At 54.0% G+C, this 56,033-nt stretch carries 60 protein-coding genes, 2 tRNA genes and 1 pseudogene (2 of these 63 cut by a window edge); 39 read left to right on the top strand and 24 right to left on the bottom strand.

The window, feature by feature from the left end; translation table 11 throughout:
- Positions 1-824: the 3' portion of a YdgA family protein gene (locus tag OGY62_RS14340; RefSeq protein WP_049011603.1), read on the top strand. 685 nt of this gene lie to the left of the window's left edge; only the last 824 of its 1,509 coding nucleotides appear in the window; its start codon lies off the left edge, out of view; its stop codon occupies positions 822-824.
- Between the two features lie 70 nt (positions 825-894).
- On the opposite strand, the gene OGY62_RS14335 is transcribed toward OGY62_RS14340, so the two are convergent.
- Positions 895-1,923 (bottom strand): Mal regulon transcriptional regulator MalI, encoded by a 1,029-nt coding sequence (locus OGY62_RS14335; RefSeq protein ID WP_112002418.1) that lies wholly within the window; start codon positions 1,921-1,923, stop codon positions 895-897.
- A gap of 176 nt (positions 1,924-2,099) precedes the next feature.
- Between OGY62_RS14335 and malX the strand changes: the two genes are divergently transcribed.
- From malX to add, 3 genes are all read left to right on the top strand, one after another.
- Positions 2,100-3,692 carry a maltose/glucose-specific PTS transporter subunit IIBC gene (malX, locus tag OGY62_RS14330; protein WP_286460133.1) on the top strand — a complete coding sequence of 531 codons (1,593 nt, stop codon included), beginning with the start codon at positions 2,100-2,102 and terminating at the stop codon, positions 3,690-3,692.
- 10 nt (positions 3,693-3,702) lie between these two features.
- On the top strand, positions 3,703-4,875 hold the full coding sequence (locus OGY62_RS14325) for a MalY/PatB family protein (protein ID WP_286460131.1): 1,173 nt from the start codon (positions 3,703-3,705) through the stop codon (positions 4,873-4,875).
- Positions 4,876-4,975: 100 nt separating this feature from the next.
- On the top strand, positions 4,976-5,977 hold the full coding sequence (gene add / locus OGY62_RS14320) for an adenosine deaminase (RefSeq protein ID WP_047457232.1): 1,002 nt from the start codon (positions 4,976-4,978) through the stop codon (positions 5,975-5,977).
- A gap of 376 nt (positions 5,978-6,353) precedes the next feature.
- Here the strand turns inward: add and OGY62_RS14315 are convergent, their stop codons facing one another.
- A complete protein-coding gene (locus OGY62_RS14315) occupies positions 6,354-7,394 on the bottom strand; it encodes an oxidoreductase (protein WP_286460129.1) in 1,041 nt (346 codons plus the stop codon).
- A 245-nt stretch (positions 7,395-7,639) separates the two neighbouring features.
- Between OGY62_RS14315 and blr the strand changes: the two genes are divergently transcribed.
- The 12 genes from blr (at position 7,640) to gstA (ending at position 17,911) form a co-directional block, all read left to right on the top strand.
- Entirely contained in the window at positions 7,640-7,765 is a 126-nt protein-coding gene (gene blr / locus OGY62_RS14310; RefSeq protein WP_047457235.1) for a division septum protein Blr, read from the top strand.
- 306 nt (positions 7,766-8,071) lie between these two features.
- Positions 8,072-8,287 (top strand): transcription modulator YdgT, encoded by a 216-nt coding sequence (gene ydgT, locus OGY62_RS14305; protein ID WP_024130361.1) that lies wholly within the window; start codon positions 8,072-8,074, stop codon positions 8,285-8,287.
- A gap of 89 nt (positions 8,288-8,376) precedes the next feature.
- Positions 8,377-8,817 carry a DUF2569 domain-containing protein gene (locus OGY62_RS14300; protein ID WP_012132511.1) on the top strand — a complete coding sequence of 147 codons (441 nt, stop codon included), beginning with the start codon at positions 8,377-8,379 and terminating at the stop codon, positions 8,815-8,817.
- Positions 8,818-8,893: 76 nt separating this feature from the next.
- On the top strand, positions 8,894-9,475 hold the full coding sequence (rsxA, locus tag OGY62_RS14295) for an electron transport complex subunit RsxA (RefSeq protein ID WP_005121199.1): 582 nt from the start codon (positions 8,894-8,896) through the stop codon (positions 9,473-9,475).
- Entirely contained in the window at positions 9,475-10,053 is a 579-nt protein-coding gene (gene rsxB, locus OGY62_RS14290; RefSeq protein WP_012132512.1) for an electron transport complex subunit RsxB, read from the top strand. The genes rsxA and rsxB overlap by 1 nt, the downstream gene beginning before the upstream one ends.
- Positions 10,046-12,070: an electron transport complex subunit RsxC gene (gene rsxC, locus OGY62_RS14285; protein WP_286449605.1), complete on the top strand. Its 2,025-nt coding sequence runs from the start codon at positions 10,046-10,048 to the stop codon at positions 12,068-12,070. Before rsxB ends, rsxC begins: the two co-directional genes overlap by 8 nt.
- Positions 12,071-13,123, top strand: a complete 1,053-nt coding sequence (gene rsxD / locus OGY62_RS14280; protein ID WP_012132514.1) for an electron transport complex subunit RsxD — start codon at positions 12,071-12,073, stop codon at positions 13,121-13,123.
- Between the two features lie 9 nt (positions 13,124-13,132).
- Positions 13,133-13,753 (top strand): electron transport complex subunit RsxG, encoded by a 621-nt coding sequence (gene rsxG / locus OGY62_RS14275; protein WP_286460128.1) that lies wholly within the window; start codon positions 13,133-13,135, stop codon positions 13,751-13,753.
- Positions 13,754-13,756: 3 nt separating this feature from the next.
- Positions 13,757-14,449 carry an electron transport complex subunit E gene (locus OGY62_RS14270; RefSeq protein ID WP_012132516.1) on the top strand — a complete coding sequence of 231 codons (693 nt, stop codon included), beginning with the start codon at positions 13,757-13,759 and terminating at the stop codon, positions 14,447-14,449.
- Entirely contained in the window at positions 14,449-15,084 is a 636-nt protein-coding gene (gene nth, locus OGY62_RS14265) for an endonuclease III (RefSeq protein WP_049008478.1), read from the top strand. The genes OGY62_RS14270 and nth overlap by 1 nt, the downstream gene beginning before the upstream one ends.
- 611 nt (positions 15,085-15,695) lie before the next feature.
- Positions 15,696-17,201, top strand: a complete 1,506-nt coding sequence (gene dtpA, locus OGY62_RS14260; protein ID WP_047457245.1) for a dipeptide/tripeptide permease DtpA — start codon at positions 15,696-15,698, stop codon at positions 17,199-17,201.
- 104 nt (positions 17,202-17,305) lie between these two features.
- Positions 17,306-17,911, top strand: a complete 606-nt coding sequence (gstA, locus tag OGY62_RS14255) for a glutathione transferase GstA (protein ID WP_286460127.1) — start codon at positions 17,306-17,308, stop codon at positions 17,909-17,911.
- A gap of 22 nt (positions 17,912-17,933) precedes the next feature.
- On the opposite strand, the gene OGY62_RS14250 is transcribed toward gstA, so the two are convergent.
- The 6 genes from OGY62_RS14250 to anmK form a co-directional block, all read right to left on the bottom strand.
- Positions 17,934-18,167: a hypothetical protein gene (locus OGY62_RS14250; protein ID WP_286460126.1), complete on the bottom strand. Its 234-nt coding sequence runs from the start codon at positions 18,165-18,167 to the stop codon at positions 17,934-17,936.
- The gene (pdxY, locus tag OGY62_RS14245) at positions 18,164-19,024 is read right to left on the bottom strand and encodes a pyridoxal kinase PdxY (RefSeq protein ID WP_058669168.1); all 861 of its coding nucleotides are present in this window, start codon (positions 19,022-19,024) and stop codon (positions 18,164-18,166) included. The genes OGY62_RS14250 and pdxY overlap by 4 nt, the downstream gene beginning before the upstream one ends.
- Positions 19,025-19,085: 61 nt before the next feature.
- Positions 19,086-20,360, bottom strand: a complete 1,275-nt coding sequence (tyrS, locus tag OGY62_RS14240) for a tyrosine--tRNA ligase (RefSeq protein WP_286460125.1) — start codon at positions 20,358-20,360, stop codon at positions 19,086-19,088.
- A gap of 126 nt (positions 20,361-20,486) precedes the next feature.
- The gene (pdxH, locus tag OGY62_RS14235; RefSeq protein ID WP_049011113.1) at positions 20,487-21,143 is read right to left on the bottom strand and encodes a pyridoxamine 5'-phosphate oxidase; all 657 of its coding nucleotides are present in this window, start codon (positions 21,141-21,143) and stop codon (positions 20,487-20,489) included.
- A 58-nt stretch (positions 21,144-21,201) separates the two neighbouring features.
- On the bottom strand, positions 21,202-21,531 hold the full coding sequence (gene mliC / locus OGY62_RS14230) for a C-type lysozyme inhibitor (RefSeq protein ID WP_012132523.1): 330 nt from the start codon (positions 21,529-21,531) through the stop codon (positions 21,202-21,204).
- 86 nt (positions 21,532-21,617) lie between these two features.
- Entirely contained in the window at positions 21,618-22,739 is a 1,122-nt protein-coding gene (gene anmK / locus OGY62_RS14225; protein WP_058669075.1) for an anhydro-N-acetylmuramic acid kinase, read from the bottom strand.
- Positions 22,740-23,022: 283 nt separating this feature from the next.
- Between anmK and slyB the strand changes: the two genes are divergently transcribed.
- The gene (gene slyB / locus OGY62_RS14220; RefSeq protein WP_012132525.1) at positions 23,023-23,490 is read left to right on the top strand and encodes an outer membrane lipoprotein SlyB; all 468 of its coding nucleotides are present in this window, start codon (positions 23,023-23,025) and stop codon (positions 23,488-23,490) included.
- A gap of 48 nt (positions 23,491-23,538) precedes the next feature.
- Here the strand turns inward: slyB and slyA are convergent, their stop codons facing one another.
- On the bottom strand, positions 23,539-23,979 hold the full coding sequence (slyA, locus tag OGY62_RS14215; RefSeq protein ID WP_012132526.1) for a transcriptional regulator SlyA: 441 nt from the start codon (positions 23,977-23,979) through the stop codon (positions 23,539-23,541).
- 194 nt (positions 23,980-24,173) lie between these two features.
- Between slyA and OGY62_RS14210 the strand changes: the two genes are divergently transcribed.
- The 3 genes and pseudogenes from OGY62_RS14210 to OGY62_RS14200 all read left to right on the top strand — a co-directional run bounded on the left by OGY62_RS14210 (position 24,174) and on the right by OGY62_RS14200 (position 27,313).
- Complete coding sequence (locus OGY62_RS14210; RefSeq protein ID WP_012132527.1) at positions 24,174-24,410, top strand: DUF1656 domain-containing protein; 237 nt, start codon at positions 24,174-24,176, stop codon at positions 24,408-24,410.
- Positions 24,411-24,412: 2 nt separating this feature from the next.
- Positions 24,413-25,273: an efflux RND transporter periplasmic adaptor subunit gene (locus OGY62_RS14205; protein WP_115609337.1), complete on the top strand. Its 861-nt coding sequence runs from the start codon at positions 24,413-24,415 to the stop codon at positions 25,271-25,273.
- Positions 25,273-27,313 (top strand): annotated as a pseudogene (locus tag OGY62_RS14200) (FUSC family protein). The gene OGY62_RS14205 and the pseudogene OGY62_RS14200 overlap by 1 nt, the downstream one beginning before the upstream one ends.
- Here OGY62_RS14200 and sodC read toward each other — a convergent pair.
- The 3 genes from sodC to OGY62_RS14185 form a co-directional block, all read right to left on the bottom strand.
- A complete protein-coding gene (gene sodC, locus OGY62_RS14195) occupies positions 27,289-27,810 on the bottom strand; it encodes a superoxide dismutase [Cu-Zn] SodC (protein WP_012132530.1) in 522 nt (173 codons plus the stop codon). The pseudogene OGY62_RS14200 and the gene sodC sit on opposite strands and share 25 nt — an antisense overlap.
- A 79-nt stretch (positions 27,811-27,889) precedes the next feature.
- The gene (locus OGY62_RS14190; RefSeq protein WP_200003685.1) at positions 27,890-28,786 is read right to left on the bottom strand and encodes an aldo/keto reductase; all 897 of its coding nucleotides are present in this window, start codon (positions 28,784-28,786) and stop codon (positions 27,890-27,892) included.
- A 49-nt stretch (positions 28,787-28,835) separates the two neighbouring features.
- The gene (locus OGY62_RS14185; RefSeq protein WP_012132532.1) at positions 28,836-29,075 is read right to left on the bottom strand and encodes a DUF1289 domain-containing protein; all 240 of its coding nucleotides are present in this window, start codon (positions 29,073-29,075) and stop codon (positions 28,836-28,838) included.
- 101 nt (positions 29,076-29,176) lie between these two features.
- Between OGY62_RS14185 and OGY62_RS14180 the strand changes: the two genes are divergently transcribed.
- The 4 genes from OGY62_RS14180 to rnt all read left to right on the top strand — a co-directional run bounded on the left by OGY62_RS14180 (position 29,177) and on the right by rnt (position 32,178).
- Positions 29,177-29,776: a TetR/AcrR family transcriptional regulator gene (locus tag OGY62_RS14180; RefSeq protein ID WP_110494291.1), complete on the top strand. Its 600-nt coding sequence runs from the start codon at positions 29,177-29,179 to the stop codon at positions 29,774-29,776.
- 58 nt (positions 29,777-29,834) lie between these two features.
- Positions 29,835-30,932, top strand: coding sequence for an alkene reductase (locus OGY62_RS14175; protein WP_115614826.1), 1,098 nt, complete (start codon positions 29,835-29,837; stop codon positions 30,930-30,932).
- A gap of 88 nt (positions 30,933-31,020) precedes the next feature.
- Entirely contained in the window at positions 31,021-31,428 is a 408-nt protein-coding gene (gene gloA / locus OGY62_RS14170; protein ID WP_024130371.1) for a lactoylglutathione lyase, read from the top strand.
- Between the two features lie 102 nt (positions 31,429-31,530).
- A complete protein-coding gene (gene rnt / locus OGY62_RS14165) occupies positions 31,531-32,178 on the top strand; it encodes a ribonuclease T (RefSeq protein WP_047457270.1) in 648 nt (215 codons plus the stop codon).
- Between the two features lie 110 nt (positions 32,179-32,288).
- On the opposite strand, the gene grxD is transcribed toward rnt, so the two are convergent.
- On the bottom strand, positions 32,289-32,636 hold the full coding sequence (gene grxD, locus OGY62_RS14160; protein ID WP_003832760.1) for a monothiol glutaredoxin 4: 348 nt from the start codon (positions 32,634-32,636) through the stop codon (positions 32,289-32,291).
- Between the two features lie 337 nt (positions 32,637-32,973).
- On the opposite strand from grxD, the gene OGY62_RS14155 reads away from it, so the two are divergent.
- Together OGY62_RS14155 and sodB are read left to right on the top strand one after the other, a co-directional pair.
- On the top strand, positions 32,974-33,786 hold the full coding sequence (locus OGY62_RS14155; RefSeq protein ID WP_024130372.1) for a C40 family peptidase: 813 nt from the start codon (positions 32,974-32,976) through the stop codon (positions 33,784-33,786).
- 125 nt (positions 33,787-33,911) lie between these two features.
- Positions 33,912-34,493, top strand: a complete 582-nt coding sequence (gene sodB, locus OGY62_RS14150; RefSeq protein WP_047457276.1) for a superoxide dismutase [Fe] — start codon at positions 33,912-33,914, stop codon at positions 34,491-34,493.
- Between the two features lie 46 nt (positions 34,494-34,539).
- On the opposite strand, the gene OGY62_RS14145 is transcribed toward sodB, so the two are convergent.
- Positions 34,540-35,706, bottom strand: a complete 1,167-nt coding sequence (locus tag OGY62_RS14145) for an MFS transporter (protein WP_012132541.1) — start codon at positions 35,704-35,706, stop codon at positions 34,540-34,542.
- Between the two features lie 174 nt (positions 35,707-35,880).
- Positions 35,881-35,970 (bottom strand): cytochrome bd-I accessory subunit CydH, encoded by a 90-nt coding sequence (gene cydH, locus OGY62_RS14140; RefSeq protein ID WP_096753851.1) that lies wholly within the window; start codon positions 35,968-35,970, stop codon positions 35,881-35,883.
- A gap of 297 nt (positions 35,971-36,267) precedes the next feature.
- On the opposite strand from cydH, the gene purR reads away from it, so the two are divergent.
- Positions 36,268-37,293: an HTH-type transcriptional repressor PurR gene (gene purR, locus OGY62_RS14135; protein WP_012132544.1), complete on the top strand. Its 1,026-nt coding sequence runs from the start codon at positions 36,268-36,270 to the stop codon at positions 37,291-37,293.
- On the opposite strand, the gene punR is transcribed toward purR, so the two are convergent.
- The gene (punR, locus tag OGY62_RS14130; RefSeq protein ID WP_012132545.1) at positions 37,290-38,222 is read right to left on the bottom strand and encodes a DNA-binding transcriptional activator PunR; all 933 of its coding nucleotides are present in this window, start codon (positions 38,220-38,222) and stop codon (positions 37,290-37,292) included. The two genes, purR and punR, sit on opposite strands and share 4 nt — an antisense overlap.
- 112 nt (positions 38,223-38,334) lie before the next feature.
- On the opposite strand from punR, the gene punC reads away from it, so the two are divergent.
- Positions 38,335-39,540 (top strand): purine nucleoside transporter PunC, encoded by a 1,206-nt coding sequence (punC, locus tag OGY62_RS14125; protein WP_286460124.1) that lies wholly within the window; start codon positions 38,335-38,337, stop codon positions 39,538-39,540.
- Positions 39,541-39,830: 290 nt separating this feature from the next.
- On the top strand, positions 39,831-40,979 hold the full coding sequence (cfa, locus tag OGY62_RS14120) for a cyclopropane fatty acyl phospholipid synthase (protein WP_115626654.1): 1,149 nt from the start codon (positions 39,831-39,833) through the stop codon (positions 40,977-40,979).
- Positions 40,980-41,018: 39 nt separating this feature from the next.
- Here cfa and OGY62_RS14115 read toward each other — a convergent pair whose 3' ends face one another.
- Positions 41,019-41,660: a riboflavin synthase gene (locus OGY62_RS14115; RefSeq protein ID WP_012132549.1), complete on the bottom strand. Its 642-nt coding sequence runs from the start codon at positions 41,658-41,660 to the stop codon at positions 41,019-41,021.
- Between the two features lie 216 nt (positions 41,661-41,876).
- Between OGY62_RS14115 and mdtK the strand changes: the two genes are divergently transcribed.
- From mdtK to OGY62_RS14095, 4 genes are all read left to right on the top strand, one after another.
- Positions 41,877-43,250: a multidrug efflux MATE transporter MdtK gene (gene mdtK, locus OGY62_RS14110; protein ID WP_012132551.1), complete on the top strand. Its 1,374-nt coding sequence runs from the start codon at positions 41,877-41,879 to the stop codon at positions 43,248-43,250.
- A gap of 151 nt (positions 43,251-43,401) precedes the next feature.
- A tRNA-Val gene (locus tag OGY62_RS14105) sits at positions 43,402-43,478 on the top strand.
- 4 nt (positions 43,479-43,482) lie between these two features.
- Positions 43,483-43,559 (top strand) — tRNA-Val (locus tag OGY62_RS14100).
- A gap of 299 nt (positions 43,560-43,858) precedes the next feature.
- Positions 43,859-46,159, top strand: a complete 2,301-nt coding sequence (locus OGY62_RS14095) for a TonB-dependent siderophore receptor (protein WP_012132552.1) — start codon at positions 43,859-43,861, stop codon at positions 46,157-46,159.
- Between the two features lie 72 nt (positions 46,160-46,231).
- Here OGY62_RS14095 and OGY62_RS14090 read toward each other — a convergent pair whose 3' ends face one another.
- Complete coding sequence (locus OGY62_RS14090; RefSeq protein WP_286460122.1) at positions 46,232-47,170, bottom strand: alpha/beta hydrolase; 939 nt, start codon at positions 47,168-47,170, stop codon at positions 46,232-46,234.
- Positions 47,171-47,413: 243 nt separating this feature from the next.
- Between OGY62_RS14090 and OGY62_RS14085 the strand changes: the two genes are divergently transcribed.
- Both OGY62_RS14085 and OGY62_RS14080 read left to right on the top strand, forming a co-directional pair.
- Positions 47,414-48,316: an endonuclease/exonuclease/phosphatase family protein gene (locus tag OGY62_RS14085; protein WP_286460120.1), complete on the top strand. Its 903-nt coding sequence runs from the start codon at positions 47,414-47,416 to the stop codon at positions 48,314-48,316.
- 135 nt (positions 48,317-48,451) lie between these two features.
- Complete coding sequence (locus tag OGY62_RS14080; RefSeq protein WP_012132556.1) at positions 48,452-48,592, top strand: hypothetical protein; 141 nt, start codon at positions 48,452-48,454, stop codon at positions 48,590-48,592.
- A gap of 96 nt (positions 48,593-48,688) precedes the next feature.
- Here the strand turns inward: OGY62_RS14080 and OGY62_RS14075 are convergent, their stop codons facing one another.
- Positions 48,689-48,868, bottom strand: a complete 180-nt coding sequence (locus OGY62_RS14075; RefSeq protein WP_024130375.1) for a hypothetical protein — start codon at positions 48,866-48,868, stop codon at positions 48,689-48,691.
- Between the two features lie 304 nt (positions 48,869-49,172).
- Between OGY62_RS14075 and OGY62_RS14070 the strand changes: the two genes are divergently transcribed.
- Genes OGY62_RS14070 through OGY62_RS14055 form a run of 4 tightly spaced genes read left to right on the top strand, consistent with a single transcriptional unit; the run spans position 49,173 to position 52,272 of the window.
- A complete protein-coding gene (locus OGY62_RS14070; protein ID WP_058669054.1) occupies positions 49,173-50,006 on the top strand; it encodes an ABC transporter substrate-binding protein in 834 nt (277 codons plus the stop codon).
- A gap of 1 nt (position 50,007) precedes the next feature.
- On the top strand, positions 50,008-50,826 hold the full coding sequence (locus OGY62_RS14065; RefSeq protein WP_112002403.1) for an amino acid ABC transporter ATP-binding protein: 819 nt from the start codon (positions 50,008-50,010) through the stop codon (positions 50,824-50,826).
- The gene (locus OGY62_RS14060; RefSeq protein WP_286460119.1) at positions 50,826-51,605 is read left to right on the top strand and encodes an amino acid ABC transporter permease; all 780 of its coding nucleotides are present in this window, start codon (positions 50,826-50,828) and stop codon (positions 51,603-51,605) included. Before OGY62_RS14065 ends, OGY62_RS14060 begins: the two co-directional genes overlap by 1 nt.
- A complete protein-coding gene (locus tag OGY62_RS14055; protein ID WP_286460117.1) occupies positions 51,595-52,272 on the top strand; it encodes an amino acid ABC transporter permease in 678 nt (225 codons plus the stop codon). Before OGY62_RS14060 ends, OGY62_RS14055 begins: the two co-directional genes overlap by 11 nt.
- A 5-nt stretch (positions 52,273-52,277) precedes the next feature.
- On the opposite strand, the gene ydhT is transcribed toward OGY62_RS14055, so the two are convergent.
- From ydhT to OGY62_RS14030, 5 genes are all read right to left on the bottom strand, one after another.
- Positions 52,278-53,042 carry a protein YdhT gene (gene ydhT / locus OGY62_RS14050; RefSeq protein ID WP_404841752.1) on the bottom strand — a complete coding sequence of 255 codons (765 nt, stop codon included), beginning with the start codon at positions 53,040-53,042 and terminating at the stop codon, positions 52,278-52,280.
- A 51-nt stretch (positions 53,043-53,093) separates the two neighbouring features.
- Positions 53,094-53,879 (bottom strand): thiosulfate reductase cytochrome B subunit, encoded by a 786-nt coding sequence (phsC, locus tag OGY62_RS14045; protein ID WP_058669053.1) that lies wholly within the window; start codon positions 53,877-53,879, stop codon positions 53,094-53,096.
- Positions 53,876-54,544: a 4Fe-4S dicluster domain-containing protein gene (locus OGY62_RS14040; protein ID WP_070518460.1), complete on the bottom strand. Its 669-nt coding sequence runs from the start codon at positions 54,542-54,544 to the stop codon at positions 53,876-53,878. The genes phsC and OGY62_RS14040 overlap by 4 nt, the downstream gene beginning before the upstream one ends.
- 63 nt (positions 54,545-54,607) lie before the next feature.
- Complete coding sequence (locus OGY62_RS14035) at positions 54,608-55,252, bottom strand: YdhW family putative oxidoreductase system protein (RefSeq protein WP_058669052.1); 645 nt, start codon at positions 55,250-55,252, stop codon at positions 54,608-54,610.
- Positions 55,253-55,262: 10 nt separating this feature from the next.
- Positions 55,263-56,033 carry the 3' portion of an aldehyde ferredoxin oxidoreductase gene (locus OGY62_RS14030; RefSeq protein WP_286460116.1) on the bottom strand. 1,332 nt of this gene lie beyond the right edge of the window, so 771 of the gene's 2,103 nt are visible here — the last part of the coding sequence; its start codon lies beyond the right edge, outside the window; the stop codon is at positions 55,263-55,265.

The raw sequence follows: 56,033 nt of genomic DNA, 5'->3' as shown, positions 1-56,033 counted from the left end.
GCGAGCGTATTGGCAACCAGACGCTGTCGCTGGAAAAAATGACGGTATCGGTAGAAGGTAAAGAGATGGCCGTGCTGGAAGGCATGGTGATCGACGGTAAGTCCGATCTCGTCAACGACGGCAAAACCATCAATAGCCAGCTGGATTACTCGCTGAACAGCCTTAAAGTGCAGAATCAGGATCTGGGTAGCGGCAAGCTGACGCTGAAAGTGGGACAGATCGATGGCGAAGCATGGCACCAGTTTAGCCGCCAGTATAACGCTCAGACTCAGGCGCTGATGACGCAACCCGAGGTGGTGCAAAATCCTGAACTTTATCAGGAGAAAGTGACCGAAGCGTTCTTTGGCGCCCTGCCGCTGCTGATGAAGGGCGAACCGGTGATTACCGTCGCGCCGTTAAGCTGGAAAAACGCTAAAGGCGAGACCGCGCTGAACCTCTCCTTGTTCCTGAAAGATCCGGCCGCGACCACTGAAGAACCGCAAACGCTGACTCAGGAAGTGGATCGTTCCGTTAAATCTCTCGATGCGAAGCTGACGATCCCGATGGATATGGCCGTTGAGTTTATGACTCAGGTCGCCAGACTGGAAGGTTATCAGCAGGAAGATGCCGATAAGCTGGCGAATCAACAAGTCAAAGGGTTAGCCGCGATGGGGCAAATGTTCCGCATCACCACGTTGCAGGATAATACCATCGCCACCAACCTACAGTATGCCAATGGTCAGGTAACGCTCAACGGGCAAAAAATGACGCTGGAAGAGTTTGTCGGCATGTTTGGTATGCCTGCGCTCTCCGTGCCGGACGCTCCGGCTATTCCTCAGCAGTAAGTTTTCTGTACGTCCCGCGCCCGGCGGGACTTTCCCGTCGGGCCGCTATTCAAACACCTGCCCCGCCACGCTATTTTTGCGTCACCAGACGAGCGGAAATGGTCTGGCTGCGCGAATGGCTCTCTTCATGACCAATCCGTTGCAGGATGCGCTCCGCAAGGGTATAGCCAATTTCGCGGGCTGGCGTGCTGGCCCAGATGATCGGCAGATCGTCCAGCGCGTTTTCCGCCACATCAGCAAACGCCGCCAGCGAGATCTGTTGTTCAAAATAGCGATCAACGCCAATTTCACCACTCTGACGCCCCGCTTTCATCAGGCCAAACCATGCTCCCATCGCAATGGTTTCGTTGTAGCACACCACTGCGCTGATGGTCGGGTTATGCCGCAGTAATGCGGTAATGGCTTCGGCGGCCTGCTTCTGGCTGGATGCGCACTCCAGCACCCAGTCGCTGTGAAAAGGCAACCCAAACTTCAGCAGCGTCGCGCAATAGCCGCCGACGCGCTCCGCGCGCGTTAATGAGGAGCTTTGCCCTCCCAGCCACGCGATCCGCTGATGCCCAAGGCGAATCAGATGTTCCGTCAGTAGCTGCGCCGCCTGCATGTTATCCGGCCGGACAGTATCCACCTCTTCCAGATAACTGGCGCGCGAGGCAAACACCACCGGAATCCCTTTTTCTTCTGCCCGTTCCCGGAGCGCATCGCTGCTACCCGCCGCTCCGGCGATCACCACGCCATCCACACCCTGATTAAGGAGCATAGCGAAGCGCTGACTCAGCTGTTCGCCATCCTGACCGCCGTGCAACAAAAAGACCATGCGCCCCTGCGCTTCCAGCGCCTCTGTCAACCCGGCCGTGAGTTCCGCATAAAAAGGCGCAGACAGATCGCGCACAATCAGCCCAATGACGCCGCTCTGCCCACCGCGAAGCGCCGATGCCTGGCGGTTACGCACAAAGCCCAGCTGTTCAATCGCCGCGTTAACCCGCTCGCCGGTGGCTGACGAAATCCGCCCTTTGCCACTGAGCACTAATGAGACGGTACTGACGGAAACGCCAGCCGCCAACGCGACATCATGGATGGTGGTTTTTTTGGCTATAGCCATGAAAAAAGAAAGCTCCTTGATAACGTGACAGATAAAACGTTTTATCAATCACTTATATTTATACGCTTTATTATCGTTCGATAATGTGATTTGCGCCGCACTAAAATTAGGTAAAACGTTTTATCTTCTCGCTCAAATAATTGACCACAGCCTTCTTTTTCACGAGGAGTCGTTAGATGACGACGAAGACAACACCAAAAATAACATTATGGGAATTTTTCCAGCAGTTGGGTAAAACGTTTATGCTGCCCGTGGCGCTGCTCTCTTTCTGCGGGATCATGCTGGGGATCGGCAGTTCGTTAAGCAGCCACGATGTCGTCACCCTGCTCCCGGCGCTGGGCAACCCGGTGCTACAGGCCATCTTTACCTGGATGAGTAAAGTCGGCTCGTTCGCTTTTAGCTTCCTCCCGGTGATGTTTTGTATCGCGATTCCGCTCGGTCTGGCGCGTGAAAACAAAGGTGTCGCCGCGTTTGCCGGTTTCGTCGGTTATGCCGTAATGAACCTTGCCGTGAACTTCTGGTTAACGGCGAAAGGCATTCTGCCGACGACTGACGCCGCCATTCTGAAAGCCAATAACGTACAGAATATCCTCGGGATTCAGTCTATCGACACGGGGATTCTGGGGGCGGTGATCGCCGGTATCGTTGTCTGGATGCTGCATGAGCGTTTCCACAATATTCGTCTGCCCGATGCGCTGGCTTTCTTTGGCGGTACGCGTTTCGTGCCGATCGTCTCTTCCGTGGTGATGGGACTGGTCGGGCTGGTCATTCCGCTGGTATGGCCTGTTTTTGCAATGGGCATCAGCGGTCTGGGCCACATTATCAATAGCGCGGGTGATTTCGGTCCGATGATCTTTGGTACGGGTGAGCGCCTGCTGCTGCCGTTCGGCCTGCACCACATTCTGGTCGCGCTGATTCGCTTTACCGAAGCGGGCGGTACGCAGGAAGTCTGCGGCCATAGCGTGAGCGGCGCGTTGACCATTTTCCAGGCGCAGCTGAGCTGCCCGACAACGCACGGCTTCTCTGAAAGTGCGACCCGCTTCCTGTCTCAGGGAAAAATGCCTGCCTTCCTCGGCGGCTTGCCGGGCGCTGCGTTGGCGATGTACCACTGCGCGCGTCCTGAAAATCGTCACAAAATTAAGGGGCTGCTGATTTCTGGCCTTATCGCCTGTGTCGTTGGCGGTACCACAGAGCCGCTGGAATTCCTGTTCCTGTTCGTCGCGCCTGTGCTGTATGTGATTCACGCCCTGCTGACAGGTCTGGGATTCACCATCATGGCGATCCTCGGCGTCACTATCGGCAACACCGACGGCAACATCATCGACTTTGTGGTATTTGGGGTCCTGCACGGTCTGTCGACCAAGTGGTATCTGGTTCCGGTGGTCGCCGCCGTCTGGTTCGCGGTGTACTACATCATCTTCCGTTTCGCCATTACGCGCTTTAATCTGAAAACGCCGGGCCGCGATACCGAAATCGCCAGCAATATTGAAAAAGTCATGGCGGGCGCGCCAGGGAAATCAGGCTATAACGTCCCGGCGATTCTGGCCGCGCTTGGCGGCAGTGAAAATATTGTCAGCCTGGATAACTGCATTACCCGTCTGCGCCTGTCGGTGAAGGATATGTCGCTTGTGAATGTACAGGCGCTGAAGGACAATCGCGCTATCGGCGTAGTACAGCTGAATCAACATAACTTACAGGTGGTTATTGGCCCTCAGGTACAGTCCGTTAAGGATGAAATGGCGGGTCTGATGAACACGGTTGAGGCATAAGGACAACGATATGTTCGATTTTTCAAAGGTGGTGGATCGTCACGGTACGTGGTGTACGCAGTGGGATTATGTTGCCGATCGCTTTGGCGCCCCTGACCTGCTCCCGTTTACGATCTCGGATATGGATTTCGCTACCGCGCCGTGCATCCTGGAGGCCATCAACCAGCGTCTGGCGCACGGCGTGCTGGGTTACAGCCGCTGGAAAAACGATGAGTTTTTAGGGGTGATCGCCCACTGGTTCGCAACCCGTCACCACACTACGATCGACCCACAGTCGATCGTGTACGGCCCCTCCGTGATCTACATGGTGTCGGAGCTGATCCGCCAGTGGTCATCCGTCGGTGAAGGGGTGGTGATTCACACCCCCGCTTACGATGCGTTCTATAACGCCATCGAAGGCAACCAGCGCACCGTCATGCCGGTTGCGCTACAGAAAAACGCGGACGGCTGGCACTGCGATATGGCCGAGCTGGACGCGGTGCTCGCCCGGCCAGAGAGTAAAATTCTCCTGCTGTGCAGCCCGCAGAACCCTACCGGAAAGGTATGGACGCGCGATGAACTGGAGACGATGGCTGAGCTATGCCATCGTCACGGCGTGCGGGTCATTTCCGATGAAATCCACATGGATATGGTATGGGGCGCGCAGCCGCATATCCCCTGGAGCAATGTGGCGCGTGGTCGTTGGGCGCTGCTGACCTCCGGGTCAAAAAGCTTCAACATTCCGGCGCTGACCGGCGCCTACGGGCTCATCGGCGATGAGGAAAGCCGCAATCGTTACCTCAGCGTATTGAAGGGGCGTGACGGGCTGTCGTCACCCGCCGTTCTGGCGCTTAGCGCGCATATTGCCGCTTATCAACAGGGCGCGCCGTGGCTGGATGCCCTGCGCGAGTATCTTGCTGATAACCTGAATTATATCGCGCATGCGTTAAACACCGCGTTCCCGACGCTAAACTGGCAGGTTCCGCAATCGACCTATCTGGCCTGGATTGATCTGCGCGCGCTGAATATTGACGACCACGCCTTACAGGATGCGCTAATTCATCAGCAGAAAGTGGCCATCATGCCTGGGTATACTTATGGCGAAGAAGGTCGCGGGTTTGTTCGTCTTAATGCCGGTTGTCCACGTTCGAAGCTCGAAAAAGGCGTTAACGGCCTGATCAACGCGATCCACGCTATACGCTGACAATGATTGCGCAATAAAATTATTTATTGCGCAACATAGATTTTACGCCCGTTTTATTTTTATAATGGCGAGCACTTTTATATTAAAAAAGAGTGCGACCATGATTGATACTTCCCTTCCGTTAACTGACGTTCATCGCCACCTTGATGGCAACATTCGTGCCCAAACTATTCTTGATCTTGGCCGCCAGTTCAATTTAGCCCTTCCGGCACAAACGCTTGACGCGCTCATTCCGCATGTGCAGATCACCTCAACGGAGCCTGACCTGGTCAGTTTTCTGGCAAAGCTCGACTGGGGCGTTAAAGTTCTGGCGTCGCTGGATGCCTGTCGTCGCGTGGCCTTTGAAAATATTGAAGATGCCGCCCGCAACGGCCTGCATTATGTCGAACTGCGTTTTTCTCCGGGTTATATGGCGATGACGCACCAGTTGCCTGTGGCAGGCGTGGTCGAAGCGGTCATCGCTGGCGTACGTGAAGGGTGCCAGACTTTTGGCGTTGAAGCTCGTCTGATCGGCATCATGAGCCGTACTTTCGGCGAGGCTGCCTGTCAGCAGGAACTGGAAGCGCTGCTGGCGCACCGCGATCACATTACTGCGCTTGACTTAGCGGGCGATGAACTTGGCTTCCCGGGCAGTCTGTTCCTCTCTCACTTTAACCGCGCGCGTGATGCGGGCTGGCATATTACCGTACATGCTGGCGAAGCGGCGGGCCCGGAGAGCATCTGGCAGGCCATTCGCGAACTGGGCGCCGAACGTATCGGTCATGGCGTGAAGGCCGTGGAAGATCGCGCGCTGATGGATTTTCTGGTCGAGCAGCGAATCGGTATCGAATCCTGTCTGACGTCTAATATCCAGACCAGCACCGTTGCCTCGCTGGCTGCGCATCCGCTGAAAACGTTCCTTGAGCATGGCGTGCTGGCAAGTTTGAATACGGATGATCCCGCGGTACAGGGTGTGGATATTATTCACGAATACACGGTAGCGGCGCCGGCGGCAGGATTAACCCGCGAGCAGATTCGTCAGGCGCAGATCAATGGCCTGGAAATGGCGTTTTTAAGCGAAGCGGAAAAACGAGCATTGCGTGAGAAAGTCGCAGCGGTTTAAGCACGCAACGCCTGATGGCGCTGCGCTTATCAGTCCTGTAACTGCACAACTGTAGGCCGGATAAGGCGTTTACGCCGCCATCCGGCAACACCCGGCGCCTGATGGCGCTGCGCTTATCAGTCCTGTAACGACACAACCGTAGGCCGGATAAGGCGTTTACGCCGTCATCCGGCAGCACCTACGCCTGATGGCGCTGCGCTTATCAGGCCTACAGCGACACAACCGTAGGCCGGATAAGACGTTTACGCCGCCATCCGGCAACACCCAACGCCTGATGGCGCTGCGCTTATCAGGCCTACAACTGCACAACTGTAGGCCGGATAAGGCGTTTACGCCGCCATCCGGCAACACCCGGCGCCAGAAGAGTACACCGTCATCACGCGAGGCACAGCGTAGAGCGATGCTTCGCTGATTCAATCCCCAGCTCAATCAACTCCATAATCTGGATCGCCTGGCTCGCCGGAACCGGGTTTTCACCGTTGCCATTCAGCGCGTCACGGATGCCCGCATAATAAGCCGGATAATTACCCGGCACCGTCAGCCAGGTCTCTTCCACACGGTCTTCGCCTTCCACGCGCGTCAACACGCCGTCACGCATGTCGTAACCCCAGTCTTCCTGCGGCAGTCGCTCACCGTTTTTCAGCCGCTCCTCTTGTGGATCGAGGCCATATTTCACGTAACTGCCGCGCGAGCCATGCACGATATAACGTGCTGATTCTGCCGCTGCCAGCATCGTACCGTGCAGAATCACCCGACGCTGCGGGTAGGATAATATCGCGTGGAAATAATCCGTCGACTGCGCGCCAGGACGAAGCTGCGCCAGATCCACCGTCATGCTGACCGGCAAACCGAACAGATTGATCGCCTGATCCAGCAGATGCGGCGCCAGATCGTACCAGATACCGCTGCCAGGGCCGCCCTGTTCGCGCCAGCGATCGCGGACCTGCGGGCGGAAACGGTCGAAATGGGATTCAAAGTAAGTCACTTCCCCCAGAACGCCATCGGCCAGCAATCCTTTCAGCGTCAGGAAATCACTGTCCCAACGGCGGTTATGGAACACAGAAAGCACGCGTCCCAGGCTGCGCGCCAGGGCGTCGAGCTCACGAGCTTGTGACAGTGTCACGGTAAAGGGTTTATCCACAACCACATGTTTTCCCGCTTCAAGCGCGGCTTTCGCCAACGGAAAATGGGTGTCGTTGGGCGTAGGAATGACGATAAGGTCGATATTCGGATCGTTAAAAAGATGCTTAGGCTCTGAGACAACCGCCACAGAAGGCCAGTCCGCCTTCACTTTTGTTTCATCACTACTGGAAACCGCCGCCAGTTCCAGACCCGGCGTCCCCACGATTAAGGGCGCATGGAAAGTCTTGCTGGCATAACCATAACCAATTAGCCCTACCCGGATGTTGTCACTCATGTCTTTGCCTCTCATGTCAGAACGGAGTCATTTCACACTATCCCTTAACCACTCACAATAGTTTAATAACCGCCAGGTTATAAAGGTTGTTGCTTAACTTAAGTCAAACATCAGTGACTTTGGGCTCTCCTGCTGCGAAAAAGTCGCTGAAATCGTTCCCGACACCCTTGCCGTCTTATTTATTGATGAGTAACATTTGCATCCTGTGTTTATGGATAAATCAAAGCAAAAAAATGTCGTCAGTAATGAATCGCCTTATTGAATTAACCGGTTGGATTGTTCTCGTTGTCTCAGTGATCCTCTTAGGCGTCGCCAGCCATATCGATAATTACCAGCCCCCTGAACCGACGGTCTCCGTTCAGAAAAAATAAGCGTGTTCTGGCCAGTTGCGGCATAGCAGCATATCGTCAGAAATGGTTTCGGTTTACAGCCAGAAAAATCAGGAAAAGATGAAAAGCGGCAAAAAAAGCGAAATATGCCGTCTGCTGGCCGCACGCTTATTGCCAGTTGTCATGAAGCGCGTTACCCTTCCGGCAGGTGCTCTGCTCGCCTGATTCATGACACGTAAGAATACGCTTATTTACCCTTGTGCGCCGATTATTCTTTTCGGTGTCGTTTTGTTTATTTTTATATTCACTACTCCGTTGGTGTTATTTGTTTAATATGGATCGCTATTTATGACAGTTCAGGATTATTTATTAAAATTCCGCAAAATCAGTTCGCTTGAGAGCCTGGAAAAACTGTTTGATCACCTTAACTACACCCTCTCTGACGATCGGGAGATCATCAATATGTATCGCGCCGCAGATCATCGTCGCGCGGAACTGGTCTCGGGCGGTCGTCTGTATGATGTCGGTCAGGTGCCAAAATCAGTCTGGCATTACGTACAATAAAGAAAGTAGCGATCGGCGTTAAAAGCTTTATAATACTGGCCCCAAAATGAAATAGTCTGCCTGTTCGCGCTGGCAAATCTGGAGAAGATATGACCACAACACCGGCACAACGCATCGGGGGCTGGTTGCTTGGCCCACTGGCCTGGCTGTTAGTCGCGTTACTAAGCGCCTCGCTCGCGTTATTGCTCTATGCTACTGCGCTGGCTACGCCGCAGACATTCCATATGCTCAGTGAGCAAAGTACCGGCAACCTGTTGTTGTGGGGCGTTTCGTTTATTACCGCCATCGCAATGTGGTATTACACCTTATGGTTGACCATCGCCTTCTTCAAGCGCCGCCACTGCGTGCCTAAACATTATATTATCTGGCTGCTGGTGTCAGTCTTGCTGGCAATTAAAGCCTTTGCCTTTTCGCCAGTCTCAGACGCGTTTGCGGTTCGCCAGCTGTTGTTCCCGTTACTGGCGGCCGCGCTGATCGTACCCTATTTCAAACGCTCGGCGCGCGTTAAAGCAACGTTTGTGAACCCGTAATACCCTTACAGTTAACCTGTTGTCGCCTGCTGTAGATTGACAGATAATAGGCGGCTTTTTTATTTCAGGCCGAAAAATGACTGATTACCTGCTGCTCTTTGTCGGAACTGTACTGGTCAATAACTTTGTACTGGTCAAGTTTCTGGGTCTCTGCCCGTTTATGGGGGTTTCCAAAAAGCTGGAAACCGCAATGGGTATGGGGCTCGCCACCACGTTTGTGATGACGCTGGCGTCTATCTGCGCCTGGCTGATTGACACCTGGATTTTGATTCCGCTCGATCTCATCTACCTGCGGACGCTGGCGTTTATTCTGGTCATCGCGGTGGTAGTGCAATTTACTGAGATGGTGGTGCGTAAAACCAGTCCGGCATTGTACCGTCTGCTGGGGATCTTCCTGCCGCTCATCACCACCAACTGCGCGGTGCTTGGCGTGGCGCTGTTGAACATTAACCTCGGTCATAATTTTTTGCAGTCGGCGTTGTACGGTTTCTCCGCCGCCGTCGGCTTCTCTCTGGTGATGGTGCTGTTCGCGGCGATTCGCGAGCGCCTCGCCGTGGCAGACGTTCCTGCCCCTTTTCGCGGTAACGCGATTGCGCTGATTACCGCAGGTTTAATGTCTCTGGCCTTTATGGGCTTTAGTGGTTTGGTGAAGTTGTAATGAATGCTATCTGGATTGCCGTAGTCGCCGTGAGCCTGCTGGGCCTGGCATTCGGCGCCATCCTGGGGTATGCCTCCCGCCGGTTTGCCGTGGAAGACGATCCCGTAGTCGAAAAAATCGACGAAATTTTACCGCAGAGCCAGTGTGGGCAGTGCGGCTATCCTGGCTGCCGCCCTTATGCTGAAGCCATCGGTAGTCAGGGTGAAAAAATTAACCGCTGTGCGCCGGGCGGCGAAGCGGTGATGTTGAAAATCGCAACGTTACTGAACGTCGATCCGCAACCTATCGATGGTGATGAACAAGAAGTTGCGCCAGTGCGTATGCTGGCGGTCATCGATGAAAACAATTGCATCGGCTGCACTAAATGTATTCAGGCATGCCCGGTGGATGCCATTGTGGGCGCCACGCGCGCGATGCATACGGTCATGAGCGATCTCTGCACCGGCTGTAACCTGTGCGTTGACCCGTGCCCGACGCAATGCATTGAATTACGCCCGGTAGCGGAAACACCTGACAGTTGGAAGTGGGATTTGAACACCATCCCCGTTCGTATCATTCCCGTGGAACAACATGCTTAAGTTATTCTCTGCATTCAGAAAAGATAAAATCTGGGATTTCGATGGGGGCATTCATCCGCCGGAAATGAAAACCCAGTCAAACGGTACGCCTCTGCGACAGGTTCCACTGGCGCCGCGCTTTATCATTCCTCTTAAGCAGCATATTGGCGCTGAGGGAGAGCTGTGCGTTAACGTTGGCGATCGCGTCCTGCGAGGCCAGCCGCTGACCCGAGGTCGCGGCCGCATGCTGCCCGTCCATGCGCCGACGTCCGGGAAGGTTATCGCAATTGCCCCCCACTCTACCGCGCACCCGTCGGCCCTGGCTGAGCTTAGCGTGATGATTGATGCCGATGGCGAAGATCGCTGGATCGAACGCGACGGCTGGGCGGATTATCAGCGTCGCAGCCGCGAAGAGCTAATTACCCGGATTCACCAGTTCGGCGTTGCCGGGCTCGGCGGCGCGGGGTTCCCGACCGGCGTCAAATTACAGGGCGGCGGCGATAAGATTGAAACGCTGATCATCAACGCGGCGGAGTGTGAACCCTATATCACCGCTGATGACCGCTTAATGCAGGATTGCGCCGCGCAGGTGGTGGAAGGCATTCGTATCCTTGCCCATATTCTGCAACCGCGTGAGGTCCTGATAGGTATCGAAGATAACAAGCCGCAGGCCATTTCAATGCTGCGTGCCGTTCTGGCCGATGCGCATGATATCGCGTTACGCGTTATCCCAACGAAATACCCTTCCGGCGGCGCAAAACAACTTACCCAGATCCTGACCGGGAAACAGGTTCCGCACGGCGGTCGCTCTTCTGATATCGGCGTGCTGATGCAAAACGTTGGTACGGCTTATGCCGTCAAACGCGCAGTGATTGACGGGGAACCGATCACCGAGCGCGTTGTGACCTTGACCGGAGAGTCCGTCAGCCGTCCCGGTAACGTCTGGGCCAGGCTGGGGACGCCTGTCAGCCACCTGCTTAATGATGCGGGCTTCTGTTCTTCAGCCGATCAAATGGTGATTATGGGCGGCCCGCTGATGGGCTTTACCCTGCCCTGGCTTGATGTTCCCGTCGTGAAGATCACTAACTGCCTTCTCGCGCCTTCCGCCACGGAAATGGGCGAAACGCCGGAAGAGCAAGGTTGTATCCGCTGTAGCGCCTGTGCCGATGCCTGTCCCGCCGATTTGTTGCCCCAGCAGTTGTACTGGTTCAGCAAAGGCCAACAGCACGATAAAGCCACCGCACATAACATTGCCGACTGCATTGAGTGCGGCGCTTGCGCCTGGGTATGCCCCAGCAGCATTCCGCTTGTGCAGTATTTCCGTCAGGAAAAAGCGGAGATTTACGCGATCGCGCAAGAAGAAAAACGCGCGGCTGAAGCGAAAGCGCGTTTTGAGGCCAGACAGGCGCGACTGGAGCGTGAGAAAGCCGCACGCCTTGAGCGCCATAAAAATGCGGCCGCACAACCTGCGGCAAAAGATCAGGATGCCATCGCCGCAGCGCTGGCGCGCGTAAAAGAGAAACAGGCACAGGCGACTCAGCCTGTTGTCATCAACGCGGGAGAGAAGCCGGATAACAGCGCGGTTATTGCTGCCCGTGAAGCGCGTAAAGCGCAGGCGCGCGCCAGACAGGCGGAGAACATACCGGCCGCTACAGAACCCGTCGAGCCGGTCGACCCGCGCAAAGCCGCCGTCGAAGCGGCAATTGCCCGCGCCAAAGCGCGCAAGCAGGAACAGCAGACCGCTGCGGAACCTACCGAACCGGTCGACCCGCGTAAAGCCGCCGTCGAAGCGGCAATCGCCCGCGCCAAAGCGCGTAAGCAGGAACAGCAGACCGCAGCGGAACCCACCGAACCGGTCGACCCGCGCAAAGCCGCTGTCGAAGCGGCAATTGCCCGCGCCAAAGCGCGCAAGCAGGAACAGCAGGCCGCTGCGGAACCCGCCGAGCCGGTCGATCCGCGCAAAGCCGCCGTCGCAGCGGCGATTGCCCGCGTTCAGGCAAAAAAAGCAGCACAGCAGCAGGTTGTTAACGAGGAATAAATGGTATTCAGAATCGCAAGCTCGCCTTATACCCATAACCAGCGCCAGACATCGCGTATCATGATGCTGGTGTTAATCGCCGCGCTGCCGGGGATTGCCACTCAGCTATGGTTTTTCGGTTGGGGCACATTGTTCCAGATTATACTAGCCGCAGTCAGCGCGCTGGCCGCAGAAGCCGCCGTGCTTCAACTGCGTAAACAGCCGATCGCCGCTATCTTAAAAGACAATTCAGCATTGCTGACCGGTTTACTGCTCGCTGTGAGCATACCGCCTCTCGCTCCGTGGTGGATGGTGGTATTGGGCACCGTATTTGCCGTCATTATCGCCAAGCAGCTTTACGGCGGTCTGGGGCAAAACCCATTCAACCCAGCGATGATTGGTTATGTCGTTCTGTTGATTTCATTCCCGGTACAGATGACAAGCTGGCTCCCGCCGCATGACATCGCCGCAACGGCGCCAGGCCTTCTGGATGCGTTGCAGGTCATCTTCACCGGACACACCGCCAGCGGCGGCGACATGAATACGTTACGCATGGGCATTGACGGCATCAGCCAGGCTACGCCGCTCGATACGTTCAAAACCTCGTTACATGCCGGGCACGCCGTTGAACAGATTATGCAGTACCCCATCTACAGCGGCATGCTGGCCGGTGCGGGCTGGCAGTGGGTAAACATCGCCTGGCTTATTGGCGGCGTATGGCTGCTCTGGCAAAAAGCGATCCGCTGGCACATTCCGGTCAGCTTTTTAGTGACGCTGGCTGTCTGCTCCACTCTGGGATGGGCATTCGCCGGGGATTCACTGGCGTCTCCGCAGTTGCATCTGCTTTCTGGCGCGACAATGCTGGGCGCGTTCTTTATTCTGACCGATCCCGTCACCGCCTCGACAACCAACCGTGGTCGTCTGATTTTTGGCGCGCTGGCGGGTTTGTTAGTGTGGTTGATTCGCAGTTTCGGGGGATACCCGGACGGTGTGGCGTTCGCCGTACTGCTGGCGAATATCACGGTGCCTTTGATTGATTACTACACCCGACCTCGCGTCTACGGGCATCGCTAAGGACACGCCATGCTGAAAACGATTCGTAAACACGGTATCACGCTGGCGCTGTTTGCCGCAGGCTCGACGGGGCTGACGGCGGCCATTAACCTGGTCACTAAATCGACGATTGCCGAGCAGGCGGTTCTCCAGCAAAAAGCGTTATTTGATCAGGTTCTGCCTGCCGATCGCTACAATAATACCTTGCAGGACAGCTGCTTTCTGGTGAATGCTCCGGCGCTGGGCAAAGGTACGCACCGCATCTATATCGCCCGTCAGGACGATAAGCCCGTCGCCACCATTCTTGAAGCCACGGCGCCGGACGGCTATTCTGGCGCCATACAGCTCCTGGTTGGCGCTGATTTCAGCGGCACTGTGCTGGGTACACGCGTGACAGAACATCATGAGACGCCTGGCCTGGGCGATAAAATTGAGCTGCGCTTATCCGACTGGATCACCCACTTCAGCGGGAAGACCATCGGCGCTGAGAACGATGCTCACTGGGCCGTGAAAAAAGACGGCGGTGATTTTGACCAGTTTACCGGCGCAACCATTACCCCTCGGGCAGTGGTCAACGCGGTGAAACGTGCGGGTCTGTACGCGCAGACCTTACCGGCGCAATTTCCTCAACTTACCGCCTGTGGAGAATAAACCATGAGCGAAATTAAAGACGTTATCGTTCAGGGCTTGTGGAAAAACAACTCAGCGCTTGTACAGCTGCTTGGCATGTGCCCGCTACTGGCAGTGACCTCCACCGCCACGAACGCATTAGGCCTCGGCCTCGCCACCACGCTGGTGTTGACGCTGACCAACCTGACAATTTCCGCCCTGCGCCGCTGGACGCCAGCGGAAATCCGCATCCCAATCTACGTAATGATCATCGCGTCCGTGGTCAGTGCAGTACAGATGCTGATCAACGCTTATGCCTTCGGCTTGTATCAGTCGCTGGGGATCTTCATTCCGCTGATTGTGACCAACTGCATCGTTGTGGGGCGCGCAGAGGCTTTTGCCGCGAAAAAAGGCCCGGCGCTGTCCGCGCTGGACGGTTTTTCCATTGGCATGGGGGCGACCGGCGCCATGTTTGTCCTCGGCTCCATGCGTGAAATCATCGGCAATGGCACGTTGTTTGATGGCGCTGACGGTCTGCTGGGCGACTGGGCGAAAGTGCTGCGCGTGGAGATTTTTCATACCGACTCGCCTTTCCTGCTGGCGATGCTGCCACCCGGCGCTTTTATTGGCCTGGGGCTGATGCTGGCCGTGAAGTACCTTATTGACGAGAAAATGAAAAAACGCCGCGCCGAAGCCGTTGCCGCTGAGCTTCCGTCAGGTGAAACAGGGAATGTGTAATGAACAAAACAAAACGACTGGAAATATTAACGCGCCTGCGTGACAACAATCCGCACCCCACAACGGAGTTAAATTTCACCTCGCCGTTTGAGCTACTCATCGCCGTATTGCTGTCAGCACAGGCCACGGACGTCAGCGTGAATAAAGCGACCGCAAAGCTTTATCCCGTCGCCAATACCCCGGCGGCCATGCTGGAGCTTGGCGTCGAGGGCGTAAAGTCGTATATCAAGACTATCGGCCTGTTCAACAGCAAAGCGGAGAATGTGATTAAGACCTGCCGGATGTTGCTTGAACTGCACAATGGCGAGGTTCCAGAGGATCGGGCGGCTCTGGAAGCGCTGCCCGGCGTCGGGCGTAAAACAGCCAACGTGGTGCTCAATACCGCATTTGGCTGGCCAACTATCGCTGTCGATACGCATATTTTCCGCGTCTGTAACCGGACACAGTTCGCCCCCGGTAAAAACGTCGAGCAGGTGGAAGAAAAACTGCTCAAGGTCGTTCCAGCGGAATTTAAAGTCGATTGCCACCACTGGTTAATTCTGCATGGCCGCTACACCTGCATTGCCCGTAAACCACGCTGCGGCTCCTGCATTATTGAAGATCTTTGCGAATACAAAGAGAAAGTCGATATCTGATGCGCCAGGGGCGACGCCGTACGCCCCGACGCATAACAATTTGTTATCCACTTCGGCTCACCTGTTTACCCGACTATGATACCGGCCCGCTTCGATTTCTTAATGCAATGTTCTTTTGATTTAACACTTCACCAGGTTAATCGTTTTTTTAGAAACTGAAATTTCTATCTATACGTGATCCAGATCACATTGATAACTTCGTGTAAAATTTTTTATCAAATACGGTTAAAATTACAACCAGATGACCTGATGATGCCTTTTCAATACAAAACATTACACTGGCTATTTTTCAGATAATGGCCTATATCACTACTTTAAACCTCAAATAGCAGAACATATCGCCACCATCCGCTTTTTCGCCCCTCCCTGTAGTGTAAAAAACTGCCATTTTACAAATGAAGAAATTTAACGCTACATAACATTTCTCAGTCCCGATGATTCCACCACGCAAGATATATGTAACAGAGTATTACAAACCCCTTGTATGGAAGGGAAAGATAGTGAACATTACTTGCCGTTTCCCCTCCCACTATAACAATCGGACGGATGAACTTGACTCATCACGCGCCAGAACACCCCCGTTAATATGGGATGTAAAAAAAGAGGTAAAAGTGTCTACTGCAAACAATAAACCAACTGAAAGCGTCAGTTTGAACGCTTTCAAACAACCGAAATCGTTCTATCTCATTTTCTCTATTGAGTTATGGGAGCGTTTTGGTTATTACGGCCTGCAAGGAATTATGGCCGTCTACCTGGTTAAACAACTGGGTATGTCAGAAGCGGATTCCATCACCCTTTTCTCTTCCTTTAGCGCCCTGGTGTATGGTCTGGTCGCCATTGGCGGCTGGTTAGGGGATAAAGTTCTGGGCACCAAACGCGTCATTCTGCTGGGTGCTATCGTACTGGCGATTGGTTATGGCCTGGTCGCCTGGTCCGGTCATGATGTTGCAATCGTCTATATGGGGATGGCGACCATCGCCGTAGGTAACGGTCTGTTCAAAGCGAACCCGTCTTCTCTGCTGTCGACCTGCTATGCCAAAGATGACCCGCGTCTGGACGGTGCATTCACCATGTACTACATGTCCATCAACATCGGTTCCTTCTTCTCTATGCTGGCGACGCCGTGGCTTGCCGCAAAATTCGGCTGGAGCGTGGCGTTTGCCCTGAGCTTCGTCGGTATGCTCATCACGGTGGTTAACTTCCTGTTCTGCCGCAGTTGGGTTAAAGACTACGGCTCAAAACCAGACTTCGAAGCGGTACATTTCGGTAAATTGCTGGCGACTATCGCAGGCGTTATCGTGCTGATCGCTATCGCGACCTGGCTGCTGCACAACCAGGGCATTGCACGTATGGTTCTGGGCGTGATCGCTCTGGGTATCGTGATTATCTTTGGTAAAGAAGCGTTCGCGATGCAGGGCGCGGCACGTCGTAAAATGATCGTCGCATTCATCCTGATGCTGGAAGCGATTATCTTCTTTGTGCTGTACAGCCAGATGCCGACGTCACTGAACTTCTTCGCAATCCGTAACGTTGAACACACTATCCTCGGTATCGCGGTTGAACCGGAGCAGTATCAGGCGCTGAACCCGTTCTGGATCATCATTGGTAGCCCGATTCTGGCGGCCATCTATAACAAGATGGGTGATACGCTGCCGATGCCGACCAAATTCGCTATCGGTATGGTTCTGTGCTCTGGCGCGTTCCTCGTTCTGCCGCTGGGCGCGAAATTCGCTACAGATGCAGGCATTGTGTCTGTTAACTGGCTCATCCTCAGCTACGGTCTGCAAAGTATCGGTGAACTGATGATCTCCGGTCTGGGTCTGGCAATGGTTGCCCAACTAGTTCCACAGCGTCTGATGGGCTTCATCATGGGGAGCTGGTTCCTGACTACGGCGGGCGCCAACCTGATTGGTGGCTACGTGGCTGGCATGATGGCGGTGCCGGAAAACGTTACTGACCCGCTGATGTCTCTGGAAGTTTACGGTCGCGTATTCCTGCAAATCGGTGTCGCCACTGCGGTTATCGCCGCGCTGATGCTTATCACCGCGCCGAAACTGAATCGTATGACTCAGGATGATGAAGAAAACGCGAAGGCAGCCAAAACCGCTACCGCGTAATTTTCAGGGAAACTGATATTCAGGCCGCTAACGTGCGTTAGCGGCTTTTTTTTTGCCTGATGCCGCACTACCATACGTTAAACCTCAGCAAAAAGGAGTTACCGATGAAACTGTTCTACAAACCGGGCGCCTGTTCTCTTGCTTCTCACATCACCCTGCGGGAAAGCGGTATTGATTTCACGCTGGATGGCGTTGATCTGGCGAAAAAGCGTCTGGAAAACGGCGATGATTATTTCGCGGTAAACCCAAAAGGACAGGTTCCTGCTCTGATGCTGGACGATGGCACCTTACTGACCGAAGGCGTTGCGATTATGCAATATCTGGCGGATAGCGTGCCCGATCGTCAGCTGTTGGCACCGACAGGCACCATCTCCCGATACAAGACGCTGGAGTGGCTCAACTATATTGCCACGGAGCTGCACAAAGGTTTTACGCCACTCTTCCGCCCGGATACGCCAGAGGAATATAAACCGATTGTCCGTGCACAACTGGAGAAAAAATTGCGCTACGTGAATGACGCGCTCCAGGAAGGCCAGTGTCTTTGCGGCCAGCGTTTCACGATCGCAGATGCCTACCTTTTTACCGTGTTGCGTTGGGCGAAAGCGGTGAAGCTGAATATGGAAGGATTAAGCCATATCGACGTTTATATGGCGCGGGTCGCTGAACGCCCCTGCGTGGCGGCAGCGCTGAAGGCGGAAGGTTTGAACTAATGGTTGTTGCACCGGATGGCAGCTACGCCTTATCCGGCCTACAGAACACCCCGTAGGCCCGGTTAGCGTTAGCGCCACCTGGCACTTTGCCGGATGACGGCTGCGCCTTATCCGGCCTGTAAAACAGCCCGTAGACCCGGTAAGCGTTAGCGCCACCGGGCGCTTTGCCGGATGGCGGCTGCGCCTTATCCGGCCTACAGAACACCCCGTAGGCCCGGTAAGCGTTAGCGCCACCGGGCGCTTCGGTAAAACTCACAGCTGCGTCGCGCTGAAATAGTGTTCAGGTTTAGCAATGCGATCCTGCGCGGCCACCACCTGCAACTCGTATTCCTGCATATTTTTCGTGGCGATCATAATTTCATATACCGCCGCAGTAACGTGTTCAAGCGCTTGCTGCAACGTTGCGCCCTGCAACAGTTTTACCAGCAACAAACCGCTGGTCACATCCCCGACACCCACCGGCTGACGCATCCCGAAATCAACAAGCGGACGGCTAATATGCCAGGCTTCATCCGCCGTCACCAGCAACATCTCAAAGCGGTCGGGGCTGTATCCTGCCCGGGCAAGATGTTTAACCAGCACAACTTGCGGCCCTTCCGCAATCAGTTCCCTGGCAGCCAGTACGGCTTCATTAACATTATTGACCGCATGTTCACAGAGAATTTCCAGCTCCACCAGATTGGGCGCGATAATGTCGCTGGCCGGGAGCGCATGGCGAACGTGGAACTCAGCGACGCCAGGCGCCACGATGCACCCTTTTTCAGGATGCCCCATGACCGGATCGCAGAAATATTTCGCCTGTGGATTCGCCGCTTTTACTTTACGAACAATCCCCAGAATATGCTCACCCTGCTCTGCGGAACCCAGATAGCCGCTAAGAACCGCATCGCACGTCTGAAGTTTATCGATATCCGCAATACCCTGAACAATTTCAGTCAAATGTTCGGGCGGCATAACACACCCTGTCCATTTGCCATACTGCGTGTGGTTAGAAAACTGAACGGTGTTGAGCGGCCAGACATTCGCGCCAAGACGGCGCATCGGAAATTCAGCAGCACTGTTGCCCGCATGGCCGAACACAACATGCGACTGGATGGCGAGGATATTCTTCATGTTTACCATAACCCTAAAATAATAAAGGGGCGTGGTTTCCCACGCCCCTGCTGACTTTTTATTATTTCCAGCAAATCAGACAGTAATTCTTTTTACCGCGGCGCAACAGCGTGTAGCGCCCGAATAAAATGTCGCTGTCCTGGAAGAAATATTCCGGGTCTGACTGTTTTTCACCGTTGATGGTCACCGCATTAGAGGCGATGGTTTTACGCGCCTGACCACGAGACGGTTGCAGTTCGGAATCCACCAGCGCCTGCATCAGATCGGCACCTTTTTCCATCTCGATCATCGGCACGCCATCCTGAGCCAGTTGTTCGAAATCGGTTTCGCTGAGATCGCTCAGATTACCGTTGAACAGGCTTTCAGTGATACGTTTCGCCGCAACCAGACCTTCTTCGCCATGCACCAGGCGCGTGACCTGCTCTGCCAGCACATACTGGGCGCGCGGCGCTTTACCGCTGTTCTTATCTTCTTCTTCCAGCGCATTGATCTCGGCAATGTCCATGAAGGTGAAGAATTTCAGGAAGCGGTACACGTCAGCATCTGCGGTGTTGATCCAGAACTGGTAGAACTTGTACGGACTGGTCTTTTTCGGATCCAGCCATACCGCACCGCCTTCGGTTTTACCAAACTTGGTGCCATCTGCTTTGGTGATCAGCGGTACGGTCAGGCCGAACACCTGGTTCTGATGCAGACGACGGGTTAGATCGATACCGGAGGTGATGTTGCCCCACTGGTCAGAGCCGCCGATTTGTAGCGTAACGCCGTGCAGTTTATTCAGGCAGGCAAAGTCATAACCCTGCAACAGGTTATAGGAGAACTCGGTAAAGGAGATGCCCTGATCGTCACGGTTCAGACGTTGCTTCACCGCTTCTTTGTTGATCATCTGATTGACGGAGAAGTGCTTGCCGATGTCGCGCAGGAAGGTCAGCACATTCATGCCGCCAAACCAGTCGTAGTTATTCGCGGCAATGGCGGAATTGTCACCACAGTCAAAATCGAGGAACGGTGCAACCTGCTTGCGGATTTTATCCACCCACTCCTGCACAGTCTCTTCGGTGTTCAGTTTACGCTCAGCGGCTTTAAAGCTCGGGTCGCCAATCAGACCGGTCGCGCCGCCTACCAGCGCAACAGGCTTGTGACCCGCCTGCTGGAAGCGTTTCAGGCATAACAATGGAACAAGATGCCCCAAATGCAAGCTGTCAGCGGTAGGGTCGAAGCCGCAATAGAGCGCGATCGGGCCTTGCGCCAGTCGCTCTGCTAACGCTTCCTCGTCCGTTACCTGGGCCACCAGCCCCCGCTCTTGCAATTGTTTAATCAAGTTACTGCTTGCCATCAAAATCTCCATGTATAAAACGACTGCACCTTTGCCGGTACACGACTTTTCGCCAGACGCGAAAGGTATATAGAATAAAGCGCTGACGCACGCAGCGCTAGCGCTTAACACAACAAATTTCGGGGTTTAAGGAGCAAGCCGGTCAATTTTCCACGCGTTGTTTTCGCGCTGGTATAAAAAGCGGTCGTGTAAACGGTGTTCGCCGCCCTGCCAGAACTCCATCTGTTCAATATTGACGCGGAATCCGCCCCAGAAGCTGGGCAACGGGACTTCCCCTTGCTGGAACTTCTGCTTCAGCTCAAGGAACTTGCTTTCCAGAATGCCGCGCGCAGAGATTCGGCTGGATTGTTTAGACACCCAGGCGCCAATCTGGCTGTCGCGCGGGCGGCTGTGGAAGTATTTCACCACTTCAAGCGTGGAAAGGCGTTCCGCTTTGCCAGTCACCATCACCTGCCGTTCCAGCATATGCCACGGGAACAACAAACTGATGCGCGGATTATTTTCGAGGTGATGCGCCTTACGGCTGCCCAGGTTGGTGTAAAACACCATCCCTTTTTCATCGTAATGTTTAAGCAGCACAATGCGTTGATAAGGCTGGCCGTTTTCATCGACGGTGGCGACCACCATCGCGGTCGGGTCCGCCAGTCTGGCATCACATGCCTGACCCAGCCAGCGTTCGAAAAGGGTTAACGGTTCAGCGGGAAGATCGTGGCGACGCAGGCCGCCTCTGGTGTATTCACGGCGCAGATGCGCGATTTGCTGCAATTCGTCGTTATCAGACATGGTGTTCGCTACGGATTGTCAGTGGGTGGCGCTATTGTGCGCCGCCCAGGTGAAAATCTCAACGCTTCGGGTTTTGTAACTGGCAGTTATTCAGCACAATTCTGTCGCGTTTATAGACCGTTGCGCCATCGCCTTTTGACCAAAAGACGTAGATGCCGTCCGTGTAACGTGCTCCCGACGCAGACATGCCCTGTTTGAGGTTCAGCAGTTTATTGTCGTAAACAAAATTCACCTCTTGCCGGGTATTGTTCATTTTTACGGTAAGCGGTTTTTCATCACACTGATATTCCAGCGTGTCCGTTTGCATACGCTCAAGCAATTGGTTGTAGACGCTACAACCGCTCAGGAGCACAGGCAGACATACAATGAGCAGTTTTTTCATAGACATATCCCGAAGACTTTCCTGGTCCGAAGGGCAAATACGCCCTTCCTAACCCTTTCAGTTTAACGGCAGACAGGCCCGGAAAAATTCAGTTAACTCTGAGTTCGTGGGTTCGCCGGGAAAATGGCCCCCAGAATGCTGGATTCTGTGGCTCCCGTCACCGAAGGGAGATTCCCCGGCAACCCGGCGAGCGTGCGCCACGCCAGCCAGGCAAACGCCAGCGCTTCCATATCATCGCCACTGATCCCGGCTTCATCCGTGCTGGTAACTTCCGTACCCGGCAGCAACCCGGCCAGACGCGCCATCAGCAAAGGGTTACGACTCCCGCCGCCGCACACCATCAGCCGCTCGCAGCCGCCGCTTAACAGAACCTGTTCAGAAATTGTCACCGCGGTCAGCTCAGCCAGCGTTGCCTGAATATCGCGGGGAGCGAGGCCAGGAAAGGCCGAAAGGTGGCGTTCTATCCAGCCATAGTTGAAATACTCGCGCCCGGTGCTTTTCGGCGCGGGCGCTGAAAAATAGGGATCGCTCAACATATTTTGCAGCAGCGGAATTATCACTTTCCCTTCACTGGCCCATTGCGCGTCTTTATCATAAGGCTTAGCGCACTGCCGCCAGATCCAGGCATCCATGAGCATATTGCCTGGCCCGGTATCGTACCCTCTTACCGGTTGACCCGGTATGAGCAAAGACAGGTTGGCGATACCGCCAATGTTTAGCACCATCCGACGCTCTGTCGGGTGCGCCAGCAGCGCCTGGTGAAACGCGGGAACCAGCGGCGCGCCTTGCCCGCCCAGCGCAATATCGCGACGACGAAAATCACCGACAACCGTTATCCCGGTTCGCGCGACAATTTGGTTGTTATCACCGATTTGTAAGGTATGCGGTGCAGCGCCGGTAGGTTCATGCCAGACCGTCTGACCATGACAGCCGATGGCGACAATATCCCGCGGCCGCAGTTTTTCCTGCGCCAGCAGCGCGTTCACCGCGTCGGCAAAAAGCTGCCCGAGCTGCGTATCCAACTGGCCAAACTGGGAAAGCGTGAGTTGTTGCCCCTGGCAAATATCCAGAATGGCTTGTTTAAGATGAACGGGGATGGGCCAGGTCAGGCTCGCCTGCTGTGCGACCATCGTTTCATCAATTGCCGCCAGCACAACATCGACGCCATCAAGGCTGGTTCCAGACATAACGCCGATAAAACGGCCCGATTTCATACATCTTCCTTTTAGCGTGTTAAGCATGATTTTAGCGCTACCACTCAACCACAAAGTTTCCGCTAATACCATGCTTCATTAAGCATTTTTACCCTTCGATGCAGACGCTGACACTCTGTTCTGATAAATCTCATGAATGATTCGTTTATACTTGGTTAACCCAAATCTGATTATGATTTTCACATTGTTCCAGCAGAACATGTGCCTTTACGGTCGTATATGCCATATAATTTAACCATGAGGGATGCTTTGTGGCGTTTCATGGTGAACAGGAGATTTATAGATGATTAAACGTGTGCTGATCGTTTCACTGATGGGCTTATCTTTAGCGGGTTGTGTGAATAACGATAGCCTGTCCGGTGATGTCTATACCGCGTCCGAGGCGAAACAAGTGCAGAATGTCACATACGGCACTGTCGTTAACGTCCGTCCGGTGCAAATCCAGGGCGGTGATGACTCCAACGTGATCGGCGCTATCGGTGGTGCAGTGCTCGGTGGTTTCCTCGGTAATACCATCGGTGGCGGGACGGGTCGTTCACTGGCGACGGCCGCTGGCGCAGTCGCTGGCGGCGTAGCGGGACAAGGCGTCCAGGGCGCGATGAACAAAACTCAGGGTGTGGAACTGGAAATCCGTAAGGATGACGGCAACACCATTATGGTGGTACAGAAACAGGGCGATACCCGTTTCTCCGCAGGTCAGCGTGTTGTTCTGGCCAGCAACGGCAGCCAGGTTACTGTTTCTCCGCGCTAATCCAACAGACGTGTGGTCAGCCTCTGGCCACACGCCTTTCTTCTGCTCTTAGTTCTGAGACTGCAACTCAATAATATTGTGCTCAAGTTTCGCAATCAGCTTAATTAACAGCTCAAGTTCCTGCGGCGAAATCCCTTCCAGAATCTCTCCACGCGTTTTATTGATCACGGCTTCCATCTCTGTGATGAGCGGTTCCGCCTTCTCCGTCAGCTTAATTCGCTTGGCGCGACGATCGCTGGCGCAGGTTTGTCGTGAGATAAGCCCTTTGTCTTCAAGCTGATCCAGCGTACGCACCAGAGACGGTTGTTCAATGCCAATCGCTTTGGCTAACTGTATTTGCGACTGATCCGGCGGAAGTTGGTGAATATTATGCAGCGTTACCCAGTGTGTCTGCGTCAACTCCAGAGGTTTCAGGCGATGGTCAATCAGAGCACGCCAAATGCGCACCAACCGTGCCAGATCAGAACCTAGTGGCGATTCCAATTTCATCTCCTTATAATTAGCTTGCTAAGATATTATACTGATTTTAGAATAGTGTGCAGCATTTATATGCTCAAAACAAATGTATTGCTAAATTTGCTTACAGGTAGACATTTTTTCAGACATTATGCGGAAAAGACGTGCTGTACCTCGGTTTTTACTAAACCTATAGCAACGCTGTTTAACGCAAAGGATTCTTGCTTGTGACGTTTATACCCACTGCAACAGGATTGCCCCTACAAGATCTGGTGATCGGCGCATCTGTCTATTTCCCTCCGCTTTTCAAAGCATTCGCGCTTGGATTTGTTATCTGGCTGCTGGCGCATCGCCTGCTACGCGACTGGATTTACTCGGGTGAAATCTGGCACCCCCTGCTGATGGATCTGTCGATATTTGCACTTTGCGTGTGCCTGAGCCTTATTTTGCTGATTGCGTGGTGATTATGTCGCTTAAAACAATGAAATACTTTTCAACGATTGTGGTTGCGGCCATCGCGGTTCTGGCCGGTTGGTGGCTATGGAATTACTACATGCAGTCTCCGTGGACGCGCGACGGTAAAGTACGGGCGGAACAGGTGAGCATTACGCCTCAGGTCTCCGGCAGCATCACCAAACTCAATATAAAAGATAACCAGTTCGTGAATGCAGGCGATCTGCTCTTTTCTATCGATAAGACCCCTTTTCACATCGCTGAGCTTAATGCGCAGGCAGAACTGGCTAAAGCCCGCTCCGATTTAGCGAAAGCCAATAATGAAGCCAACCGGCGTCGCCATTTATCACAAAATTACATCTCTGCCGAAGATATGGACACCGCAAACCTGAACGTTAAAGCGATGCAGGCCAGCGTCGAAGCGGCGGAAGCGTCATTAAAACAGGCGCAATGGCAATTAGCCCAGACCGACGTTCGCGCGCCGGTCGCGGGCTGGGTGACAAACCTCTCAACGCGCACGGGGGATTACGCCTCCACCGGCCAACCGCTGTTTGCGCTGGTCGACAGCCACTCGTTCTACGTCATGGGATATTTCGAAGAGACGAAACTGCGCCATATTCGCGAAGGCGCTCCGGCGCAGATCACCCTCTACAGCGGCAACGTAAAGTTACAGGGTCACGTATCCAGTATTGGCCGGGCGATTTATGATCAAAGCGTGGAGAGCGATTCCGGCCTGGTCCCTGACATTAAACCTAACGTTCCCTGGGTTCGTCTGGCGCAGCGCGTGCCGGTGCGTATCGAATTTGATGCGTTACCCCATGATGTCACGCTGGTTTCGGGCACAACATGCAGCGTGGCTATCGGTCAGCGCTAATGAAGCTCCCTCACCTGACCTGGCGCGATACGCCCTGGTTCAAAGCAACCTCTGGGCAATGGCGCTATGCATTGCGCAATACCCTCGCCATGTGCCTGGCGCTGACGTTCGCCTACTACATCAACCTGGATGAGCCATACTGGGCGATGACCTCTGCCGCCGTGGTAAGTTTTCCGACGGTAGGCGGCGTGATCAGTAAAAGTCTGGGGCGTATTGCCGGGAGTTTACTTGGCGCCACCGCCGCGCTCATCATCGCAGGTCACACGCTAAACGAACCCTGGCTCTTTTTATTAAGCATGGCGGCCTGGATTGGCTTTTGCACCTGGGCCTGCGCCCATTTCACCAATAACGTCGCCTACGCCTTCCAGCTGGCGGGTTACACGGCCGCCATCATCGCCTTTCCCATGGTCAACATCATCGAGGTCACTCAGTTGTGGGATATCGCCCAGGCCAGGGTCTGCGAGGTGATCGTCGGTATTCTTTGCGGCGGCATGATGATGATGATCCTCCCCAGCACCTCTGACGGCACGGCGCTGTTGACCGCGCTGAAAAATATGCACGCACGGTTGCTGGAGCACGCCAGCCTGCTCTGGCAGCCGGAAACCACCGATGCGATACGTTCTGCCCATGAAGGGGTTATCGGCCAAATTCTGACGATGAACCTGCTGCGCATTCAGGCATTCTGGAGTCACTACCGTTTTCGTCGCCAGAACGCGCTGCTTAACGCTCTGCTGCATCAGCAGCTTCGCCTGACCAGCGTCATTTCCAGCCTCCGCAGGATGTTGCTGAACTGGCCCAACCCGCCGGAGCAGACCCGCGATGTGATTGAACAACTGTTGACCGCGCTGGCTAATCCGCGTACCGACAGTTATACCGTCGCGCGCATTATTGCCCCGCTACATCCGAAAAACCGACAGGATTACCGCCACGTCGCCTTCTGGCAGCGATTGCGCTATTTCTGCCAGCTCTACTTACACAACAGCCATCAGCTACGGTTGCTGGAAAACGGCGCCGCAGTCGATGAGATCAAAGTAACGCACAGCCCCGGTCTGGCTCGCCATACGGACAACGCCGAAGCGATATGGAGCGGATTGCGCACATTTACCACCCTCATGGTGATTGGCGCGTGGAGTATCGGTTCACAATGGGAATCCGGTTCAGGGGCGTTAACGCTGGCGGCCATCAGCTGCGTACTCTATTCCGCCGTCGCCACGCCGTTTAAATCACTCTCTTTATTGATGCGCACGCTGATTCTGCTCTCGTTGTTCAGCTTCGTCGTCAAATTCGGTTTGATGGTGCAGATAACCGATCTCTGGCAGTTTTTTCTGTTTCTGTTTCCTTTGCTGGCCACGATGCAACTGCTGAAGCTGCAAATGCCGAAACTCGCCGGGCTTTGGGGGCAGTTGATCGTTTTTATGGGATCGTTTATCGCCGTCACCAATCCCCCCGTGTATGACTTTGCTGATTTTCTTAATGACAATACGGCTAAAATTGCCGGGGTCGCGCTGTCGTGGCTGGCGTTTGCGATCCTGCGTCCGGGTTCGGATGCCCGCAAAAGCCGTCGCCATATCCGCGCATTGCGCAGAGATTTTGTCGATCAGCTCAGTCGTCATCCATCACACAGCGAGAATGAGTTTGAATCGCTGACCTATCATCACGTCAGTCAACTCAGCAATAGCCAGGATGCGCTGGCGCGACGCTGGCTGTTACGCTGGGGAGTGGTACTGCTGAATTGTTCACATGTGGTGTGGCAACTGCGTGCCTGGGAAACCCGCTCCGACCCGCTTTCGCGCGTCCGGGATATCTGTATTGCCTTGTTGCGCGACGTGATGAGCGAGCGCGGCGTGCAGCAACGGCCGCTGGCGACCACGCTCCAGGAGCTACAGCGTATTTGCAACGCGCTGTCGCATCATCATCAACCTGCGGCTCAGGAACTGGCGGCGCTCATCTGGCGATTACACTGCTCGCTGTCGCAGCTTGAGCAAGCGCCGCCGCAGGGTTCACTGACATCCTGACTATTTGATGACGCCGCAGGCGTAACGCTCGCCACCACCGCCAAGCGGTTTCGGCTGATCGGACATGTTATCGCCGCCGACGTGGATCATCAGCGCTTTATCTTTGATTTCATCAAGAGATTTCAGGCGCGGCGCAGTAACAGGCGTGGTGGCTATCCCGTCATTATTGACCACCAGCACGGGAAGATCGCCCATATGCCCGGCGCCTTCCGGCCCCTCGTGCTTCCCGGTATTGTGCGGGTCGAAATGCCCGCCCGCCGCTTCTGCCGCCGAGGCTTTACCCTCTTTAATCGCAGGCTGGCAACTGCCGTTAGCATGGATATGAAAACCATGCTCACCCGGCGGCAGCGCTTTCAGATCGGGAGTAAACTCCAGCCCTTTATCCGTTTCGGCAATAGTTACGCTGCCAATCGACTGCCCGACGCCTTGCGAAGTCACCAGATTCATCGTCACTTCTTCACTGGCGGCCTGTGCACCCGCACAGGCCAGCAGGGTTAACATTGCCAGACTCAAACGCTTCATAAGACCTCCGTCAAATGTGTTTACCCGGTTAAGTGTAAACCAGTGACACAATTTTGAACGGAAAGCCGAAAACGGAGCATTACGGCACGTCGTAACCTAGCGCCGCCTTGCGGATACGGAACCATTGCTGACGCGACATCGTCAGAGACTCTGCCTCAATCGCTGCGCGTACGCGCTCAATTTTACCGGAGCCGATAATCGGCAACGGCTGAGACGGCAGGCGTAAAATCCACGCATATACCACCTGCTCAATCGTGGTCGCGTTCAGCTCTTCCGCAATCGCAGCAAGTTCGTTGCGCAGCGGCGCGAATTCATCATCATTAAACAGACGACCGCCGCCAAGACAGGACCACGCCATCGGTCGAATACGCAGTTGCTGTAGCTGATCCAGCGTGCCGTCCAGTAGCAGTGGCTGATGAACCGGTGAAATCTCAACCTGGTTCGTGGCAAGGGTAAACGGCAGACGCGATTGCAGCAGCGTAAACTGGGCCGGGGTAAAGTTAGAGACGCCAAAGTGGCGCACTTTTCCGCTCTGGTGGAGATGCTGGAATGCTTCCGCGACGTCGTCCGCATCCATTAACGGGTCGGGACGATGGATGAGCAGCAGATCAAGACGGTCGGTCGCCAGATTTTTCAGGGACTGCTCAGCGCTGGCGATAATGTGGTCGCGGTCAGTGATGTAATGGCCGAGTACATTTTCAGCCCGGGCGGTCGTGGCGATACCACACTTCGTTACGATCTGCATCCGCTCACGCAGGTGCGGCGCCAGTTTCAACGCTTCGCCAAACGCGGCCTCACATTGATAACCGCCGTAGATATCCGCATGGTCAACGGTCGTGACGCCCAAATCAAGATGCTCTTCAATAAAGCTGACCAGCTGACGCGCAGACATATTCCAGTCCATCAGACGCCAGTAACCCATCACGAAGCGCGAAAATTCCGGGCCTTGCGGGGCAATAGTGATACGCTGAACCATAACCGCTTCCTCATATATAGATGTTTAGCGAGTATACGCAATTACGGTTTCAAAAGAGTGAGGGTTGTTGAGGTTCTTCCTGCGGGTTCGGTTTGTTTGCGCGTAATTTGCGCATAAGACGCTGACGACAAAGCCGCAACACGTCCTGCTTCTCGGCGTCGCTCATTTTTTGCCAGTTGAAACGCTCATCCCGACTGCGCAGACAGCCGCGACAAAATCCGCGCTCATCCGACTGACAGATCCCCCGGCACGGGCTTGGAACGGGAAAAAACTCTAACTGCTCGGCCACACTCTCTCCTCAACGAAAGCACTTATGCTTATTGAAGACGCTAACTGGCTTTCTGGCAACCTGACTTGCATTAGACCGATTGGTCTATTACACTCAGCGGCATGAACAAACAGACTGAACATGACACCCGCGAACATCTTCTGGCTACCGGCGAGCAGCTTTGTATGCAGCGTGGCTTCACCGGAATGGGATTGAGCGAGCTGCTCAAAACCGCCGAAGTGCCGAAGGGGTCGTTTTATCACTATTTTCGTTCCAAAGAAGCGTTTGGCGTCGCCATGCTGGAACGGCATTACGCCGGATATCATCAGCGGCTGGCAACGCATTTTGACGCCGGAGCGGGCAACTATCGTGACCGCATTCTGGCTTACTATCAGGAAACCCTGAATCAGTTTTGCCAGCAAGGCACTATCAGCGGCTGTTTGACCGTAAAGCTGTCCGCCGAAGTGTGCGATCTCTCAGAAGATATGCGCACTGCGATGGACAAAGGCGCGCGGCATATTATTACGCTGTTAGCGCAAGCGCTGGAAAAAGGACGCGAAGCCCGCTGTCTCTCTTTTGCTGGCGAGCCGCTGCAACAGGCGCAGATCCTGTATGCGTTGTGGCTAGGCGCGAATCTGCACGCCAAAATTTCGCGCAGTGCCGCCCCGTTTGAAAGCGCGCTGGCACATGTAAAAACGATTATCGCAACGCCTGCGGCTTAACGGGCGTTTTTATTTTCCTTATCACTAGACGACCGGTCTACTTATACCAGGAGCCATTATGTCATCTGAGAAACTGTTTACCCCGCTGAAAGTGGGCGCAATTACGGCAGCAAACCGTGTGTTCATGGCCCCTCTGACGCGTTTGCGCAGCATTGAACCGGGCGACATTCCCACCCCGTTAATGGCCGAGTATTATCGTCAACGCGCCAGCGCCGGGCTAATCATCAGTGAAGCGACGCAGATCTCCGCACAGGCGAAAGGCTATGCGGGCGCACCGGGTCTGCACAGCGCGGAACAGATCGAGGCATGGAAAAAAATTACCGCTGGCGTTCATGCCAAACAGGGGCACATTGCTGTTCAACTCTGGCATACCGGTCGAATTTCTCATTCCAGCCTGCAACCCGGCGGCCAGCCCCCTGTCTCCTCGTCTGCGATCGGCGCTGGCACCCGTACCTCGCTGCGCGATGAAAACGGCCAGGCCATTCGTGTCGACACCTCAATGCCGCGCGCGCTGGAAACCGACGAGATCCCAGGCATCGTCAACGATTTCCGTCAGGCTATCGCCAATGCGCGTGAAGCCGGTTTCGACCTGGTAGAACTGCATTCCGCCCACGGCTATCTGCTGCACCAGTTCCTTTCCCCGACGTCAAACCATCGTACTGATCAGTACGGCGGCAGCGTTGAGAACCGCGCGCGTCTGGTGCTGGAAGTCGTCGATGCCGGTATTCAGGAATGGGGGGCAGATCGAATTGGTATTCGTGTTTCCCCTATCGGCACATTCCAGAATGTCGACAATGGCCCGAATGAAGAAGCCGATGCGCTCTATCTGATTGAGGAACTGGGTAAACGCGGCATTGCCTATCTGCACATGTCCGAACCTGACTGGGCTGGCGGCGAACCGTATACTGACGCCTTCCGTGAGAAAGTTCGCGCCCGCTTCCACGGCCCAATCATTGGCGCAGGCGCCTATACGCCGGAAAAAGCGGAAGACCTGCTCAATAAGGGCCTGATCGACGCCGTCGCGTTTGGCCGGGCGTATATCGCTAACCCGGACCTGGTAGCTCGTCTGCAACGCAAAGCAGAACTGAACCCACAACGCGCAGAAAGCTTCTACGGCGGCGGCGCTGAAGGTTACACAGACTATCCTACCCTGTAATCCTGCGTTGGTAGCGGCGTAAAAACGCCGCTATACTAGAACAACATTTTGAATGTATTGACCATTCAGCACTTTTGAGGGGAAAAAGATGCGTTTACTTCATACCATGCTGCGTGTTGGCGACTTGCAGCGTTCCATCGAATTCTACACCAACGTACTGGGCATGAAGCTGCTGCGCACCAGCGAAAACCCGGAATACAAATACTCTCTGGCATTCGTGGGTTACGGCCCGGAAAGCGAAGAAGCGGTGATCGAGTTAACTTACAACTGGGGCGTTGATAAGTACGAGCTGGGTACGGCCTATGGCCATATCGCCCTGAGCGTCGACAATGCTGCCGAAGCCTGTGAGCGCATTCGCCAGAACGGCGGTAACGTCACGCGTGAAGCGGGTCCGGTAAAAGGCGGCTCCACCGTCATCGCGTTTGTTGAAGATCCTGATGGCTACAAAATTGAGCTGATTGAAGCCAAAGACGCCGGTCGCGGTCTGGGCAACTAATCTCCCGCCGGGCACAGACTCTCTGTGCCCGTTGTTTTACTGCATCTCAGCGTAAAATTTGCCATAATGCGCGCTGCAATTTTTCCGTATTAAGAGACCCAGATGTCCGATAACGCTCAACTTTCCGGTCTGTGCGACCGTTTTCGTGGTTTTTATCCTGTCGTCATTGATGTCGAAACGGCGGGATTCAATGCCAAAACCGATGCGCTGCTTGAGGTTGCCGCCATCACGCTGAAAATGGATGAACAAGGCTGGCTGATGCCGGACACGACGCTGCATTTCCATGTTGAGCCGTTCGAAGGCGCAAACTTACAGCCCGAAGCGCTTGCCTTTAACGGAATCGATCCTTCTAACCCGCTGCGCGGCGCGGTCAGCGAGTACGATGCGCTGCATGCTATTTTCAAAATGGTGCGCAAGGGAATTAAAGACAGCGGTTGCAATCGTGCGATCATGGTGGCCCATAACGCCACGTTCGATCACAGTTTTATGATGGCCGCCGCTGAGCGCGCTTCGCTGAAACGTAACCCCTTCCACCCCTTCGTGACCTTTGACACTGCGGCCCTGAGCGGCCTGGCGCTGGGACAGACCGTGCTGTCAAAAGCGTGTCTGGCGGCGGGAATGGCGTTTGATGGAACGCAGGCGCACTCTGCGTTATACGACACCGAACGAACGGCCGTTCTGTTTTGCGAAATCGTTAACCGCTGGAAGCGTCTTGGCGGCTGGCCGTTGCCGGTACCAGAAGAGGCATAATCGTGTCGGGTGGCGGTGCCCGCGCGTCCTGATAAGCGACGCGCCATCAGGCAACCGCGTTTTCAGCAAAAAAAAAGCGACCAGATGGTCGCTTTTTTATTTCGGCTGAATTACTCAGCGTCAGGCTCTTCGGTTTTGTATTTTGCCGCAGTTTCTTTGATCAACTGCTGCAACTCACCGCGCTGGTACATTTCAATTAAGATATCGCAGCCGCCAACCAGCTCACCGTCCACCCACAGTTGCGGGAAAGTCGGCCAGTTTGCATATTTCGGCAGCTCGGCGCGGATGTCCGGGTTTTGCAGAATATCGACATAGGCAAAACGTTCACCACAGGCAGAAAGCGCCTGAACAGCCTGCGCGGAAAAACCGCAGCTTGGCAGTTTTGGAGAGCCTTTCATGTACAGGAGAATCGGGTTTTCAGCGATCTGGCGCTGGATTTTTTCGATAGTGGTGCTCATTGTCTTGCTTCCTTAAACTTCTTTACGGCAGTAGTCTGACATTGTAGCGGGTCAGGCTGGCAACGGAAAATAACATTTTCATCACGCTTTACTATTTTATCGTCTGAAGCCTGAAGTTGCATTCTAAATATCTCTTATCCACTTAAACAGTATGGAATTGTTTATCTGTTGACCCGTTTCCGCTTTTGTTGCTGCTTTTTTTTGCACTCAATAACGAAACGCGATTTTAGATGACAAAAGCTATTAACTTCCGGGGATTTTATAGATTAGAATCGATGCGTTTTGTAAATCATACGCAGGCATGAATTCGACCTGCCCTTAACCAGAGGATTGCTCAGTGGCGCGGATAAACCGGATCTCGATCACGCTCTGTGCTTTGCTTTTTACCACGCTCCCTTTTACGTCAATGGCGCATGCTTCCCGGCAAGCCAGGGCGACGCCTGCCGCGCATGTCACGAAAACGGCAGATAAGCAGAAGAACACCGCGACCAGCAAGAAAAAAACGAAGACTGCAAAAAAAGCCGTGAGTAAAACCCAAAGTAAAACGGCCTCCACATCGAAAAAACGCATTGCCTCCCCTGCGAAAACCAGCAAAACCGCAAGCCGTCGAAGCAAACCCGCCACCACACAAACCGCCGCCGTAACCTGGACGGAAAAATGTACGCCGCGCAAGGGTCGTAAGCCGCATTGTGTCAAAGTAAAAGGCGCCCCGCTTGCCATTGCCGATGCGCATAAAGCGAAAATGCAGAAAGCCACCAACACGGCGATGAATAAATTAATGAATCAGATTGGCAAACCGTATCGTTGGGGCGGAACGTCTCCACGAACCGGTTTTGATTGCAGCGGTCTGGTTTATTACGCGTATAAGGATCTGGTGAAATTCCGCATCCCGCGTACTGCAAATGAAATGTACCATTTGCGTGATGCCGCGCCGATTGAACGTGGCGAACTGAAAAATGGCGATCTCGTGTTCTTCCGTACTCAGGGTCGCGGTACTGCCGATCACGTTGGCGTTTACGTTGGCAACGGCAAATTTATTCAGTCTCCGCGCAGCGGTCAGGAAATACAGATTACCTCTCTTAGCGAAGATTACTGGCAGCGCCATTACGTGGGCGCACGCCGGGTCATGACGCCGAAAACCATTCGATAAAACGTTACCCTGTAGTATGGCTACAGGGTAAGTTCTTCTTTTGTATCACCTTTCAATTTGCTACCCTATCCTTACGTACAATAAGGTTATTGTGCGCACCTAATATAAATATAAGGAGAGAAGCAATGTCGTTTGAATTACCTGCATTACCGTATGCCAAAGATGCTCTTGCACCACACATTTCTGCTGAGACGCTGGAATATCATTACGGCAAACATCATCAGACCTATGTGACCAACCTTAACAACCTGATCAAAGGCACGCCGTTTGAGGGGAAATCACTGGAAGAGATCGTTCGCAGCGCTGAAGGCGGCGTCTTCAATAACGCGGCACAGGTCTGGAACCACACCTTCTACTGGAACTGCCTGGCGCCTGATGCTGGCGGCGAACCAACGGGTAAACTGGCTGACGCCATTGTCGCGTCCTTCGGCAGCGTTGCCGATTTCAAAGCGCAGTTCACCGACGCCGCAATTAAGAACTTCGGTTCCGGCTGGACCTGGCTGGTTAAAGGGACGGATGGGAAACTGGCTATCGTCTCTACGTCGAATGCCGGTACGCCGCTGACCACCGACGCCACGCCGTTGATGACCGTGGATGTGTGGGAACATGCCTACTATATCGACTACCGCAATGCCCGTCCTGGCTACCTGGAGCACTTCTGGGCGCTGGTAAACTGGGAGTTTGTGGCGAAAAACTTCGCGGCATAAAGAGAATAACGCAGAAGGGAGTCCCTTCTGCGTTTTAATGCTGCGCTTAGTTCGCCACGCAAACGTCTTCAGGCTGTCTGCGCGCAGAGACAAAGACCAGCAACAGCGCAAGCCCTGCCACAATCGCCCCCATCACCGGTACGAAGCTGTAGCCCAAACCACCGGAAATCACTGCGCCCCCCGCCGCTGCGCCAAGCGCATTACCGAGATTAAAGGCACCGATATTGACCGATGAAGAGAGGCCTGGCGCTTCGCTGGCAACCCGCATAACGCGCATTTGTAAAGGCGGAACCACCGCGAATGTCGCCGCCCCCCATACCACCATGCTGATAGCGGCGCCCACTTCATTGCGCGCCAGGAACGGGATCGCCAGCATAATCACCATCAGCAGCAGCAAAAATCCTTTCAGGGTGCCGTTAACCGAACGATCCGCCAGTTTTCCCCCCAGGTAGTTGCCGATAGAAAAGCCAACGCCAATCAGTACCAGCATCCCGGTAACGAAAGCAGGCGTTGCATGCGTAATGCTGTGCAGCACCGGGGCGATATAGGTATAGAGCGTAAACATCGCGCCTGCGCCCAGAACGGTGGTCAGTAATGCCGATAACACCTGTGGTCGCAACAGCACCGCCAGCTCTTTGCGCACCTCAGGGCGCTCTCCCGCCCCGCCTTTCGGCAACGAGAAAAAGAGGCTAATCATTGAAATTACGCCCAGCCCCGCCGTCGCCATGAAGGACATACGCCAGCCAATGGTTTCCCCCAGCCAGGTCGCCGCAGGAACACCGCCAATATTGGCGATCGTCAGCCCCATAAACATGGTGGCGACCGCGCTGGCCTGTTTATGTTTGGGTACGACGCTGGCCGCCACCACCGACCCCAGACCGAAGAAAGCGCCGTGATTCAGGCTGGTCAGAATCCGCGACAGCATCAACGTAGTGTAATCCGGCGAGATGGCCGACAGCACATTTCCGAGGGTAAAAATCGCCATCAAAAAAATAAGCGCATTACGACGTGCGCGATGGGAAAGCAGCAGCGTCATCAACGGCGCGCCGACCATCACACCAACGGCATACGCGCTGATTAGCATTCCGGCCGCAGGAATCGAGACATCCACGCCGCGAGCGATAACGGGCAACAAGCCCATCGGAGAGAACTCGGTGGTTCCAATACCAAATGCGCCAATTGCCAGCGCCAGTAAGGGATAATTTATTTTCATACATCGACTCCGCAGCTTCGTGCCGTCACGGGGCACGCAAAAGAGTCAAAAGCATGACATCAATCACAAAACTAATAAAGTAAGCAAAATAGCAAAAGACTTTTACGATTTGGTTAAAAATGAGGAAGAAGAGAGAGGAAAGACAGAGGGAGAATGCTCTCCCTCAGAGGTAAATCAGTTCAGTGCGGCAGTCAGACCGCCTGCGACAATCAGGCCCAGCACAATAATGGTGGTCACTAACGAAAATTTCAGATCGGTGCTCATCAAGTTTTCTCCTTTTTATTCCCACACAAAAAGTGATATTGCGCATTTTTACACACTTGAATGCAAAAATCTCCCATGATTTATATTGATAAGCGCTTTTAACTCTTCCCCTTTTCGTCAAGATCAGACAAAATTCCACGTTTACTTGATTAGCGTACCGGCCATTGCCCCCTTCCTGATGTTCCGTGTCGTTTTCCCGGCGTGCCGCAACCCTGACGTTGCGATCAAGGTGTGTAAAGGCAAACGTTTACTTACAGTATTTTCAGGAGTTCAGGATATGGTCTGGAGTGAGATGTAATGGCAACAATTAAAGATGTGGCGAAGCGAGCAAACGTTTCCACTACAACCGTATCACACGTAATTAACAAAACGCGCTTCGTTGCGGAAGAGACGCGCAACGCGGTATGGGCAGCCATTAAAGAGCTGCACTACTCTCCCAGCGCGGTTGCCCGCAGCCTGAAGGTTAACCACACCAAATCGATTGGTTTGCTGGCGACCAGCAGCGAAGCCGCCTATTTTGCTGAAATTATCGAAGCCGTTGAAAAGAACTGCTTCCAGAAAGGATATACGCTGATTCTGGGCAACGCCTGGAACAACCTGGAAAAGCAGCGCGCGTACCTCTCCATGATGGCGCAAAAGCGCGTGGATGGCCTGCTGGTCATGTGTTCCGAATACCCTGAGTCCCTGCTCTCTATGCTTGAAGAGTATCGCCATATCCCGATGGTGGTGATGGACTGGGGCGAAGCCAAAGCGGACTTTACCGATACGGTCATTGATAACGCCTTTGCAGGCGGCTATATGGCCGGTCGTTATCTGGTTGAACGCGGGCACCGTGAAATTGGCGTGATTCCCGGCCCAATGGAACGCAACACCGGCGCAGGTCGTCTGGCTGGCTTTATGAAAGCGATGGAAGAAGCGCTGATAAACGTACCGGAAAACTGGATCGTTCAGGGTGATTTCGAGCCGGAATCAGGCTACCGCGCGATGCAGCAAATGATCTCCCAGTCTCACCGCCCGACGGCCGTATTCTGCGGTGGCGACATTATGGCGATGGGCGCGTTGTGCGCCGCTGACGAGATGGGGCTGCGCGTACCGCAGGATATCTCGGTCATCGGCTACGACAACGTGCGCAACGCGCGTTACTTTACGCCTGCGCTGACGACGATTCACCAGCCGAAAGATTCTCTGGGTGAAACGGCCTTCAATATGCTGCTTGACCGTATCGTCAATAAACGCGAAGAGTCGCAGTCCATTGAGGTGCATCCGCGTCTGATTGAGCGTCGCTCTGTCGCCGATGGCCCGTTCCGCGACTATCGCCGTTAATCCCCTTCTGCGGGAGCCTCTTCCGGCTCCCGTAACCACTCTTTATTCAGCGTTTCGCTGTCGCCCAGATAGTCCAGTAACCAGGCCAGCGCGGGCGACGTGTCGTTCTGCTGCCACGTCAGACAGCACGCCGCATCAGGAAACGGATTCTCAAGCTGTAGCGCCACCCATTTCCCGCTGTCGATCCACGGCTTAGCAAAGTGGGTCGGCACCATTCCCACACACAGTCCCGCGGAAAGGCAGGTCGCTGAAGATTCCCAGTCCGGCACCACCACGCGTTTTTGATTATCCAGCAGCCAGGTGATGCGCTTCGGAAGCGTACGCGAGGTATCCTCCCGGACCAGCGACGGCCAGTTGCGCAACGTGTCGTCACTGAGCGGGCCAGCCATTGACGCCAGCGGATGATGGCGGGCGACCACGCAGCTCCAGCTCAGCATCCCCATATCGCGAAAGGTGTAGCGTCCCCCAACCGGAATGGCCTGCGTCGCGCCGATAGCCAGCTCCACGCGCCCGTCCGACAGCGCATCCCAGACGCCGTTAAATACCTCCTGAAAGACCAGCAATTCCACATCATCAAAATGACGATAAAAATCAACAATCATCTGCCGGGTGCGCTCCGGCTTAACAATATTGTCGACCGCAATCGCCAGTTGACCCCGCCAGCCGTTGGCGATCTGCTGGCATTGCTGTCGGGTGATCTGCATTTTTTTGATAACAGAGCGCCCTTCCTTTAAAAACCATGCCCCGGCGGGGGTCAGTTCAACATCCCGATGGCGTCGTTCGAAAAGCGGCACCGCCAGCCACTCCTCCAGTTGACGGACGGTGTAGCTCACCGCAGAAGGCACGCGGTGCAACTCCTGCGCCGCAGAACTAAAGCTGCCATTACGGGCAACGGCATCAACCACTTCGAGTGAATATTCTGACCACATATTCTGCCTGCAAAAATTTTGAATCCAGTAGCCAAATATTAGCGTTTCACAAGCAGAATTTCACTCCCTACACTCAGCGGCAATGTCTTACTTCTGGAAAAGAGAAACAATTATGCAACCCGGAAAAGGTTTTTTAGTCTGGCTGGCGGGTCTCAGCGTGCTGGGCTTTCTGGCAACAGATATGTATCTGCCCGCGTTCGCGGCAATTCAGGCCGACCTGCAAACACCAGCGGCGGCTGTCAGCGCCAGCCTCAGTCTGTTCCTGGCCGGTTTCGCCGTCGCGCAACTGCTGTGGGGGCCGCTGTCAGACCGTTACGGGCGTAAACCCATTTTGCTGCTGGGTCTCTCCATCTTCGCACTGGGCAGTCTGGGGATGATGTGGGTCGAAAGCGCTACCGGGCTGCTGATACTGCGTTTTATTCAGGCGGTGGGGGTTTGTGCCGCTACGGTGATCTGGCAGGCACTGGTGACGGATTATTATCCAACGCAAAAAATTAATCGCATCTTCGCCACCATTATGCCGCTGGTCGGTTTATCGCCCGCCCTTGCGCCTTTACTCGGCAGTTGGATACTGACGCATTTTTCCTGGCAGGCCATTTTTGCCACGCTGTTCATCATTACGCTGATATTGATGCTGCCCGCCTTACGCTTAAAGCCAACAACAAAAGCACATGACCACAGCCAGGAAAAACTGACCTTCGCCAGCCTGCTGCGTTCACAAACTTATCGCGGCAACGTCCTGATTTACGCCGCCTGCTCCGCCAGCTTTTTTGCCTGGCTGACGGGTTCCCCGTTTATCCTCAGCGAAATGGGCTATAGCCCGGCGGTAATTGGCCTGAGTTATGTACCGCAGACCATCGCGTTCCTGGTGGGCGGTTACGGTTGCCGCGCGGCGCTGCAAAAATGGCAGGGTCAACAGCTGTTGCCCTGGTTACTGGTTCTCTATGCGCTGAGCGTGGTCGCCACCTGGGGCGCCAGCTTCATCAGCCATGTTTCGCTGACAGAGATCCTGATTCCATTCTGTGTGATGGCTATCGCGAACGGCGCGATCTACCCTATCGTGGTCGCCCAGGCGCTGCGCCCCTTCCCACAAGCGACCGGACGCGCAGCAGCCTTACAGAACACGCTGCAACTGGGTCTGTGTTTCCTGGCAAGCCTGGTCGTTTCGTGGCTGATCAGCACGCCGCTGCTTACCACCACCAGCGTAATGCTGTCGACGGTGGCTCTGGCGGCACTGGGATACTGGCTGCAACTTCAGGCGCAGGAACCGGCCGCGCGCGCAGCAAACACCGAAGTTGCGCACAGCGAATCTCACTAAAAATGTTCAACAACAGGTAATTAGCTCGCTAACAATTTTCGGTTGTATCATCGAATTTTGAGGCCTATACTAAATTTCGGTTGTTAATATTACGATAATTATTATGCGTTAACGGGAACCGGAGCGTTCCCGTTTCACCACGGATGGCCTTTTCGGTAAGGGTTCCTCCCTTCCTCTGTTCTACGTCGGATAATAGACTCGCGGAATTATTCCGTGAGATTTCTCACAAAGCCCAAAAAGCGTCTACGCTGTTTTAAGGTTCTGATCACCGACCAAGTGATGGAGAAGCTATGAGTTCATCGTGTATAGAAGAAGTCAGCGTACCAGATGATGACTGGTATCGTATCACCAACGAATTGCTGGGCCGTGCGGGTATCGCCATCAATGGCACTGCCCCGGCGGATATTCGTGTTAAAAACCCCGATTTTTTCAAACGTGTATTACAGGAAGGATCGCTGGGGTTAGGTGAAAGTTATATGGATGGCTGGTGGGAATGCGACCGACTGGACATGTTTTTTAGTAAAGTCTTACGAGCCGGGCTCGAAAACCAACTCCCCCACCATTTCAAAGATACGCTGCGTATCGCGGGCGCACGCCTGTTCAACTTACAAAGTAAAAAACGCGCCTGGATAGTCGGGAAAGAACATTACGATCTCGGCAACGATCTTTTCTCCCGCATGCTCGACCCGTATATGCAATATTCCTGCGCTTACTGGAAAGATGCCGACACACTGGAATTCGCCCAGCAAGCGAAGCTGAAGCTCATTTGTGAAAAATTACAGTTGCAGCCGGGTATGCGCGTGCTGGATATCGGATGCGGCTGGGGCGGCTTGTCCCAGTTTATGGCGTCCAATTATGACGTCAGCGTCGTTGGCGTCACGATTTCCGCCGAGCAGCAAAAGATGGCCCAGGAACGTTGCGCAGGTCTGGACGTTTCTATTCGGCTACAGGATTACCGCGACCTTAACGATCAGTTTGATCGCATTGTATCCGTTGGTATGTTTGAACACGTCGGGCCGAAGAACTATAAAACCTATTTTGAAGTGGTCGACCGTAATTTGAAACCGGACGGTATTTTCCTGCTCCATACTATCGGTTCCAAAAAGACGGATAATAACGTCGATCCGTGGATCAATAAGTATATTTTTCCGAACGGGTGCCTGCCGTCTGTTCGCCAGATTGCGAATGCCAGCGAATCGCATTTCGTGATGGAAGACTGGCACAACTTTGGCGCAGATTACGACACCACCCTGATGGCCTGGTATTCTCGCTTTATCAACGGCTGGCCGGAAATTGCAGATAATTACACCGAACGGTTTAAACGCATGTTCAGTTATTATCTGAATGCATGCGCCGGGGCGTTTCGCGCCCGTGATATACAGCTATGGCAGGTGGTTTTTTCTCGCGGCGTCGAACACGGCCTGCGTATTCCCCGCTAATCCTGATAACCCCCGCGCTGCGGGGGTTTTTACGTCGGGTTACGCGTCGCCTGCATGCAGATTCGCCGCGCTTTCCCGTGCCGCCAGCACGCGCTCGACGGTATCAACAACCGCCTGGGTTTGCGGATCAATTTCGATATTGACGCGAGCGCCCAGTTTTTTCTTACCCAGCGTGGTGCGTTCCAGCGTTTCCGGGATCAGATGAACGCAAAAGCGCGTTGGCGTCACTTCCCCTACCGTCAGACTGATGCCATCGATGCCGATGAATCCCTTATACAGGATATATTTCATCAGTTGCGGGTCCTGAACTTTAAACCAGACCTGACGATTATTCTCAGAGGTCAGAATTTTCGAAATTTCAGCCGTGGTCATAATGTGACCCGACATTAAATGCCCGCCAATCTCATCGCTGAATTTCGCCGCACGCTCCACGTTAACGAGATCGCCGACGCTCAGATCTCCAAGATTGGTAATGCGTAACGTCTCTTTCATCAGGTCAAAGCTGATCTGATTACCGTTTATTTCAGTGACGGTCAGGCAACAACCGTTGTGCGCCACCGATGCGCCCGTCTCCAGCGCGTCCAGCATGTGTTCAGGTAATTCCACGACATGCGTGCGGAAATTCGGTTTTTCATCAATCGACACCAGTTTCGCGGTGCCCTGCACAATACCTGTAAACATACCTGCAACTCCTGAAATCAGTTAATACATCTCTGCCCAGCACAATAGCAGGTGGAAAATCAGGTTGCCAGCAAAGCGCTAAAAGCACCTGTTTTTTCACTGGAGAATTACGTATTCCTCGCTACAATAGACTGAAATTTCCCCTGCATTTTCTTCTTGCTGCCATTTAAGGCGGCTTTTTTAGTCTCTCAAATAACAACAAATAATGGTGTATACGTGCAAAAGTATATCAGTGAAGCGCGTCAGTTATTGGCTCTGGCAATACCGGTGATTCTTGCGCAAATCGCCCAAACCGCGATGGGATTCGTCGATACCGTGATGGCTGGTGGGTACAGCGCCACGGATATGGCTGCCGTCGCTATCGGCACATCTATCTGGCTGCCCGCCATTCTGTTTGGTCATGGGCTGTTACTGGCTCTGACCCCGGTTATCGCGCAGCTCAACGGTTCTGGCCGCCGCGAACGCATCGCTCACCAGGTGCGACAAGGCTTCTGGCTGGCGGGCTGTGTGTCCGTTCTCATTATGTTTGTGCTATGGAATGCCGGATACATTATCCGTTCTATGCATAACATTGATCCTGCGCTGGCGGATAAAGCCGTGGGCTATCTTCGCGCGCTCCTGTGGGGCGCGCCGGGATACCTGTTCTTTCAGGTTGCGCGTAACCAGTGCGAAGGTCTGGCAAAAACCAAACCCGGCATGGTCATAGGCTTCCTTGGCCTGCTGGTCAACATTCCGGTGAACTATATATTCATCTACGGTCACTTCGGTATGCCGGAACTCGGCGGCGTGGGCTGCGGCGTTGCCACGGCGGCGGTCTATTGGGTGATGTTTATCGCGATGGCCTCGTATGTGAAACGTGCGCGTTCAATGCGCGATATTCGCAACGAGCGCGGATTCAGCAAGCCGGATACGGCGGTCATGAAACGTCTGGTACAGCTAGGTTTGCCGATCGCCCTGGCGCTGTTTTTTGAAGTCACCCTGTTTGCCGTGGTGGCGCTGTTGGTTTCACCGCTGGGTATTGTGGATGTCGCAGGCCACCAGATTGCCCTGAACTTCAGTTCGCTGATGTTCGTATTGCCGATGTCGCTGGCGGCTGCGGTTACCATCCGCGTGGGCTATCGACTTGGCCAGGGCTCAACGCTGGATGCCCAGACAGCCGCCAGAACCGGGCTGGGCGTCGGAGTTTGCATGGCCGTTATCACCGCAATTTTTACCGTGACGCTGCGTGAGCCTATCGCCCTGCTCTATAACGACAATCCTGAAGTGGTCACGCTCGCCGCGCAACTGATGCTGCTGGCGGCGGTGTATCAAATTTCCGATTCGATCCAGGTTATCGGCAGCGGTATTTTGCGTGGTTATAAAGATACGCGGTCGATTTTCTTTATTACCTTTACAGCTTACTGGGTGCTGGGATTACCGAGCGGTTATATCCTCGCGCTGACCGATCTGGTGGTGGATCGCATGGGACCGGCCGGGTTCTGGATGGGCTTTATTATCGGCCTGACGTCTGCGGCTATTATGATGATGCTGCGTATGCGATACCTGCAACGCCAGTCATCAGCGATTATTTTGCAGCGCGCTGCGCGATAAATCAGCAATAGCCGCCGGACGGCGGCTATTCTCTCGACATTTTGCGCGTTTCCTCTGCAATCGAGTGAAATCAGGAAGAAAATTACGTTTTCCCTCTTGCCTCATTCCGGCTCTGCCGCTAATATTCGTCCCCGTTGTCACCTGCAACATTGCGTTCATAGCTCAGTTGGTTAGAGCACCACCTTGACATGGTGGGGGTCGTTGGTTCGAGTCCAATTGAACGCACCATCCTGCGTCTGTAGCTCAGTTGGTTAGAGCACCACCTTGACATGGTGGGGGTCGATGGTTCGAGTCCATTCAGACGCACCATTCTTTATCCACACAGCACACTGTTCCCACAGCGCATTGTTCCCACAAATCTTTCCTGAATTCATGGTTTGACCGTTGTACAGACCAACAACCGCAACTGTCCCTTCACGCCTGCTGCCCTGATATTAATTATCTTACTGATTTTATTCTATTTAATAACCTGAAATTGCCGCTAACGGCAGCGCGCTCGCACGACCAAAAAATGTAAATGATAATCATTATTGTGTTGCAAATGAGAAATATTGCTAATAAATTATTTCACGCAATTTTTCTTTTAACAATGGCAAGTGATTAATATCATGATAAAAAAGGCATATAAATTATCGCTTTTGAGTTCGCTTATTGCAGGGAGTCTGGCGATTCCTGCGGTACAGGCTGACGACATCAAAACAGCGGCAAACCAGAAAGCAGAACAAACAAACGCCAGTAACCCACCTGAGAAACAGGCTGCCCGCGACAAAGAAATAAACAGCGGCGAAACCATGGTCGTGACGGCCAAAGAACAGACGCTCCAGGCCCCCGGCGTCTCTATCATTGACAGCGAGGCCATTAAAAAACGGCCGATACAGCGCGACGTCGCTGAGATCATTCGCACCATGCCGGGCGTCAATCTCACCGGGAACTCTAACAGCGGACAACGCGGGAATAACCGCCAGATTGATATCCGCGGCATGGGGCCGGAGAACACTCTGATTCTGATTGACGGTATGCCTGTCTCCAGCCGCAACTCGGTGCGCTATGGCTGGAGCGATGAGCGTGATACCCGTGGCGACACCAACTGGGTGCCGCCAGAAATGATCGAACGTATTGAGGTCATCCGTGGCCCGGCCGCCGCGATGTACGGCAGTGGCGCAATGGGCGGGGTCGTCAATATCATCACCAAACCGGCGACGGACGAATGGCACGGCAGTTTAAATACCTATTACAACTTTCCACAGCACAAATCCGAAGGCAGCACCAAACGCTATAACGGCAGTTTAAGCGGCGCGCTGGCGGATAATCTGACCCTGCGAGTCTACGGTAACTGGAATAAAACGCAGGCTGATGCCCAGGATATCAACGAAAACCACACGACCCCGCGTATCGGTTCTTATGCCGGTAGCTACCCCGCTGGCCGTGAAGGTTTTATCAATAAAGACATCAATTCAGCTCTGCGCTGGGAATTTATGCCGATGCAGGCGCTGGAACTGGGGGCCGGCTACAGTCGCCACGGCAACCTGTATGCCGGTGATACGCAAAACACCAACAGCAACGCGCTGGTAAAAAAATATTATGGCAAAGAAACAAACGTTCTCTACCGCCAGACGCTCAGCCTGAAATATACCGGCGCCTGGGACAGCGGCGTCACCACCAATAACTATGTACAGTTTGAAAAAACGCGTAATACCCGCCTCAATGAAGGCCTCTCTGGCGGCATCTCGGGGATTTTCAGCCCGTCAAATGAAGGGTTCTCGACCATTTCGTTGTATGACACCAACCTGCACTCGGAAGTGAATATCCCGCTTGACCTGTGGGTTAGCCAGACGCTGACCTTTGGCGCAGAATTTAACCACCAGGCGATGAAAGATCCGTCGTCAAATACCGAATCCACCACCGGCGGGGGCTCGGTTCCGGGGATTGCCGATACCGGGCGCAGCAAATACAGCTCAGCGGATATTTACGGCATCTTTGCGGAAGATAACCTTGAACTGACGGACAGCACTCGTCTGACCCCTGCCGTTCGCTTCAACCACCAGAGTATTAGCGGCAGTAACTGGAGTCCGTCACTGAACCTCTCCCAGGAACTGGGCGGCGACTTCACGTTAAAACTGGGTATTGCCCGCGCATGGAAAGCACCAAATCTGTATCAGACCAACCCCAACTACCTGTTATTCAGTAAAGGCCAGGGATGCTACGGCGGCGGCGCCTGCTATCTGCAAGGCAACCGCGATCTGAAAGCAGAAACCAGCGTCAATAAAGAGGTAGGGATTGAATATAATCATGATGAAGTGCAGGCCGGGCTGACCTGGTATCGCAACGACTACCATGACAAGATTGCAGCCGGTGACTCGGTTGCGGGCAAAGCCACCTCCGCAAATATTTATCAATGGGAAAACGTGCCAAAAGCCGTCGTTCAGGGGCTGGAAGGGACGTTCAATTTCCCGCTCGCCGATACGCTGAAGATGAAAAATAACTTCACCTATATCATCGAGAACAAGAATAAGAAGAGCGGAGATTACCTGTCGGTTATTCCCAAATACACCATCAACTCAACGCTGGAGTGGCAGGCCGCCAACGATCTGTCGGTGCAGGGTACGCTGACGTGGTACGGCCGCCAGAAACCGAAAAAATACACTTATCAAGGGAACCCCACTTCGGGCAGCGAAACCCGACAGGTATCGCCTTATGCGCTGGTGGGCATGAGTGCGACTTACGCGGTGACGAAATATGTGGATGTGACCGCAGGGATCGATAACCTGTTCGACAAGCGCCACTTCCGTGAAGGGAATGCCCAGACCACCGGTAACGCCACCACGGGCGCGTATCTGTGGGGAGCCGGTGCGAACACCTATAACGAACCTGGCCGCACCTACTACATGCAGGTGGGGCTGCACTTCTGACGACCATCAGACTCGCATCATAGCGTAATGGCTAAGGGCGGCTTCCCGCCGCCCTCTTCACTCACTGCCCGGTTAATCGCAGCGCGCTGCCCCGGGAGTCTCCTCCGCGCTCATATTCAGTAATGCACTCTGAAAAGAGGCGGTGAACATCGGTCCGTGCGTCAATCCCGGGTAATTCCACCAGGCAACCGCAAGCCCGTCTTTTTGCAGGGCGGAAACGGCGTCGCGGGTTTTATTCAGGATACCGGAAACCGGAGTCTGCGCGTTTTTCCCCGGTGAAGCGGAACCTTCCATGAAAAATAAACGCTTATGGCAATTTTTTGCGGCATCCATTGTGGTTAACCGGGTTAACAACGAGGAATTGTCTCTTCCCAGCGATGGGCTGGCGCTGTAGTAAAACCGAAAAAATGACGACGACAGCCACGAATCAAGGACGAATAAGCCGCCGTAGGAGTGTCCCCATACGCCGCGTCGTTCAGGATCGATGTTGATCCCTTGTTCCGTTTGCGGCGCGATACGCGTCTCCAGCAGTCGACGGAAGTCCCCACTGCCGCCACCCGGTCGACGGTAGCGCCCCTCCGCCCCGCTTTTCACTTCCAGCGCGGGCGTATAATCATAGGCTCTGCCGTTCAGATCAAAGGGTAAGCGGGTCTGGTAGCCGATGGCGACAATAACGGGCGGCGTTTTTTCCGCCAGTTGTTTCAGCAAGTCCTCCGTCAGGCGGTCCATCACCGCGTTGCCATCCAGCATATACAGAACCGGATAACCCGACGCTGGCGGCGTTTTATCAGGAACGCCGGTCCAGACCTTGTAGTGCCTTTTTCCGTCGGCGGAGTCGAAATTTTCAACCCTGAAATGGTAAAACGCAGAACCCCGATCGGCGATATTCGGCCCCAGCGGCTCCATATCCGGCCTGGCATACCCTTTCGCGCCATACAGCAGAGTAATGCAAGAGATTGCTAAAAACGGCGCCATGTGACGACGCCCGTTTCGATACTCACGGCCATACATCTCTTCGTTATTCCTTTTTTTACAGGTGAAATTCAGATTTTTACAACATTACATACAGTTACCCGAAAGGCCCTGCGGGTCAAGTAAACCGTTACGGCCTTCATTCACATTTAAAATACTGGTGAATGTACTTTAATCACTTATTTCGCAAAACAATATAAGTTTGTGCAAAGTCTCACAGTAACCCATTTTTATGCGCGTTATAGTGGCGACAACAGCAAATAAACAAGGCCTCTATTCGTTATGAAAAACATCTTTACACTGACATTCCTCGCGCTAAGCTGCCTTTCCACGCACGCTATAGCCAGTGAAAAACTTGCCGGTAATGAAATTCTCGCCGTTCAGAAAGGCGGTGTCCCGGATAAGATTTATGAAAGCAACAAGCCTCATTTAAGAATTGCGACCTATAACATCGGCAAAAATGAAGCGTCCGAAAATGTAGCTGATTTCACGTCGCTTAACGCCGCTATCAAAAAAATTGCAGCTGATATCATTGCGGTTCCAGAGGTTGATAATAAAACCGCAAGAAGCCAAAAGATTGATCAATTGAAAACGATCGCTGATGCAAATAACTATCACTATGCCTTTGGTAAGGCGCTGGATTTTGACGGTGGTGAATACGGGCTCGGCATTTTATCGAAATACAAAATTCAGCATACTCAGGTTATCAATTTACCCTCAGGCGATGCAGAACAACGGGTAGCATTACTGGCGCAAATTGAGGTTCCAGGTTTCGATACGCCGGTACTGGTCATGGTTACCCACCTTGACTGGCAAAAAGATCCCACCATGCGAATTGAGCAAGTCCGCCATCTGCTGGATGTCAGTATTGGCGATGCGTCATCCGATTTTAAAGATATCGCCTCTTCAATAAAAATTCTGGCTGGCGATTTCAACTCTACCCGTGACGAACAGCCGTTAAAAGAAATTGGCTATTTCTTTAATCCGGTTGAGAAACAGGGGACGGATTATCGTACATGGCCTGCGGTTAACCCGGCGATTGATATTGACCACATCTTCACTTTCAAGGGGCAAAAATGGGATGTGAAGAAGATAGACATTCCGCATAACTCCCCTGCCTTCACCTGGTCGTCGGCAAGCGATCATCTCCCCTTTATCGCGGATATGGAACTCACCGAGCAGTAACCTATTGGCAGGGATGGCGGGATTTCCGCTTTCCCTGCTGGCAACCGCACCGATCGCCAATAGCGCAAGGTGCATCAATCACAGATTTTGCCCTATACTGGAAAGCTGACAAACACTGAACTAAACAGGTGATTGATGGATATTGATCTCGACAATCTGGTCTTTGACGGGCTGGAGGAAGCGCAAGAGCGTAACGCTGAACGTCTGGAAGACGCAGATAAAAAAGCCCAGGCGGTTATTGCGGATGATGACTGCGGCGATGCCTGCAAAATATAACGACAGAACCGGCGTAATGCCGGTTTTTTTATTCAGGATTAAGCCGCAGAAAGCGCGCAGATTTCGTTCCAGTATGCCTCGCGCGTTTGTCGATGTTCAGCGTTCTGTTTTATCACGGAACCACTCCGGATCAATGTTGGCGATATCCACGCCATACAGGCTGGCGACAGGAAGAACAGACTCAACAATACGCTGAAGATGAGGCTCCGCATCGTACTGTCGGGTCTGTGGACGTGCTTTCACCACAGTATGCCAAAGACGTTTAAACCCATTCATCTTCTCCGCCCCTCTGTCTGTATGCTGGATGCGTTTTATTGCAGCGCATTCGCGTGAAAAAATGAAATACGAAATCCTGCCATCCTTGTGCATTTATTGCATTAGACCATCCCATCTTAATTCACCGACCATTAACATCTGTTTTACTAATATCTTTTTGTATATAGATAAGAATCTTTTCTTATTTGGTGACGACGGCGAGTTGTGGGAGCGTAAAAAGACAAACCCAATCATGTCGCGAATGCAGCGGCCTTTTTGACCGCGACATGAATTATTTAGCGTCTCTACAGGGATATCAAAGAAGATGATGGCAACGACAATTCACAGCACTAAAAAAACATTACTGGCATTCAGTGCGCTATTCGCATCCGGTATTGCCGCGTTACCCGCCCAGGCCGATCAACTGGCGGATATTAAAGCCGCCGGCGTAGTGAAAGTGGCCACGTTCGATGCAAACCCGCCGTTTGGCTCCGTCGATCCACAAACGCATAAAATCGTTGGCTACGACGTTGATTTTGCCGAAGCGCTGGCCAAATCGTTGGGAGTCAAACTGGAACTGGTCGCCACCAACCCAGCCAACCGTATCCCGTTACTGCAATCGGGTAAGGCCGATCTGATCGTCGCGGATATTACCATCACCCCGGAGCGCGCCCAGGTTATCGACTTTTCCGTTCCCTATTTTGTCACCGGGCAACAATTCCTGGTTCCGGCGACCTCCCCCGACAAGCTGGATGAGTACAGCCGCGCGCGAATTGGCGCGGTGAAAGGAACAACGGGGGAACAGGCGCTGCACCAGCGTTTCCCGCAATCCCGCGTGCTGGCCTATGATGATATCCCGCTGGCGCTGACCGCGCTGCGTAATGGCAACGTTCAGGCGATCACCCAGGACAGCACCATTCTGGCGGGCCTGTTAAGCGGGGCGCCAGACAAAGCCAACTTTAAAATCCTACCCGACCTGCTGAGCAAAGAGGAAATCGGCGTCGGGGTGAAAAAAGGCGAACCCGCGCTGTTAAAGGCGGTGAACGATGAACTGCTGAAGCTCGAGTCCACCGGACAGGCGGCTAAAATCTATGACGTCTGGTTCGGCCCCGAAACCAAAAATCCACAGCCGCGCGCCTTTAAAATAGAAGCGAAGTAATATGCTCTCAGGTTTGTTTACCCGCTCCGCAGCTTCGGCTGCGGATTTTACGCATTTGCGTCAGGCGCGCGTTGAACTGCGCGATGTGATCAAACAGTACGACGGGCACCGGGTATTAAACGGTGTCAATCTGACGGTGGAACCCGGAGAAGTCGTTACCATCCTTGGGCCATCCGGTTCGGGAAAATCCACGCTTATTCGACTCATCAACCAGCTTGAGTCATTAAGCGGCGGCGATATTTTTATCGATGATAAGCCCATTGGTCAGCTCAAGGGCGCAGCGCTGCGCCAGTTACGCAGCCGCATTGGATTCGTATTCCAGCAATTCAACCTTTACGCCCATCTGACGGCGCAGCAGAACATTACGCTGGCGCTGGAATATGTGCATGGCTGGAATAAAGAGGCCGCCCGGCAGCGAGCCCGCGAGTTGCTGGACCAGGTGGGTCTGGCTGAAAAAGCCGACGCATTTGCCGCCCAGCTCTCTGGTGGACAGCAGCAGCGCGTCGCCATTGCCCGCGCGCTGGCCTCCTCTCCGCAAATTATCCTTTTTGATGAGCCAACATCCGCGCTGGACCCGGAAATGATCGGCGAAGTCTTACAGGTCATGAAGAACCTTGCCCACAGCGGGATCACCATGATCGTCGTTACGCACGAGATGCACTTCGCGCGCGAAATTGCCGACCGTGTCGTGTTTATCGATGGCGGCGATATTCTGGAAGTCGCCTCGCCGGAAGTATTTTTTACCCGTCCGCAGCACCCCAGAACCCAGCGCTTCCTGAAGAAAGTGCTCGATCCGTTACACCAGGAGTCATCGTTATAATGCTTACTCTGGACTGGCAGGGGGTGCTGAGCGGGCAACCTCTGCAATGGGTCATCTCGGGTTTTTTGACCACGCTCTGGGTCACGCTGGCAGGCGTTTTGCTATCGACACTGCTGGCGATTATCCTGCTCGCGCTACGTCTCTCCGGCAACGCATTCGGTCGCCATCTGGTCGCCGCCTGGGTCTCGCTGTTTCGCAATACGCCTCTGCTCGTGCAGTTGATGTTCTGGTACTTCGCAGCGTGGAATTTTCTGCCCCGTGGCGTGATTGATTTCGTTAATACCGATCATTTTTGGTCGATCCTGCCTGGCGATGTCTGGTGGCTGACGCCAGAATTTCTCTGCTCCGCATGGGGGCTGGGGGTATTCACATCGGCCTTCCTGGTTGAGGAGATCGCCTCGGGGTTGCAGGCGGTATCCGCCGGGCAGCGAGAGGCCGCGGTATCGCAAGGTTTTTCCGCGTGGACGACCCTCCGCCATATTCTGCTCCCCCAGGGGCTGGCAAACGCCTGGCAACCCATCGTGGGGCAATACCTTAACCTGATGAAACTCTCATCGCTTGCCAGCGGTATCGGCTTTGCCGAACTGACCTATCAGGTGCGACAAATTGAAAGCTATAACGCCCATGCTCTGGAAGCCTTTGCCGTCGGCACCGCGCTCTATTTGCTGACCGGCATTGTATTGGGTCTGCTACTGGCGCGGCTAAACCCCGCCCCGGCCAAAAGAGTGAGGCCCCAAACGCGTATTTTCAGCCTCAGGAGTCCACACCATGATCGCTAATATTTCGGTCATTACCGACAATCTGGATTACCTGCTGTGGGGACGCGCTGCTGATGGTCAACCCGGCGGCGTGCTTCTCACGTTGTTGATGGCGCTGGGTGCTGGCGTGCTGGCGCTTCCCGGCGGGGTGGTTCTCGCCTGTCTTGCCTGGCGATTTCCGGGCGTTATCCGTAATGGGCTGTTTCTCTGGGCGGAATTTATTCGCGGCATTCCGCTGATCTTCGTGATCTTCTGGATGTGGTATTTGCTGCCAATGCTTACCGGAAGCGATATTCCCGGCGCAGTTACCGTCACGCTGGCGCTGGCCTGGTTTACTGCGGCATCGGTGATGCACTCCGTTTATGCTGGCATAAACGCGCTTCCTGCCGGGCAGTACGACGCCTCGGTAGTGCAGGGATTTCGCCCGTTTCAGGCATTATGGCTCATTCTGCTTCCCCAGGTGCTACGCAATGTAATGCCGTCATTGACCGGCATTTTTATCGGCCTGCTGAAAGACACGTCGCTGGCGTTTATCGTTAATGTTCCTGAACTGACTACCGTCGCCGGTCAGGTGAATAACCGGGTACAGATTTACCCGGCGGCCATTTTTATCTTTACCGGACTGGTCTATTACCTGCTCTGTTTTGGCCTGGAGAGATTCACCCGTCGACGATTCGCCATCCGATAAACGGCTCAACACTCAACAAACTGATGTTGTTCGTTGAGGCGATATTTTACCCCGGCGCGTATGTTGTTCTCGCCTTCAATGGCGACGGCGAAACGGGTACGTTCACCATCGTGGTACGCCAGCGCGGCACAGCCGCCGGGCCCCAGTATCAGGGAGTCAACGTGCCCGGTGCTGGCGATAACCGCATTGTCACCGCTGGTAACGAGATGGACATTCTCTCCGCTGTTGGCAATTCTGGCATTGGCGCCAAAGCTGACAACCTGCGCCAGATCGCCATTGCTGGCAATATTGCTCCTGTCACCCAGCGTGCTGATGCGCACCCGCATTCCCGCACTGGCAATACGACTCCCGTCACCGGCGCAGCTTACGCGGGTTGAGTTCCCTGCCACCGCCACCCGCGCGCGATCGCCGGAACAACCTATATGCGTGTTGTAGCCTGCGCTGCCAATGCGCGCGCAGTACCCCGCGCTGGCAATCTGCGAAGCGTACCCCACGCTGGCAATTTTGACGTTATCGCCCGCACATCCCAGATGAACGTTATCGTCCGCGCAGGCAATGTGTTCGCTATTACCGTGGTGCGACTGCGCACTCACCAGGCTGTCCATCGCGCTGATATCCTGACGCGCAAAGCTCTCCTCATCCAGCCAGCGTGACCAGGCATATTCCACCAGGCTATTTGCCCAGTCGAGATAGCCTTCACTGCTCAGCGCCCGATGCACATCGGCGTAGCTGCCGCCATTCGGAAAGCGACGGACAAACCAACGATACATGACGGGCCCGACTCGCCAGGTACGTAAATCCTCTCGCGTAATGATCATCCGTTAGTGCCGATGATAGCCATCAACCATGCAGCGGAAGGTCTCACCGGGAGTACGACCTGTCGTGCAAAGGTAAAGATGACCGAAGATAAAAAAGAGGCTAACGATCGCCAACGCGAAATGCGCCTGCAACAGCCAGTAACGCACGCCGGGGAACAGATCGCCCGCCGCCTGCGGATAAAGCGACAGTAGTCCGGTTATCAGCAACAGCGGCACCAGGCCGTACATCACCCCGAGATAAGCGGCCTGCTGTAACGGGTTGAATTTAGACTGTGTGGTGGCGGGAAACGGATGTTCCTCACCCTGCATAATGCCGAACAGATAGAAGCGGGTCTGCTTCATCGCCCGGCCAATCCAGCCCTCGCGGCGAATAATATAATGGTGTCCGTTGCCGCCCAGCATGTTGATCAAAACAAAACCCAGCCAACACGCCAGCAGCAGAAAACCGCAGATCTCATGCACCGTCAGCAGGCTCTTCATCACCGACGCGCCAACCAGCGAGAAATGATTGATCAGCCCGCTGCCGAGCAGGAGCACAAACAGTAGCGCGTTCGACCAGTGCCACAATCTCACCGCTTTTGAGTACAGGTAAACCTTTTCACCGTGACCGGCCGCGGCTTTGTTGGCGGCGCGAAACCGCAGCATGGCATGCAGCCCCAACACCAGCCACATCGCTACCAGCATCAGTCCGGCGATGACTAACCAGACAGGCCAGTATTCGGGAGAAAACACGGGGACATAGTTCGCCAGTTGGGCATGGAACTGTTCAGCATTCTGCGACGCGTTCATACATTTTCCTTTTTAATCAAATGTTGACCGAACCGGCGATACAGATGCGGTTTTCCGGCGCCTGCGAGTTGGTGTTGATAGAATTTGTTCTCCTTCAGCCAGGTCTGAATTTCCGGGCTGTCTTCACGACCAAAAATCAATGCGTGCTCCGGGCAAGCATTCACGCAAATCGGCGGGAACCCCTTTGCCAGGCGAGATTCGGCGCAAAAGTCGCATTTATCCGCCACTTTGGTTTGTGGATTGAGATAACGCACCTGATACGGACAAGCGCCTATACAGTAGCTACAGCCGATACAGCGCGATTCATCTACCCGCACAATACCGCGCTCATCACGCCAGGAGGCACCAGTCGGGCAAACATCAATACAGGGCGCATCTTCACAGTGCTGGCAGGACTGGCGGAAATAGTGATAAACGGTTTCGTTTTCATTATCCGAAACAGGAATATGCGCGATGGATAAACGACTGCCCTGAGCCGGAACATGGTTGGTCTTGCGACACGCCCGGGCGCAGAGATTGCAGCCGTTACACCGGGATTCGTCATGAATCATGGCATAACGCACCGCTTTGCTATTCTTCGTGTTCGCTAACAAATTTTGGCCGGGCCCGCTGAAAAAAATCACCGTCCCCATACCAAGCACAAATTTTCGTCGAGTGAAGGACATCTGGTTATCCTCTAATCCGGTGGCAGCGATCGCCCACGCTTTCCATGACATCACCCTGAACAATCAGGGATTCTGAAACTGCTCAACCTCAAGCCATTCGCATAAGCCATATGCCTTGCCGTAGCTCATAAAACGTTCGCTAAACAGATACGGCACGTCGTTGGACGACGCCACACGGCGAATATCCGCGTAATCCGGGTGCGTGTCGATCGCGGCAAGGGCTGTCTCTATTTGCTGCGGCGCAAAGCGGTATGGCGGTTGTTCCAGCATGGCGACCTTGTAGGGTCGCGGATAGGTCTGGCAATCAAAACGCACCGCCTGTGCGATAGCCCGGCAAATATCGTTCTCCACCACCTGCACGCACATGTCGGCATAGTTAGCGGTCATGGTTTGCGTCGAGTAGTAATAATCATCCTGAGCACCCTGTACGCAGGCGATATCCGCCCCCGTCTCGCTCTGAAGCAGCGTCTCCAGCAGCGGCGTTAACGCCTCTTCCTCCACTGAATACGGCGGTTGCAGGAAAAGCGCGCGAGCCACCAGCTGGCCTGAAGCAGAATGCTGGCGGATGAACTCCGCCATGATCTCTGCCGGACTCGCGGGAGGCGCTGGTTCATCCACTCGCCTTTCATGCTGATGTAAGCCTTGCAGCCACTGCCGCTTTTCAATATCCACCTCAGGCGTGGAGTGTTCGCCCTCTGAATGACTCATCTCACCTTCCTTACGCTGGCAGCAGATTCTGCGCGGCCAGATCGGCGGCGACATCCTCAAGACCGAGGCGATGCAACGTTTCTCGCGTCGGGCATCCCAGTTCAGGGTCCCAGCCCATCTCGGTATAAAAGAGCGTCAGGGATTCACGCATATCGTCGCGATCCATTTTGTCAGTCCCTTCAGTGAACACCGGAATGTTGGGGTCCTTGTCAAAAACCCACGAACAGATGAGATCGTGTTCATTGCGCATGTCTTTGGTCTGCATCAGTTTGACGGTATAGGCGCGATGGAGCGTGAAGATACGTTCTGCGGCTAAATCAAGGCTCGCCTGGGTGGTTTCATCCCCGGTCACCGCCTGGAAAAATTTCGCTTCCAGGTCCAGATCCCCACGATAATTTCGGCTCTTCAACGGCGAAACGGTCATCGGCCAGACCCAGTTGCACAGCGTCACGGCGTTATGCAGGCAAACTTTGAGCAGCGTCCATTTGGCATACTTGATTTTCGCCGCGTTGATCGGCGTGTAATTTTTAGTCTCGTCGTAGGCGTCTTCAGAACCAAACAGTTCCGCCGCGACCTCTCGCTGTAGCTTCAGCGGTAAACCAGAACCAATAAAGTTGATGTGGGTGTGGGTCATGCAGTCACGGTTAAACATGCAGTTGGTAATTGCCCCCACCTGCGCCGACGCTTCGTTAGCATGGTGTACCGGATAGCCAAACGGCGACCACAGTTTGTTTTTATCGTACGCCCAGTATTCCTCACCCAGATTCCAGCGCTCGGCAAT

It is taken from the genome of Citrobacter sp. CK198 (assembly GCF_030333295.1).
GTDB lineage: Bacteria > Pseudomonadota > Gammaproteobacteria > Enterobacterales > Enterobacteriaceae > Citrobacter_B > Citrobacter_B koseri.
This window is presented reverse-complemented; position numbering and strand designations above follow the sequence as displayed.

Bases quoted from the DNA above. Each gene is read 5' to 3' on its own strand.
- OGY62_RS14335 (WP_112002418.1), bottom strand. From the start codon at position 1,923: ATGGCTATAGCCAAAAAAACCACCATCCATGATGTCGCGTTGGCGGCT.
- blr (WP_047457235.1), top strand. From the start codon at position 7,640: ATGAATCGCCTTATTGAATTAACCGGTTGGATTGTTCTCGTTGTCTCA.
- mliC (WP_012132523.1), bottom strand. From the start codon at position 21,531: ATGTCTATGAAAAAACTGCTCATTGTATGTCTGCCTGTGCTCCTGAGC.
- OGY62_RS14095 (WP_012132552.1), top strand. From the start codon at position 43,859: ATGATAAAAAAGGCATATAAATTATCGCTTTTGAGTTCGCTTATTGCA.
- rsxB (WP_012132512.1), top strand. From the start codon at position 9,475: ATGAATGCTATCTGGATTGCCGTAGTCGCCGTGAGCCTGCTGGGCCTG.
- anmK (WP_058669075.1), bottom strand. From the start codon at position 22,739: ATGAAATCGGGCCGTTTTATCGGCGTTATGTCTGGAACCAGCCTTGAT.
- OGY62_RS14075 (WP_024130375.1), bottom strand. From the start codon at position 48,868: ATGAATGGGTTTAAACGTCTTTGGCATACTGTGGTGAAAGCACGTCCA.
- OGY62_RS14115 (WP_012132549.1), bottom strand. From the start codon at position 41,660: ATGTTTACAGGTATTGTGCAGGGCACCGCGAAACTGGTGTCGATTGAT.
- slyA (WP_012132526.1), bottom strand. From the start codon at position 23,979: ATGAAATTGGAATCGCCACTAGGTTCTGATCTGGCACGGTTGGTGCGC.
- OGY62_RS14205 (WP_115609337.1), top strand. From the start codon at position 24,413: ATGTCGCTTAAAACAATGAAATACTTTTCAACGATTGTGGTTGCGGCC.
- OGY62_RS14190 (WP_200003685.1), bottom strand. From the start codon at position 28,786: ATGGTTCAGCGTATCACTATTGCCCCGCAAGGCCCGGAATTTTCGCGC.
- OGY62_RS14065 (WP_112002403.1), top strand. From the start codon at position 50,008: ATGCTCTCAGGTTTGTTTACCCGCTCCGCAGCTTCGGCTGCGGATTTT.
- OGY62_RS14175 (WP_115614826.1), top strand. From the start codon at position 29,835: ATGTCATCTGAGAAACTGTTTACCCCGCTGAAAGTGGGCGCAATTACG.
- purR (WP_012132544.1), top strand. From the start codon at position 36,268: ATGGCAACAATTAAAGATGTGGCGAAGCGAGCAAACGTTTCCACTACA.
- OGY62_RS14070 (WP_058669054.1), top strand. From the start codon at position 49,173: ATGATGGCAACGACAATTCACAGCACTAAAAAAACATTACTGGCATTC.
- cydH (WP_096753851.1), bottom strand. From the start codon at position 35,970: ATGAGCACCGATCTGAAATTTTCGTTAGTGACCACCATTATTGTGCTG.
- OGY62_RS14085 (WP_286460120.1), top strand. From the start codon at position 47,414: ATGAAAAACATCTTTACACTGACATTCCTCGCGCTAAGCTGCCTTTCC.
- malX (WP_286460133.1), top strand. From the start codon at position 2,100: ATGACGACGAAGACAACACCAAAAATAACATTATGGGAATTTTTCCAG.
- gstA (WP_286460127.1), top strand. From the start codon at position 17,306: ATGAAACTGTTCTACAAACCGGGCGCCTGTTCTCTTGCTTCTCACATC.
- pdxH (WP_049011113.1), bottom strand. From the start codon at position 21,143: ATGTCTGATAACGACGAATTGCAGCAAATCGCGCATCTGCGCCGTGAA.
- cfa (WP_115626654.1), top strand. From the start codon at position 39,831: ATGAGTTCATCGTGTATAGAAGAAGTCAGCGTACCAGATGATGACTGG.
- OGY62_RS14090 (WP_286460122.1), bottom strand. From the start codon at position 47,170: ATGTATGGCCGTGAGTATCGAAACGGGCGTCGTCACATGGCGCCGTTT.
- OGY62_RS14145 (WP_012132541.1), bottom strand. From the start codon at position 35,706: ATGAAAATAAATTATCCCTTACTGGCGCTGGCAATTGGCGCATTTGGT.
- OGY62_RS14315 (WP_286460129.1), bottom strand. From the start codon at position 7,394: ATGAGTGACAACATCCGGGTAGGGCTAATTGGTTATGGTTATGCCAGC.
- OGY62_RS14055 (WP_286460117.1), top strand. From the start codon at position 51,595: ATGATCGCTAATATTTCGGTCATTACCGACAATCTGGATTACCTGCTG.
- OGY62_RS14270 (WP_012132516.1), top strand. From the start codon at position 13,757: ATGAGCGAAATTAAAGACGTTATCGTTCAGGGCTTGTGGAAAAACAAC.
- rnt (WP_047457270.1), top strand. From the start codon at position 31,531: ATGTCCGATAACGCTCAACTTTCCGGTCTGTGCGACCGTTTTCGTGGT.
- OGY62_RS14080 (WP_012132556.1), top strand. From the start codon at position 48,452: ATGGATATTGATCTCGACAATCTGGTCTTTGACGGGCTGGAGGAAGCG.
- nth (WP_049008478.1), top strand. From the start codon at position 14,449: ATGAACAAAACAAAACGACTGGAAATATTAACGCGCCTGCGTGACAAC.
- OGY62_RS14040 (WP_070518460.1), bottom strand. From the start codon at position 54,544: ATGTCCTTCACTCGACGAAAATTTGTGCTTGGTATGGGGACGGTGATT.
- pdxY (WP_058669168.1), bottom strand. From the start codon at position 19,024: ATGAAGAATATCCTCGCCATCCAGTCGCATGTTGTGTTCGGCCATGCG.
- OGY62_RS14060 (WP_286460119.1), top strand. From the start codon at position 50,826: ATGCTTACTCTGGACTGGCAGGGGGTGCTGAGCGGGCAACCTCTGCAA.
- phsC (WP_058669053.1), bottom strand. From the start codon at position 53,879: ATGAACGCGTCGCAGAATGCTGAACAGTTCCATGCCCAACTGGCGAAC.
- rsxG (WP_286460128.1), top strand. From the start codon at position 13,133: ATGCTGAAAACGATTCGTAAACACGGTATCACGCTGGCGCTGTTTGCC.
- punR (WP_012132545.1), bottom strand. From the start codon at position 38,222: ATGTGGTCAGAATATTCACTCGAAGTGGTTGATGCCGTTGCCCGTAAT.
- tyrS (WP_286460125.1), bottom strand. From the start codon at position 20,360: ATGGCAAGCAGTAACTTGATTAAACAATTGCAAGAGCGGGGGCTGGTG.
- OGY62_RS14035 (WP_058669052.1), bottom strand. From the start codon at position 55,252: ATGAGTCATTCAGAGGGCGAACACTCCACGCCTGAGGTGGATATTGAA.
- punC (WP_286460124.1), top strand. From the start codon at position 38,335: ATGCAACCCGGAAAAGGTTTTTTAGTCTGGCTGGCGGGTCTCAGCGTG.
- sodC (WP_012132530.1), bottom strand. From the start codon at position 27,810: ATGAAGCGTTTGAGTCTGGCAATGTTAACCCTGCTGGCCTGTGCGGGT.
- slyB (WP_012132525.1), top strand. From the start codon at position 23,023: ATGATTAAACGTGTGCTGATCGTTTCACTGATGGGCTTATCTTTAGCG.
- rsxC (WP_286449605.1), top strand. From the start codon at position 10,046: ATGCTTAAGTTATTCTCTGCATTCAGAAAAGATAAAATCTGGGATTTC.
- gloA (WP_024130371.1), top strand. From the start codon at position 31,021: ATGCGTTTACTTCATACCATGCTGCGTGTTGGCGACTTGCAGCGTTCC.
- grxD (WP_003832760.1), bottom strand. From the start codon at position 32,636: ATGAGCACCACTATCGAAAAAATCCAGCGCCAGATCGCTGAAAACCCG.
- ydgT (WP_024130361.1), top strand. From the start codon at position 8,072: ATGACAGTTCAGGATTATTTATTAAAATTCCGCAAAATCAGTTCGCTT.
- OGY62_RS14325 (WP_286460131.1), top strand. From the start codon at position 3,703: ATGTTCGATTTTTCAAAGGTGGTGGATCGTCACGGTACGTGGTGTACG.
- rsxA (WP_005121199.1), top strand. From the start codon at position 8,894: ATGACTGATTACCTGCTGCTCTTTGTCGGAACTGTACTGGTCAATAAC.
- sodB (WP_047457276.1), top strand. From the start codon at position 33,912: ATGTCGTTTGAATTACCTGCATTACCGTATGCCAAAGATGCTCTTGCA.
- ydhT (WP_404841752.1), bottom strand. From the start codon at position 53,042: ATGTATCGTTGGTTTGTCCGTCGCTTTCCGAATGGCGGCAGCTACGCC.
- add (WP_047457232.1), top strand. From the start codon at position 4,976: ATGATTGATACTTCCCTTCCGTTAACTGACGTTCATCGCCACCTTGAT.
- OGY62_RS14180 (WP_110494291.1), top strand. From the start codon at position 29,177: ATGAACAAACAGACTGAACATGACACCCGCGAACATCTTCTGGCTACC.
- OGY62_RS14300 (WP_012132511.1), top strand. From the start codon at position 8,377: ATGACCACAACACCGGCACAACGCATCGGGGGCTGGTTGCTTGGCCCA.
- rsxD (WP_012132514.1), top strand. From the start codon at position 12,071: ATGGTATTCAGAATCGCAAGCTCGCCTTATACCCATAACCAGCGCCAG.